57 protein-coding genes and 1 tRNA gene (2 of these 58 running past the window's edge) are annotated in these 54,877 nt (G+C 67.8%); 24 read left to right on the plus strand and 34 right to left on the minus strand.

The features are described 5' to 3' along the window. On the plus strand, positions 1-2 hold a 2-nt sliver of the coding sequence (locus tag AC5Y7V_RS01395) for a peptidylprolyl isomerase (protein ID WP_499878264.1). Its footprint begins 547 nt before the window's first position; a 2-nt sliver of its 549-nt coding sequence is all that appears in the window; its start codon lies beyond the left edge, outside the window; the stop codon is cut by the window's left edge — 2 of its three bases fall inside, at positions 1-2. A gap of 12 nt (positions 3-14) precedes the next feature. Here AC5Y7V_RS01395 and AC5Y7V_RS01400 read toward each other — a convergent pair whose 3' ends face one another. Together AC5Y7V_RS01400 and crgA are read right to left on the minus strand one after the other, a co-directional pair. Then, positions 15-440, minus strand: a complete 426-nt coding sequence (locus AC5Y7V_RS01400; RefSeq protein WP_499878265.1) for a PH domain-containing protein — start codon at positions 438-440, stop codon at positions 15-17. A gap of 155 nt (positions 441-595) precedes the next feature. Further along, on the minus strand, positions 596-877 hold the full coding sequence (gene crgA / locus AC5Y7V_RS01405) for a cell division protein CrgA (protein WP_499878266.1): 282 nt from the start codon (positions 875-877) through the stop codon (positions 596-598). A 121-nt stretch (positions 878-998) separates the two neighbouring features. On the opposite strand from crgA, the gene AC5Y7V_RS01410 reads away from it, so the two are divergent. Beyond that, entirely contained in the window at positions 999-1,742 is a 744-nt protein-coding gene (locus tag AC5Y7V_RS01410; protein ID WP_499878267.1) for a DUF881 domain-containing protein, read from the plus strand. 21 nt (positions 1,743-1,763) lie between these two features. Beyond that, complete coding sequence (locus tag AC5Y7V_RS01415; protein ID WP_499878268.1) at positions 1,764-2,462, plus strand: aminodeoxychorismate/anthranilate synthase component II; 699 nt, start codon at positions 1,764-1,766, stop codon at positions 2,460-2,462. On the opposite strand, the gene pknB is transcribed toward AC5Y7V_RS01415, so the two are convergent. The 7 genes from pknB to AC5Y7V_RS01450 form a co-directional block, all read right to left on the minus strand. Continuing rightward, complete coding sequence (pknB, locus tag AC5Y7V_RS01420; protein ID WP_499878269.1) at positions 2,440-4,317, minus strand: Stk1 family PASTA domain-containing Ser/Thr kinase; 1,878 nt, start codon at positions 4,315-4,317, stop codon at positions 2,440-2,442. The genes AC5Y7V_RS01415 and pknB overlap by 23 nt on opposite strands. Further along, positions 4,314-5,636, minus strand: a complete 1,323-nt coding sequence (locus tag AC5Y7V_RS01425; protein WP_499878270.1) for a serine/threonine-protein kinase — start codon at positions 5,634-5,636, stop codon at positions 4,314-4,316. Before AC5Y7V_RS01425 ends, pknB begins: the two co-directional genes overlap by 4 nt. Beyond that, entirely contained in the window at positions 5,633-7,108 is a 1,476-nt protein-coding gene (gene pbpA / locus AC5Y7V_RS01430; protein WP_499878271.1) for a D,D-transpeptidase PbpA, read from the minus strand. The genes AC5Y7V_RS01425 and pbpA overlap by 4 nt, the downstream gene beginning before the upstream one ends. Further along, positions 7,105-8,514 (minus strand): FtsW/RodA/SpoVE family cell cycle protein, encoded by a 1,410-nt coding sequence (locus AC5Y7V_RS01435; protein WP_499878272.1) that lies wholly within the window; start codon positions 8,512-8,514, stop codon positions 7,105-7,107. The genes pbpA and AC5Y7V_RS01435 overlap by 4 nt, the downstream gene beginning before the upstream one ends. Continuing rightward, positions 8,511-10,019: a PP2C family protein-serine/threonine phosphatase gene (locus AC5Y7V_RS01440; RefSeq protein WP_499878273.1), complete on the minus strand. Its 1,509-nt coding sequence runs from the start codon at positions 10,017-10,019 to the stop codon at positions 8,511-8,513. The genes AC5Y7V_RS01435 and AC5Y7V_RS01440 overlap by 4 nt, the downstream gene beginning before the upstream one ends. A 106-nt stretch (positions 10,020-10,125) precedes the next feature. Continuing rightward, a complete protein-coding gene (locus AC5Y7V_RS01445) occupies positions 10,126-10,593 on the minus strand; it encodes an FHA domain-containing protein FhaB/FipA (RefSeq protein WP_499878890.1) in 468 nt (155 codons plus the stop codon). Between the two features lie 127 nt (positions 10,594-10,720). Next, positions 10,721-12,418, minus strand: coding sequence for an FHA domain-containing protein (locus AC5Y7V_RS01450; RefSeq protein ID WP_499878274.1), 1,698 nt, complete (start codon positions 12,416-12,418; stop codon positions 10,721-10,723). A gap of 253 nt (positions 12,419-12,671) precedes the next feature. Between AC5Y7V_RS01450 and AC5Y7V_RS01455 the strand changes: the two genes are divergently transcribed. After that, positions 12,672-12,754: transfer RNA gene (locus AC5Y7V_RS01455), tRNA-Leu, on the plus strand. A gap of 82 nt (positions 12,755-12,836) precedes the next feature. On the opposite strand, the gene AC5Y7V_RS01460 is transcribed toward AC5Y7V_RS01455, so the two are convergent. Together AC5Y7V_RS01460 and AC5Y7V_RS01465 are read right to left on the minus strand one after the other, a co-directional pair. Next, positions 12,837-13,325: a glutathione peroxidase gene (locus tag AC5Y7V_RS01460; RefSeq protein WP_499878275.1), complete on the minus strand. Its 489-nt coding sequence runs from the start codon at positions 13,323-13,325 to the stop codon at positions 12,837-12,839. Positions 13,326-13,347: 22 nt separating this feature from the next. Then, complete coding sequence (locus AC5Y7V_RS01465) at positions 13,348-13,701, minus strand: VOC family protein (RefSeq protein ID WP_499878276.1); 354 nt, start codon at positions 13,699-13,701, stop codon at positions 13,348-13,350. Positions 13,702-13,739: 38 nt separating this feature from the next. Between AC5Y7V_RS01465 and AC5Y7V_RS01470 the strand changes: the two genes are divergently transcribed. Further along, positions 13,740-14,009 carry a YdeI/OmpD-associated family protein gene (locus tag AC5Y7V_RS01470; RefSeq protein ID WP_499878277.1) on the plus strand — a complete coding sequence of 90 codons (270 nt, stop codon included), beginning with the start codon at positions 13,740-13,742 and terminating at the stop codon, positions 14,007-14,009. Here AC5Y7V_RS01470 and AC5Y7V_RS01475 read toward each other — a convergent pair. The 4 genes from AC5Y7V_RS01475 to AC5Y7V_RS01490 form a co-directional block, all read right to left on the minus strand. Next, positions 14,006-14,323: a GNAT family N-acetyltransferase gene (locus AC5Y7V_RS01475; RefSeq protein WP_499878278.1), complete on the minus strand. Its 318-nt coding sequence runs from the start codon at positions 14,321-14,323 to the stop codon at positions 14,006-14,008. The genes AC5Y7V_RS01470 and AC5Y7V_RS01475 overlap by 4 nt on opposite strands. Then, positions 14,320-15,291 (minus strand): pirin family protein, encoded by a 972-nt coding sequence (locus AC5Y7V_RS01480; RefSeq protein ID WP_499878279.1) that lies wholly within the window; start codon positions 15,289-15,291, stop codon positions 14,320-14,322. The genes AC5Y7V_RS01475 and AC5Y7V_RS01480 overlap by 4 nt, the downstream gene beginning before the upstream one ends. A 28-nt stretch (positions 15,292-15,319) precedes the next feature. Further along, positions 15,320-16,702 (minus strand): acyl-CoA dehydrogenase family protein, encoded by a 1,383-nt coding sequence (locus AC5Y7V_RS01485; protein WP_499878280.1) that lies wholly within the window; start codon positions 16,700-16,702, stop codon positions 15,320-15,322. 71 nt (positions 16,703-16,773) lie between these two features. After that, positions 16,774-17,190: a WhiB family transcriptional regulator gene (locus AC5Y7V_RS01490; RefSeq protein ID WP_499878281.1), complete on the minus strand. Its 417-nt coding sequence runs from the start codon at positions 17,188-17,190 to the stop codon at positions 16,774-16,776. 146 nt (positions 17,191-17,336) lie between these two features. Here AC5Y7V_RS01490 and AC5Y7V_RS01495 point away from each other — a divergent pair, with 146 nt between their 5' ends. The 6 genes from AC5Y7V_RS01495 to AC5Y7V_RS01520 all read left to right on the plus strand — a co-directional run bounded on the left by AC5Y7V_RS01495 (position 17,337) and on the right by AC5Y7V_RS01520 (position 21,467). Continuing rightward, a complete protein-coding gene (locus tag AC5Y7V_RS01495; RefSeq protein WP_499878282.1) occupies positions 17,337-18,101 on the plus strand; it encodes a helix-turn-helix domain-containing protein in 765 nt (254 codons plus the stop codon). Then, positions 18,098-18,913, plus strand: a complete 816-nt coding sequence (locus AC5Y7V_RS01500) for a C40 family peptidase (RefSeq protein WP_499878283.1) — start codon at positions 18,098-18,100, stop codon at positions 18,911-18,913. Before AC5Y7V_RS01495 ends, AC5Y7V_RS01500 begins: the two co-directional genes overlap by 4 nt. 18 nt (positions 18,914-18,931) lie before the next feature. Then, positions 18,932-19,294: a DUF4226 domain-containing protein gene (locus tag AC5Y7V_RS01505; protein ID WP_499878284.1), complete on the plus strand. Its 363-nt coding sequence runs from the start codon at positions 18,932-18,934 to the stop codon at positions 19,292-19,294. 103 nt (positions 19,295-19,397) lie between these two features. Continuing rightward, entirely contained in the window at positions 19,398-20,789 is a 1,392-nt protein-coding gene (locus AC5Y7V_RS01510; RefSeq protein ID WP_499878285.1) for a DUF4226 domain-containing protein, read from the plus strand. Positions 20,790-20,841: 52 nt separating this feature from the next. Beyond that, positions 20,842-21,159 (plus strand): ESX-1 secretion-associated protein, encoded by a 318-nt coding sequence (locus AC5Y7V_RS01515; protein ID WP_067007344.1) that lies wholly within the window; start codon positions 20,842-20,844, stop codon positions 21,157-21,159. After that, positions 21,156-21,467: a DUF2694 family protein gene (locus AC5Y7V_RS01520; RefSeq protein ID WP_499878286.1), complete on the plus strand. Its 312-nt coding sequence runs from the start codon at positions 21,156-21,158 to the stop codon at positions 21,465-21,467. Before AC5Y7V_RS01515 ends, AC5Y7V_RS01520 begins: the two co-directional genes overlap by 4 nt. A gap of 22 nt (positions 21,468-21,489) precedes the next feature. Here AC5Y7V_RS01520 and AC5Y7V_RS01525 read toward each other — a convergent pair whose 3' ends face one another. Continuing rightward, positions 21,490-21,633, minus strand: coding sequence for a hypothetical protein (locus AC5Y7V_RS01525; RefSeq protein WP_169924623.1), 144 nt, complete (start codon positions 21,631-21,633; stop codon positions 21,490-21,492). An 82-nt stretch (positions 21,634-21,715) separates the two neighbouring features. Between AC5Y7V_RS01525 and AC5Y7V_RS01530 the strand changes: the two genes are divergently transcribed. Beyond that, the gene (locus AC5Y7V_RS01530) at positions 21,716-23,035 is read left to right on the plus strand and encodes a DUF5631 domain-containing protein (protein WP_499878287.1); all 1,320 of its coding nucleotides are present in this window, start codon (positions 21,716-21,718) and stop codon (positions 23,033-23,035) included. Positions 23,036-23,090: 55 nt separating this feature from the next. On the opposite strand, the gene AC5Y7V_RS01535 is transcribed toward AC5Y7V_RS01530, so the two are convergent. Together AC5Y7V_RS01535 and AC5Y7V_RS01540 are read right to left on the minus strand one after the other, a co-directional pair. Continuing rightward, complete coding sequence (locus AC5Y7V_RS01535; protein ID WP_499878288.1) at positions 23,091-23,864, minus strand: TIGR03084 family metal-binding protein; 774 nt, start codon at positions 23,862-23,864, stop codon at positions 23,091-23,093. A 9-nt stretch (positions 23,865-23,873) separates the two neighbouring features. Continuing rightward, positions 23,874-25,166 carry an MFS transporter gene (locus tag AC5Y7V_RS01540; protein ID WP_499878289.1) on the minus strand — a complete coding sequence of 431 codons (1,293 nt, stop codon included), beginning with the start codon at positions 25,164-25,166 and terminating at the stop codon, positions 23,874-23,876. Between the two features lie 123 nt (positions 25,167-25,289). On the opposite strand from AC5Y7V_RS01540, the gene AC5Y7V_RS01545 reads away from it, so the two are divergent. Continuing rightward, a complete protein-coding gene (locus AC5Y7V_RS01545; protein WP_499878290.1) occupies positions 25,290-25,892 on the plus strand; it encodes a YqgE/AlgH family protein in 603 nt (200 codons plus the stop codon). A 2-nt stretch (positions 25,893-25,894) separates the two neighbouring features. Here the strand turns inward: AC5Y7V_RS01545 and AC5Y7V_RS01550 are convergent, their stop codons facing one another. The 3 genes from AC5Y7V_RS01550 to AC5Y7V_RS01560 form a co-directional block, all read right to left on the minus strand. After that, positions 25,895-26,884 (minus strand): bile acid:sodium symporter family protein, encoded by a 990-nt coding sequence (locus AC5Y7V_RS01550; protein ID WP_499878891.1) that lies wholly within the window; start codon positions 26,882-26,884, stop codon positions 25,895-25,897. Positions 26,885-26,909: 25 nt separating this feature from the next. Beyond that, positions 26,910-27,251, minus strand: coding sequence for a hypothetical protein (locus tag AC5Y7V_RS01555; protein ID WP_499878291.1), 342 nt, complete (start codon positions 27,249-27,251; stop codon positions 26,910-26,912). Between the two features lie 68 nt (positions 27,252-27,319). Further along, a complete protein-coding gene (locus AC5Y7V_RS01560) occupies positions 27,320-28,432 on the minus strand; it encodes an LpqN/LpqT family lipoprotein (RefSeq protein ID WP_499878292.1) in 1,113 nt (370 codons plus the stop codon). 184 nt (positions 28,433-28,616) lie between these two features. Here AC5Y7V_RS01560 and leuS point away from each other — a divergent pair, with 184 nt between their 5' ends. After that, entirely contained in the window at positions 28,617-31,520 is a 2,904-nt protein-coding gene (gene leuS / locus AC5Y7V_RS01565; RefSeq protein ID WP_499878293.1) for a leucine--tRNA ligase, read from the plus strand. Between the two features lie 10 nt (positions 31,521-31,530). On the opposite strand, the gene AC5Y7V_RS01570 is transcribed toward leuS, so the two are convergent. The 10 genes from AC5Y7V_RS01570 to AC5Y7V_RS01615 all read right to left on the minus strand — a co-directional run bounded on the left by AC5Y7V_RS01570 (position 31,531) and on the right by AC5Y7V_RS01615 (position 41,070). Further along, positions 31,531-32,202 (minus strand): SDR family oxidoreductase, encoded by a 672-nt coding sequence (locus AC5Y7V_RS01570; protein WP_499878294.1) that lies wholly within the window; start codon positions 32,200-32,202, stop codon positions 31,531-31,533. Positions 32,203-32,249: 47 nt separating this feature from the next. Beyond that, complete coding sequence (locus tag AC5Y7V_RS01575) at positions 32,250-32,747, minus strand: MarR family winged helix-turn-helix transcriptional regulator (protein WP_068111922.1); 498 nt, start codon at positions 32,745-32,747, stop codon at positions 32,250-32,252. 66 nt (positions 32,748-32,813) lie between these two features. Continuing rightward, positions 32,814-33,563, minus strand: a complete 750-nt coding sequence (locus AC5Y7V_RS01580; protein WP_499878295.1) for an amino acid ABC transporter ATP-binding protein — start codon at positions 33,561-33,563, stop codon at positions 32,814-32,816. After that, complete coding sequence (locus AC5Y7V_RS01585; protein ID WP_499878296.1) at positions 33,560-35,365, minus strand: ABC transporter substrate-binding protein/permease; 1,806 nt, start codon at positions 35,363-35,365, stop codon at positions 33,560-33,562. The genes AC5Y7V_RS01580 and AC5Y7V_RS01585 overlap by 4 nt, the downstream gene beginning before the upstream one ends. 50 nt (positions 35,366-35,415) lie before the next feature. Next, entirely contained in the window at positions 35,416-36,156 is a 741-nt protein-coding gene (locus tag AC5Y7V_RS01590) for a GntR family transcriptional regulator (protein ID WP_499878297.1), read from the minus strand. A 133-nt stretch (positions 36,157-36,289) separates the two neighbouring features. Next, positions 36,290-37,084, minus strand: a complete 795-nt coding sequence (locus AC5Y7V_RS01595; RefSeq protein ID WP_499878298.1) for an LLM class F420-dependent oxidoreductase — start codon at positions 37,082-37,084, stop codon at positions 36,290-36,292. 102 nt (positions 37,085-37,186) lie between these two features. After that, positions 37,187-38,113, minus strand: a complete 927-nt coding sequence (locus AC5Y7V_RS01600) for an Rv0045c family esterase (protein ID WP_499878299.1) — start codon at positions 38,111-38,113, stop codon at positions 37,187-37,189. A 210-nt stretch (positions 38,114-38,323) separates the two neighbouring features. Next, positions 38,324-39,430, minus strand: coding sequence for an inositol-3-phosphate synthase (locus tag AC5Y7V_RS01605; RefSeq protein WP_499878300.1), 1,107 nt, complete (start codon positions 39,428-39,430; stop codon positions 38,324-38,326). Between the two features lie 67 nt (positions 39,431-39,497). Then, positions 39,498-40,040, minus strand: coding sequence for a PadR family transcriptional regulator (locus AC5Y7V_RS01610; protein WP_499878301.1), 543 nt, complete (start codon positions 40,038-40,040; stop codon positions 39,498-39,500). 148 nt (positions 40,041-40,188) lie between these two features. After that, positions 40,189-41,070, minus strand: coding sequence for a DUF1707 SHOCT-like domain-containing protein (locus AC5Y7V_RS01615; protein WP_499878302.1), 882 nt, complete (start codon positions 41,068-41,070; stop codon positions 40,189-40,191). 125 nt (positions 41,071-41,195) lie between these two features. Between AC5Y7V_RS01615 and AC5Y7V_RS01620 the strand changes: the two genes are divergently transcribed. The 9 genes from AC5Y7V_RS01620 (at position 41,196) to AC5Y7V_RS01660 (ending at position 51,918) form a co-directional block, all read left to right on the plus strand. Then, positions 41,196-41,621 carry a DUF5318 family protein gene (locus tag AC5Y7V_RS01620; protein ID WP_068178901.1) on the plus strand — a complete coding sequence of 142 codons (426 nt, stop codon included), beginning with the start codon at positions 41,196-41,198 and terminating at the stop codon, positions 41,619-41,621. Continuing rightward, on the plus strand, positions 41,614-44,208 hold the full coding sequence (locus tag AC5Y7V_RS01625) for a transglycosylase domain-containing protein (RefSeq protein ID WP_499878303.1): 2,595 nt from the start codon (positions 41,614-41,616) through the stop codon (positions 44,206-44,208). The genes AC5Y7V_RS01620 and AC5Y7V_RS01625 overlap by 8 nt, the downstream gene beginning before the upstream one ends. Next, positions 44,205-45,851, plus strand: coding sequence for a glycosyltransferase family 87 protein (locus AC5Y7V_RS01630; protein ID WP_499878304.1), 1,647 nt, complete (start codon positions 44,205-44,207; stop codon positions 45,849-45,851). The genes AC5Y7V_RS01625 and AC5Y7V_RS01630 overlap by 4 nt, the downstream gene beginning before the upstream one ends. Further along, positions 45,848-46,498, plus strand: coding sequence for a DJ-1/PfpI family protein (locus AC5Y7V_RS01635; RefSeq protein ID WP_499878305.1), 651 nt, complete (start codon positions 45,848-45,850; stop codon positions 46,496-46,498). Before AC5Y7V_RS01630 ends, AC5Y7V_RS01635 begins: the two co-directional genes overlap by 4 nt. Positions 46,499-46,625: 127 nt before the next feature. Further along, positions 46,626-46,916: a 30S ribosomal protein S6 gene (gene rpsF, locus AC5Y7V_RS01640; protein ID WP_044509152.1), complete on the plus strand. Its 291-nt coding sequence runs from the start codon at positions 46,626-46,628 to the stop codon at positions 46,914-46,916. Positions 46,917-46,987: 71 nt separating this feature from the next. Then, the gene (locus AC5Y7V_RS01645; protein ID WP_499878306.1) at positions 46,988-47,512 is read left to right on the plus strand and encodes a single-stranded DNA-binding protein; all 525 of its coding nucleotides are present in this window, start codon (positions 46,988-46,990) and stop codon (positions 47,510-47,512) included. 43 nt (positions 47,513-47,555) lie between these two features. Continuing rightward, entirely contained in the window at positions 47,556-47,810 is a 255-nt protein-coding gene (rpsR, locus tag AC5Y7V_RS01650) for a 30S ribosomal protein S18 (RefSeq protein WP_066935440.1), read from the plus strand. 33 nt (positions 47,811-47,843) lie between these two features. Further along, positions 47,844-48,302, plus strand: a complete 459-nt coding sequence (rplI, locus tag AC5Y7V_RS01655; protein WP_499878307.1) for a 50S ribosomal protein L9 — start codon at positions 47,844-47,846, stop codon at positions 48,300-48,302. Positions 48,303-48,834: 532 nt separating this feature from the next. After that, on the plus strand, positions 48,835-51,918 hold the full coding sequence (locus AC5Y7V_RS01660) for a replicative DNA helicase (protein WP_499878308.1): 3,084 nt from the start codon (positions 48,835-48,837) through the stop codon (positions 51,916-51,918). A gap of 5 nt (positions 51,919-51,923) precedes the next feature. Here AC5Y7V_RS01660 and AC5Y7V_RS01665 read toward each other — a convergent pair whose 3' ends face one another. Beyond that, on the minus strand, positions 51,924-52,766 hold the full coding sequence (locus AC5Y7V_RS01665) for a MaoC/PaaZ C-terminal domain-containing protein (protein WP_499878309.1): 843 nt from the start codon (positions 52,764-52,766) through the stop codon (positions 51,924-51,926). Positions 52,767-52,806: 40 nt separating this feature from the next. Beyond that, complete coding sequence (locus AC5Y7V_RS01670; RefSeq protein WP_499878892.1) at positions 52,807-53,706, minus strand: alpha/beta fold hydrolase; 900 nt, start codon at positions 53,704-53,706, stop codon at positions 52,807-52,809. Positions 53,707-53,909: 203 nt separating this feature from the next. Between AC5Y7V_RS01670 and AC5Y7V_RS01675 the strand changes: the two genes are divergently transcribed. Then, positions 53,910-54,338 carry a hypothetical protein gene (locus AC5Y7V_RS01675; protein ID WP_499878310.1) on the plus strand — a complete coding sequence of 143 codons (429 nt, stop codon included), beginning with the start codon at positions 53,910-53,912 and terminating at the stop codon, positions 54,336-54,338. A gap of 6 nt (positions 54,339-54,344) precedes the next feature. Here AC5Y7V_RS01675 and AC5Y7V_RS01680 read toward each other — a convergent pair whose 3' ends face one another. Then, a protein-coding gene (locus AC5Y7V_RS01680) for a hypothetical protein (RefSeq protein ID WP_499878311.1) crosses the window boundary here: on the minus strand, positions 54,345-54,877 show its 3' portion. 265 nt of this gene lie beyond the right edge of the window; 533 of the gene's 798 nt are visible here — the last part of the coding sequence; its start codon lies off the right edge, out of view; its stop codon occupies positions 54,345-54,347.

The following is a 54,877-nucleotide window of genomic DNA, read 5'->3' on the forward strand; positions in this document are numbered from 1 at the left end:
AAGGCATCGCCCGCTCAGCGTCGGTTACCACCCGCGTAGCCGGCGTCCGTCAGCGCGTCGAGCACCTTCAACGGGTCGGTCCCGAGGTCCCAGCGGTTCAAGATCAGCAGCCCACCGTTGACCGTTTCGACCTCGAGCAGCCGCACGGTGCGCGCGTGGCGGCGGAACTCGGTGATCCGGATGATCTTGATGTCGGAGTGCCGCAATACCTGCGTCCGGAACCACGCCCGCAGCGCCAGGCCGGCCGGGGTAATTGCCAGCTTCGGGCGCGCGCGCCACGTCATGCCCGCAAACAAGATCAACCCCGCCGCGGCAATCCCGGTCAGAATGCGGCCGGGCGGGTCTGTGACTAGGGTCACACAGGCGATAGCCATCAAAACGCCGACGGCCCCGCAACCTGCGATTCCGGCCGCGGGCGGCGCCCATTCTGTTTGCTGCATGGGCCGCCTAACCCCTCCCACCACTGCCAACGCGCTTATCCACAAGCGCTATCAACAGTGGGGATAAATCACACGGGTGTGATTGGTTGGTGTCGACGTTGCTGAGCCAGTTACAGAAACACCCCAAGATGAATTCATTACCTCGGTTGGGTTGGTCAGTGCCAGCGCATCGTGAGCAACAACCCGGTGATCATGAAAGCGAACGCGATCGCGTAGTTCCACGGGCCGAGTTGTGCCATCCAGTTCAGCGCGGCCGGCGCCTGGCTTCCGACGGCGGCCAATTGGAACACCATCAGCCAGACCAGCCCGATCAACATGAGGCCGACGAACAGACAAACGAACCACACGCTAGACGGTCCGACCTTCACTTTCACCGGCGTGCGGCTGACCGCGCCGACGGTGAAGTCGTTCTTCTTACGGACCTTCGACTTGGGCATTTGAATACCTCGGCATTACCTGAACAACGGGACGGGATGCGACGATAACGATGGCAGCTGCACGCATAGCTCGGCTACGAGACTAACTCACCTGGCATGGTGACCAGGAAATGGAGACTCGATGATTGACACGCGCCGCTCACCATGGCGGTTCGGGGTCCCGCTGGTGTGCCTGCTGGCCGGGTTGCTGCTCGCCGCCACGCATGGGGTCTCCGGCGGCGCCGAGATCCGCCGCAGCGACGCACCGCGCCTGGTCGACCTGGTTCGCGAGGCCCAGTCGTCGGTCGACCGCCTCCGGGCCCAGCGCGACGAGCTGGCCAACAAGATCGACTCCGCCCACGGCCGGTCGACGGACACCGCGCTCAAGGCGATGCTGCGGCGCTCCGCGGAGCTGGCCGGCGAGGCGGGAATGGACCCGGTGCACGGGCCCGGTCTGGTTGTCACCCTCCAGGACGCACAGCGCGACGCCAACGGCCGCTTTCCCCGCGACGCATCGCCCGACGATCTGGTGGTGCACCAGCAGGACATCCAGGCCGTCCTGAACGCGTTGTGGAGTGCCGGCGCGGAGGCGATCCAGATGCAAGACCAGCGGATCATCGCGACCTCGGTGCCGCGCTGCGTCGGCAACACGCTGCTGCTCAACGGCCGCACCTACAGCCCGCCGTACACGATCACCGCGATCGGCGACGCCGCGGTCATGCAGGCCGCCCTGGCCGCCGCTCCCCTGGTCACCCTCTACAAGCAGTACGTGGTCCGGTTCGGCCTCGGATATCGCGAAGAGGTCAAGCCCGACGTGCGGATCGCCGGCCATTCCGAACCGGTCCGGACGCACTTCGCGCAACCGGCGGGCCCGGTGGGCTACTGAGCCGGGCGGTAATCTGACTGGATGCGGATCCTGGTCGTCGACAACTACGACAGCTTCGTGTTCAACCTGGTGCAGTACCTCGGCCAGCTGGGCGTCGAGGCCGACGTCTGGCGCAACGACGACACCCGCCTCTCGGACCAGACGGCCGTCGCGGCGCAGTTCGACGGCGTGCTGCTCAGCCCCGGACCGGGCACTCCGGAACGCGCGGGCGCATCGATCGGCCTGGTTCGCGCGTGCGCCGAGCAGCGCACCCCGCTGCTGGGGGTCTGCCTCGGACATCAGGCGATCGGCGTGGCGTTCGGTGCGACCGTGGACCGCGCGCCGGAGCTGTTGCACGGCAAGACGAGCAGCGTGTTTCACACCAATGTTGGTGTGCTGCAGGGACTTCCGGATCCGTTCACCGCGACCCGGTACCACTCGCTGACGATCCTGCCCGAGTCGCTGCCCGCGGTGCTGGAGGTGACGGCCCGCACCCGCAGCGGTGTGATCATGGGCGTGCGCCACACCGAGTTGCCGATCCACGGGGTCCAGTTCCATCCGGAGTCGATCCTCACCGAGGGCGGGCACCGCATGCTGGCGAACTGGCTCGGCTACTGCGGCTGGACGCACGACGACATGCTGGTGCGCCGCCTGGAAAACGAGGTCCGCGCCGCGGTCCGGCCCTATTTCCCGGACGCGGAGAATAACGCGCCGGCGGCTACTGGCCGAACTTCAGCGTGATGATGCCGTCCCGGTTGCACCCGGCCCCGGCAGGCGGGTTCTGGTAGACGACCCGGTGCGACTGGGACCCGCCCGCGTCGACGTCGGGCCCCTTGTCCAGCCCCCCGGTCCAGCCCAGCGCGCGCAGCCGCGGTTCGGCGTCCGTCCAGAACATGCCGGTCAGGTCCGGCATCAGGAACTGGTTGCCTTTGGACACCTGGATCTCGATGATCGAGTCCACCGGAACCGTCTGGCCCTTGGGCGGATTCGTGCCGATCACCTCACCGGCGGGCCGGGCGCTGTCCACCTGCGTCTGGGTGACTTTGGTGAAGCCGTAGACCGTGAGGTTCTTTTGCGCGACGTCGACGGTCTGACCGGCGACGTCGGGGACCTGCTTGTTCTCCGGCCCGGAGCCGACGATGACGGTGATCACGTTCGTGATCGCCGACGTCTGGTTGGCCGGCGGGTTGGTCCCGATGACCTTGCCCAGCAGCTCCGGGGTCGACGGGGAGTTCGCCTGCTTGAACTTGCTGAATCCGGCGGACTTCAGCTTGCTGACCGCGTCGCCGTAGCTGAGCGAGGAGACGTCGGGGACCTCGCGCTGCTCGGGGCCGGTGGACACGTTGATGGTGATCTCGTCACCGGCGCTCACCGACGCGTTGGCGGCGGGGTCGGTGCCGATGACGTGGTCGGGCGGAACCGTCGAGTCGGGCTTTTGCAGGGTGCGCGTCTTGAAGCCCCGGTTTTGCAGTGCGGCAATGGCATCGGCCGACACCTGGCCGCGCATGTCGGGCACCTGGACATCGCGGGTGCTGCCGCCGAACGTGTTGAACGCGATGACCACGACGATGGTCAGCACCGCCAGCACGGCGACCGCGACAACCCAGCGGCCGATGGAACCGCCGGGGCGATCGCCGTCGGTGTCGTCGAGGGGCTGGCGCGGCAGCGGGTCGGTGCGCGGCCCGTGACCGGGACCGGTGGACGACAGGAACGAACTGCGCTCGGCGTCGGTGAGCACCTTGGGCGCCTCGGGCGGCTCGCCGTTGTGCACCCGCACCAGGTCGGCGCGCATCTCCGCCGCGGTCTGGTAGCGGTTCTCCGGGTTCTTGGCCAACGCCTTGAGCACGACGGCGTCGAGGTCGGCGGAGATGCCCTCGTGCCGCTTCGACGGTGGCACCGGATCCTCGCGGACATGCTGGTAGGCGACCGCCACGGGCGAGTCACCCGTGAAAGGCGGTTCGCCGGTGAGGATTTCGTAGAGGACGCAGCCCAGCGAATAGACATCGGAGCGGGCGTCGACGGAATCCCCGCGGGCCTGTTCGGGTGACAGATACTGGGCCGTCCCGATCACGGCTGCGGTCTGGGTGACGCTGTTGCCGCTGTCGGCGATGGCGCGCGCGATGCCGAAGTCCATCACCTTCACCGCGTTGGTGCTGCTGATCATGATGTTCGCCGGCTTGACGTCGCGGTGGATGATGCCGTTCTGGTGGCTGAAGTTCAGCGCCTGGCAGGCGTCGGCGATGATCTCGATGGCGCGCCGGGGCGGCAGCGGGCCGTCGGTGTGCACGATGTCGCGCAGGGTGACGCCGTCGACGTACTCCATCACGATGTAGGGCAGCGGGCCGGCGGGGGTTTCCGCCTCGCCGGTGTCGTACACCGCGACGATGGACGGGTGGTTCAGTGCCGCGGCGTTTTGCGCCTCGCGCCGGAAGCGCAGATAGAAACTGGGATCACGAGCCAGATCAGCGCGCAGCACCTTCACCGCGACGTCGCGGTGCAAGCGGACGTCGCGGGCCAGATGAACTTCGGACATGCCCCCGAAACCGAGGATCTCGCCGAGCTCATAACGGTCGGACAGGTGCTGCGGGGTGGTCATTGCGGTGTCTCATAACGGGCCGGCGATGTGCTGGGTGTAGAGGGGGGAACCCAGTCGTGTCCATGCGGCCCGCTCTGAAGTCCAGAATTACCTATCCTCCGGGCATCCGTCCAATCCAGGCGTAGACGCGGCGCGGACCCGCTGGGCGTCTTGCTCGCCGGGGGTGCCGTCGCCGGTGGAGTTCCGGTGTCGGTGACCGTCGGGGGCGCCGGCTGCTGGTTTTCGGTGCGGGAGTTGATGACGATGATCACCGCGATCAAGATGGCCAGCGCGCCCAGCACGCCGGCGGCCCACAGCAGCGCGCGCTGACCCGACGAGAACGTGCGCCGCGCGGGGGGCCGCGAACGACCGGTGGTCGGCCCCGAGCGACGGGGCGCCGCGGCACGGCTGGGCCCGACGGCGGCGGACCGGGTGTGCGGGCTCGACGGAATGGCTGCCGGCGAGGCGCGGCCGGGGGGCGGTGACTGGCTCGGCCGCGGTGGCCGGCGACCGGCCCGGACCGCCGCGACGGCGTCGGCGAACGGTCCCCCGCTGCGGTAGCGCATCTGGGGGTTCTTGACGAGGGTGATCTCGATGAGTTCCCGCACGTTGGGCGGCAGCTCGGCGGGCAGCGGCGGCGGAGGCTCCTTGATGTGCTTCATGGCCACCGTCAACGCGCCGTCGCCGGTGAACGGCCGCTTGCCCGAAACCACCTCGTAGCCAACGACTCCCAGCGAGTAGACATCGCTGGCCGGGGTCGCGTCGTGGCCCAGCGCCTGCTCGGGCGCGATGTATTGGGCGGTGCCCATCACCATCCCGGTCTGGGTCACCGGGGCGGCGTCAACCGCCTTGGCGATACCGAAGTCGGTGATCTTCACCTGGCCGGTGGGGGTGATCAAGATGTTGCCCGGTTTGACGTCGCGGTGCACTAGGCCCGCGGCGTGCGCGACCTGAAGGGCGCGGCCGGTCTGCTCGAGCATGTCGAGCGCGTGCCGCAACGACAGCCGGCCGGTGCGCTTGAGGACCGAGTTCAGCGGTTCGCCGTTGACCAGCTCCATCACCAGGTAGGCGGTGCGGCCCTCGCCGTCCAGCTGGCTCTCGCCGTAGTCGTGGACCTGGGCGATTCCGGGGTGATTGAGCATCGCCGTGGTGCGCGCCTCGGCGCGGAACCGTTCGATGAACTCGGGGTCCTGGGAGAACTCCTGCTTGAGTACCTTGACCGCGACGCGCCGGCCCAGCCGGCTGTCGACCGCCTCCCACACCTGGCCCATGCCACCGGTGGCGATGAGGCGCTGCAGGCGGTACCGGCCGGACAGCGTCACACCAACTCGCGGGCTCATGGTCCTCCCTGTAGCGCGGCCTCGATCACCGCCCGGCCGATCGGTGCGGCAAGCGCGCCCCCGGTCGCGGACAGGCGGTCGCCGCCGTTCTCCACCAGCACCGCCACGGCAACCTTCGGCGTCTTCGCGGGCGCGAACGCGATGTACCACGCGTGCGGCGGAGTGTTACGCGGGTCGGTGCCATGCTCAGCGGTACCCGTCTTGGATGCAATCTGCACGCCGGGAATCGCCCCTTTCTGCTGTGCGACCTTCTCGGCGCCGACCATCAGCTCTGTTAGCTTAGCGGCGACCTGCGGCGACACCGCGCGGCGCTGTTGATACGGCGCGGTGGTGCTGATGTTGGAAAGGTCCGGTCCCTTAAGGCTATCGATCAGGTAGGGCTGCATCGTCACGCCGCCGTTCGCGATGGTCGCGGCGATCTGTGCGTTCTCGAGCGGGGTGAGCGCCACGTCCTTCTGGCCGATGCTCGACATTCCGAGCGCGGCGGCGTCGGGAATGATCCCGATGGTGGATTCGGCGACCTGCAGCGGAATGACGTTGGGGGTGGCGTCCAGCCCGAAGGAGTGCGCCATGCTGCGCAGCGCATCGGCGCCGGTGAGGATGCCGAGCTGGACGAACGCGGTGTTGCAGGACAGCGCGAACGCCTGGCTGAGCGACACCGTCTGCTCGTTGCCGCACGGGGTGCCGCCGTAGTTCTCCAGGGTGGCGGTGCTGCCGGGCAGCGGGACGGAGGCCGCCGCGGTCAACTGCTCGGTTTCCGTCGCGCCGGCCTGCAGCGCCGCCGCGGTGGTGACGACCTTGAACGTCGAACCGGGTGGGTAGGTTTCGGAGATGGCCCGATTGGTCATCGGATTGTCGGGGTCGTCACGAAGCCGCTGCCACGCCTGCGATTGGACTTGGGAATCGTGCGACGCCAGCAGGTTGGGGTCATAGGACGGCGACGACACCATGGCCAGAATTTTGCCGGTGGACGGCTCCAGCGCGACGACGGCGCCCTTGCACGGTCCGCCGCAGCCCTGCTGCATGGCATTCCAACCCGCTTGCTGGACCCGCGGAACGATGGTGGTGTCGACGCTGCCGCCCCGCGGATCGCGTCCGGTGAAGAAGTCGGCCAGCCTGCGCCCGAACAGGCGCTCGTCCGACCCGTTGAGCACCGGATCCTCGGTTCGTTCCAGGCCCGTGCTGGAGTAGCGCAGCGAGTAAAAGCCGGTGACGGGCGCGTACACCGCGGGGTCGGGATACACCCGCAGGAATCGGAAGCGGCTGTCGGTGGCCACGGAGTACGCCAGCAGCTGGCTGCCCGCAATGATCTGGCCCCGTTGCCGCGAATACTCGTCGAGCAGCACTCGCTGGTTGCGTGGGTCGGCGCGCAGGCCGTCGGCGGCGAAGACCTGCGTCATCGTGGCGTTGAGCAACAGCAGCACGACCAACGCCATCACGGTCACCGAGATCCGGCGGAGAGAGGCGTTCATACCCGCTCGATCACCTCAGTGCCGGCCGCCGCGATCGGCGACGTGTTGCGGGCGCGGGTGCGCAGGGGTCGTCGCGCGCTGTGCGAGATGCGAGCCAGGATGGCCAGCAGGATGTAGTTCGCCAATAGTGACGACCCGCCGTAGGACATCCACGGTGTGGTCAGCCCGGTCAGCGGAATCAGCCGCGTCACGCCGCCGACGACGATGAACAGCTGGATCGCGAGCGTCGACGCCAGACCCGCGGCCAGCAGCTTGCCGAAGCTCTCGCGCGTCGCGATCGCCGTGCGCAGGCCGCGGACGATGACGATCGTGTACAGCATGAGCAGGGCCGCCAGGCCCACCAGTCCGAGTTCCTCGCCGAACGCGGCCATGATGAAGTCCGTCGACGCCGCCGGCACCGTGTCGGGTTGGCCGTTACCCAGCCCGGTGCCGAAGATGCCGCCGGTGGCGAAGCTGAACATCGCCTGTACGAGCTGATAACCGCTGCCGTCGGGATCGGAGAACGGGTCCCACCACATCTGCACCCGGACGCGGACGTGTGCGAAAAGGAAGTACGCGACAACGCTCGCCGCGGCGAAGAGCACCAGCCCGATGACGACCCAACCGAGGCGCTGGGTGGCGAGGTAGACCACCACCAGAAACGACGCGTAGAGCAACAGCGAAGTGCCGAGGTCCTTTTCGAAGACCATCACGCCGATCGAGATCACCCAGGCCCCCAACAGCGGCGCGAGGTCGCGGGGCCGGGGCAGGGTCAGGCCCATGAAATGCTTGCCGACGCTGGTGAACAGACCCCGCTTGGCGATCAGCACCGCGGAGAAGAAGATCAGCAGCAGGATCTTGGAAAACTCCGCCGGCTGAATTGAGAAGCCCGGCAACCGAATCCAGATCTTGGCGCCGTTCTGTTCAGACAGGGAGGCCGGTAGCACCGCGGGAATCGCCAAGAAGATCAGGCCCGCCGCCCCGCAGATGTAGCCGTATCGCGCGAGCTGCCGATGGTCCTTCAAGAACGTGATCACCAAGGCGAAGGCGGCCACCCCGACCACGGTCCACAGCAGCTGTTGGGTGGCGCTGGGGTGACGGCGCCCGTTCAACTCGTTGTTGACAAGGTCGAGCCGGTGAATCATCACCAGGCCAAGCCCGTTGAGCAGAGCCACAATTGGGAGCAGCAGCGGGTCGGCGTAGGGGGCGAACCGGCGGATGGCCAAGTGCGCGCTGCCGAACATGACCAGGAAGATGAGCCCGTAGGTCACCAGGTTCCAGTGCAGGTCGCGATCCTGGTTTGCCTGGACGATCAGCAGCGCGGCAACGGTTATCAGCCCGGCGAAGCACAACAACAGCAGTTCGGCGTTGCGCCGAGTGGGCAGCGGAGGGGTGACCGCGACCGGCTGGAGTTGTTGTGTGGTCATGCCACCGCCCGGCAGTCGATGCCCGGCTTAGGTGGAGGCGGCGGGAGTGCGGTCACCGTCGGGGAAGTGGTGGGCGACGTGGTCGCGGGCGCGGTGCTCGCCGGGACGCTGGTCGAGGTGGTGCCGGTGGGCGGGGTGCCGCTGGAAGTGGTGGGGGGCGCTGTGGGATTCGGCTCTGTGGTGCTGCCCGTGGTCGTCGGGGCCGGCGGTCCCGGCGGCGAGGTGGCGCGGGGCGGCGGGCAGGGGGGCAGCAGGGAGTTGGTCGACAACTCCCGCAGTTGTCCGATGGCGTTGTCCAGGGTTCCGGCCGGCAGCCCGGCCTGAACCTGCGCGCGTTCCGGGGGTCGTAAGTCCTGCAATTGCATGAGGCGGCAGTCCAAATGACCGCCGCTCTGACTGAAACCGATCAACGACAACTCGTTGCGGGCGTTGAGACAGCCGATCAAATAGGGCTCGTGCAGGGACATGCCCAGCAGCGATCCCTGGATGCCGCGCAGGATCGACACCATGCCGTTGTATTCGGCGACATAGTAGTTGCTGCGGATGATGGCCCGGCCGATTCCCAGGCCCGCAAGAATCAGCAGCACCATCAGCGTGACGACGATGGCCGTCCGTTGTCGTGACCATCGTTGACGGCGCGTCGGTTCCTCCTGTGGCGGAACGCGTTTGGCGACCTCGTCGCGGGGCCTGATGGCCGACGCGCGTCCGGCGGAGGTGTTGGGCAGGGTGGTCAGCTGGTCGTCGTCGCCCGATACCGCTCCGGCCAGAATCGGCTGGGTTTGGCCGTAGTCGTAGTCGACAACGTCGGCGACCACCACGGTAACGTTGTCCGGGCCGCCGCCTCGCAGCGCCAATTCGATCAGGCGGTAAGCACTTTCGGCAACGTCGGGGATCTGCAGCGCCTCGTGGATGGTCTCGTCGCTGACCGGGTCGGACAGTCCGTCGGAGCACAGCAGGTAGCGATCGCCGGCGCGCGCCTCGCGCATGGTCAGCGTGGGCTCGACCTCGTGGCCCGTCAGCGCCCGCATGATCAGCGACCGCTGGGGGTGGCTGTGGGCCTCTTCCCGGGTGATGCGTCCCTCGTCGACCAGTGTTTGAACGAAGGTGTCGTCCTTGGTGATCTGGACCAGCTCGCCGTCGCGAAGCAGGTAGCCACGCGAGTCGCCGATGTGCACCAGCCCAATTCGGTTGCCGTCAAATAGAATTGCGGTAAGTGTGGTGCCCATCCCCTCGAGGTCGGGTTCCATCTCGACCTGCGCGGCGATCGCCGCATTGCCCGATCGCACCGCGGAGTCGAGCTTGGCCAGCAGGTCGCCGCCGGGCTCGTCGTCGTCGAGGTGGGCGAGCGCGGCGATCACCAGCTGCGAAGCCACCTCGCCGGCCGCGTGACCGCCCATGCCGTCGGCGAGGGCCAGCAGCCGGGCGCCGGCGTAGACGGAATCTTCATTGTTGGCGCGTACCAGGCCGCGGTCGCTGCGGGCCGCATATCGCAGGACCAGGCTCACGGGCGCAACTCCTTGCCCCGGGCTGCGCCGGCGGCATCGTCGTAGACTCCGGCTATTGCGCCGCTCCTCCCCGCCCGCTGCGCGGCCGCATCGTTGTCGGCGCGGCTCACGGGCGCAACTCAATCGCCGTTTTGCCGATCCGAATCGGCGTTCCGATGGGAACCCTTACCGCCGTCGTCACCTTCGCCCTGTCAAGGTAAGTGCCGTTGGTCGATCCTAGATCCTCGACGTACCACTCGGAGCCGCGCTGAGACAGCCGGGCGTGCCGCGTCGAGGCGTAGTCGTCGGTGAGCACCAGGGTGGAGTCGTCAGCGCGGCCGATCAACACCGGCTGCCCACTGAGCGTGATACGAGCGCCCATCAAGGCCCCCTCGGTCACCACCAGATAGCGTGCGGCGGTGCGGCGCTGGCGTGCGGGCAGCAGGGTGCCGCGAAACGCCAAGCCGCGACGCACCATGACGGCCCCCGTGGGCGCGTAGATATCGGTCCGCAAGATCCGCAACACGGACCAGATGAATACCCATAACAACATTAAAAATCCGGCACGCGTCAGCTGCAGTACTAGTCCCTGCATCTGGCGTCCTTTCCGTCCTGGCGCCGCACCCCTCGTCGCGCCCGTGACACCGAGCACATCAGCAACGTCACGATACTTTGGCGGCCGTCGCCGGGGGGCGAAGCACGCAGCTTTGAGCCCGGTGCGTCTAGTGGATGCGAACGATGATCTCCGAGTGGCCCAGACGGATGACGTCGCCGTCGGCCAGCTGCCACTCCTGTACCGGTGCGTTGTTGACGGTGGTGCCGTTTGTCGAGTTGAGGTCGGATAGGAGCGCGACCTGCCCGTCCCAGCGGATCTCCAGGTGGCGCCGCGATACCCCGGTGTCCGGCAACCGGAACTGGGCGTCCTGGCCGCGGCCGATGATGTTGGAGCCCTCGCGCAGCTGGTAGGTCCGGCCGCTGCCGTCGTCGAGCTGCAGGGTCACCGCCGTTCCGGCGGCGCCATAGCCGCCCTGGCCGTAACCGCCGTAGCCCGCGCCCGCCGGCTGGCCGTAGTCCGCCGCACCGTAGTCGGCCGGCTGGCCGTACTCAGCGGCCTGGCCGTACTCGTAGTCGCGGTGTTGCGTCTCGGGGTATCCGCCGCCCTGCGGTGCGTAGCCACCGCCCGGCACGCTCTCGGCGTACTGGGTGTAGTCGCCCGCGCCGTACTCCTGCTGGCCGCCGTATCCCCCACCCTGCTGGTAGCCCTGCTCGTATCCGCCGCCCTGTTCGGGATAGGCCGGCCGCTGCTGCTCGGGCGCGCCCTGCGGGGCCGGCGGCGCATAGCCGCCCTCCTCCGGACGAGCCGGGCCGCGACCGTATTCGCCGTATCCGCCGCCGTAGCCCTGCTGGCCACCGCCGGGCTGGCCTCCGCCGGGTGGGCCGTATCCGCCGCCCTGGCGGTAACCCTGGTCGTAGCCTTGCCCGCCATAGCCGCCGCCGGGGGCGGGCGGACGCTGCTCGTACGACGGCGGGTAGCCGCCGCCCTGCCCTTGGTCGGGGTAGCCGGCCTGTCCTTGGTAGCCACCCTGCTCGGGGTAGCCGCCCTGTTGGGGATAGCCGCCCTGCTCCGGGTAGCCGCCGCGCTGTTCTGGGTAGCCGCCCTGCTCGGGGTAGCCGCCCTGTTGCGGGTAGCCGCCTTGGTCCGGGTAGCCGCCTTGCTCGGGGTAGCCGCCGCGCTGTTCTTGGTAGCCGCCCTGCGGGGGGTAACCGCCCTGCTCCGGCGGACGGGGCGGTGGGTAGCCGCCCTGCTCGGGCGGATAGCCACCACGCGGATCCGGTCCACCCTGCGGCTCCGGGGGGCGCTGCTCGTCCTGCGGCCGCCCATAGCGGTCGTCGTAGTACTCGTCGCCGGGCCGCCCCTGCCCCTGACCACCGCGGTAGCTCGAATTGTCAGTCATTGCTGCTACTCCTCGTTCTGCGCCGAACGCGTGATTTGATTGTGGCCGGGGCGGATGGTTGACGGTCGGGCGGGGCTCGACATCAGGATTGACAGCACCGCGGGTGCGGTACTGACCGGTATGCAGGCTCGACGACTGCTCGAACCGGACGACCACATCACCATACGTTTGCCACCCCTGTTCATAGATATAGTCGGCCAAGTACCTCGCGAAAGCGCTCGACGTGGGATTCCGGTCGGCGCCGACCTTCGCAAAGTCGTGCATACCGAGGGTAATGATGTATTCGTTGGGGGCCAAAAGACGATCGCCCTGCAGCGCGCGGACACCGTCCTCGGCTTCCCGGCGCAGTAGCGCTTCAACCTCTTGCGGGACGATCGATCCGCCGAACACCCGGGCGAACGCATTGTCGACGGTCGCCTCGAGCTTGCGCTCGATGCGTTGCACGAGCCCCCGTTGGCTACTCATGTTTCAGCGCTCGCCCGCTGCTGCCGTGGTGTGTCGCGGGCGCGAGGCAAACGGACCGCCCGCGTGTTGTTTCACCCCCGCATGGTATCGGGACACCGGGAGCCCGCGTCACCGTGGGAATTCTGAGAATCGCATCCGTCCAGTTCAGAGCCGTGTGGCGGGACCTTCGGCAGCTGCGAACGACGGCCTGGGACCGCGGCGGCGATTGGGGCACACGGCTATTACAGTGGTATGGTCCATCGGTTGATTTTCCGGGCGAGTGGCGGAATGGCAGACGCGCTGGCTTCAGGTGCCAGTGTCCTTCGGGACGTGGGGGTTCAAGTCCCCCTTCGCCCACCGAGTGCGGTTCGCTGAATTGCAGGTGGAAAGGTCACGAACTCGAAAGAGGGCGTGACCTTTGCGTTTTGGGCGACGCGGCCTAGCGCGACAGCACGGCCTCGATGGCGTCGACCACCTCGGGCGCGTCCGGTTCCGTGCGGGGACGGAACCGATTGACGACCTCGCCGTCGGGGGCGAGGAGAAACTTCTCGAAGTTCCATTGAATGTCACCCGCCGAGCCGTCGGAATCGACGGCCTTGGTCAGCTCGGCGTACAGCGGGTGGCGGTCCTCGCCGTTGACGTCGGTCTTGGCGAGCAGGGGGAAGGTCACCCCGTACGTCGTCGAGCAGAACTCCTGGATCTCTTCGGCGCTGCCCGGCTCCTGGCCCATGAACTGGTTGCACGGAACGCCGACCACGGTCAGGCCGCGGTCGCGGTAGTCCTTGGCCAGCTTCTCCAACGCGGTGTACTGCGGAGTCAGCCCACACTTGGAGGCTACGTTCACGATTAGCGTTGCGCCGCCGGACAATTCGGCCAGCGTGGTGGGCTTGCCGTCGAGCGTGGTCAGGGCGATGTCGTTGAGGGTCACGCCGACGACGCTAACACTTGTTTCAGCGGGCCAGCGGGCTGTAGAAGACCAGGCCGTTGCCCTTGTTGTCGTAGACCACGGCGCGCCGCTCGTGGGCATCGTCATACGGGCCCTTCACGATGCCGCCGCCGCTGGCCTCGACGGCCTTCGCCGCGGCGTCGACGTCGGCGGTCTTGATGCCGACGACCACCTGCCCGGGTATGGGATGGTCGACGGCGGTCGCCAGCGCGAGGGTGACGGCCCCGCCGTCGAGGGCGGCGAAGTGGGCGCCGTCGCGGAACTTCACCGGCATTCCCAGGGTCTCGCTGTAGAACCGGATCGACTCGTCAAGGTCGTCGGTCGACAAGACGATCATCCGCACTTCGTGACCGCTCATGGGTGCCTCCTGTGGCCGGGTCGCCTTACCCTAGCCCCGTGGGCAGCAACCGAGTACCGGGCGGCGTGGTGCACACGCTGCCGGCAGACCTGCGTGCGGCGCTGAGCGCCAACGCCACCGCGCTGGCGGCCTGGAAGGACATCACCCCGTTGGCGCGCAACGAATTCATCTGCTGGGTCGAGGACGCCAAACAGGAGGCGACCCGCAAGCGCCGCATTCGCCGAACCCAGGAGGAACTGGAGGAAGGCATGCGCCGGCCGTGCTGCTGGCCCGGCTGCAAGCACCGGGAGCGGACCGGCCGCGCCTAGCCACGCGCGTCGGGCGTGACGGGATCGGTGATGTCGTCGTATTCGGGATGCTTCTTGAGCACCGTGACGACCATCGAACACACCGGGACGATGCGCTTGCCGTCGGCCCGCGCGCCCCGCAGCGCTTCCTCGACGAGGATGGTCGCCAGGCCGCGTCCGCCGTATGCGGGGTCGATCTCGGTGTGGTGGAAGACGCGCTGATCGCCGCGGTCGGCGAAGTCGGCGAGGCCGACGGTCTTGCCGTCGACGGCAATGGTGTACCGGCCCTCCTCGGCGGTGACGGTCGTTGGTGCGCCGGTCTTGTCGGCGGTCATGTGTTCTCCTTCCTTTGCGGTATCGGTCTAGGCCGCAACCGAGCGCTCGGCAGCGGTGGGGCCGGCAGTCGGGCGACCGAACCCCGGTAGCCGGTGACGGCGCCGAACCGGTCGTCGGCGTCCTGCCAGAGCCGGCGGTAGCCGACGATGTCGTCGTGACTGCGCCCGACGAAGTTCCACCACATCACGAGCTCTTCGGTGAACGGCGTCCCGCCCAGCAGCATCACGCGCGCCGGCCGGTCGCCCGGATTGCGTAGCCGCAACGACGAATTGCCCGCGCCTTGGTACCCGAGGTCGGCGACGGCCAGAGTGGTCTCGCCCATCGCGACGGGGCCGAGATCGCACAGCACGCCGTGTTCGAACGCCGGGTCGACGTCGATGTTTAATTCCGCGCGGGGCCGCAGGTCGATCTGTGCGCCGACGAGTGGGCTGAACGTGTGCACGGGCGACCGGCCACCGGCCAGCTCCCCGAGAAAGACGCGTGCCGTCGCGCCGGGCAGCGCCACGGGCGGGGGCGCATAGTGCGCGAAATCGCGGCCGGTGTCGCGGTCCGATCCCGGGAGCGCCACCCACAGCTGCACCCCGTGCAATGCGGCGTTCGAATCGATCGACACCTCGGAATGGCAGATGCCCGCGCCCGCCGTCATCAGGTTCAGCTCGCCGGCCCGGACCACGGCATGCACGCCGGCGCTGTCGCGGTGCTCCACGTTCCCGCTGAACAGCCAACTGACGGTTTGCAATCCGGTGTGCGGGTGCGGCGGGACGTCCATGCGTGCGCGCACCGGACCGTAGTGGTCGATGAAACACCACGCCCCGATCAGCGAGCGTTGTCGTTGCGGCAGCGTCCGCTGCACCGGGATCCCTCGCGGCCCGCCCAACGGAACCTCGCGCGGAGACAACAGCTCGGCGCCGAGCACCCGTGAGACGCCGCAGGCGACCTCGGCTGGCGCGGTCTCGAGGTTGCTCACCGGCCCGACGCTACCCTCATTTGAGGCCTCACCGCCGCGGTGGCCGCAGCACCTTCATGGCCAGCCGCATGACGGGTTCGGGGACGCGATCCTGCATCGACAGCGCGGTCTCCGCGGCGCGGGATCGCAGCGGGGTGCCGCGGCCGAAGATCCGGTTCATCGGTCCCCCGGTCGGTTCGATCACCACATGCAGCGGCGGGGTGCCCACGGCGGCGCCCAGCGCGTTGGAGATGACCATCCGCTGAATCTCGCTGGTGCCCTCAAAGATGGTGTACAGCTTGGCATCCCGATACCACTTCTCCACCGGATGGTCGGTGATGTAGCCCCAGCCACCCATCGTCTGGATCGCGCGTTCGGTGGCCTTGACGGCGACCTCGCTGGCGGCGAGTTTGGACATCGAGCCCTCGCCGCGCTCGAAGGGCACCCCGTTGACCGCCATCCAGGAGGCGCGCCAGGTCAGCAGCCGGGCGGCGTCGATCTGGGTGGCCAGGTCCGCCAGCGGGAAGGCGATGCCCTGGTTGTCGATGATCGGTCCGCCGAACGCCTCGCGCTCGGTGGCGTATGCCGTCGCGTACTCCAGTGCGGCGCGGGCGATCCCGATCGCCTGGGCGGCGACCATCGGACGGGTCTGCTCGAAGGTGCCCAGCGTCGCCGACCCGGACTGCTTTCCGCCGGCCACCACCTCGCGGGCCTTCGCGAGCTTGTGTTCCAGCTTCTCTTCTCCCCCAAGCAAATTGGCTCCAGGCACGCGTACGCCTTCGAAAAGCAGCTCGGCGGTGTGCGACGCCCGGCAGCCCAGCTTGTCGAGTTTTCGCACCAACTTCAGCCCCGGCGTCCCGCCCGGCACGACGAACAACGCCTGCCCGCGATGCCCGAGTTCCTCGTCGACGACGGCATTCACCACATGCACGTTCGCGATGCCGCCGTTGCCGATCCACATCTTGTGGCCGTCGATGATCCAGTCGTCACCGTCGCGCCGCGCGCGGGTGCGCAGGTTGCGCACGTCGCTGCCGCCCTCGGGTTCGGAGATCGCCAAGGCGGCGAGCTTGATATCGCCCGGCGTCCCGAAGCACTCGGGTGCCCACTCGAGCATCTGTTCGGGGGACGCGGCCTGGCCGATCGCCGACAGCGCCAGGGCCGGCATGACGATCGCCAAACCGATTCCGGCACAGCCCCAAAAGAGCTCCTCCATGAACATCGGCAACGAGATGCCGGTCGGGTCACCGATCAGGTCGCGATAGAACAGCGGGCTGTAGAAACCGCGCCGGGCCGCCTCCTCCAACACCGGCCACGGAAACTCCTGGCGCTGGTCGTAGTGAAGCGCCACTGGGCGGATGACTTCTTCGGCAAACTCGTGGGTGCGCCGGGCCAGATCGTGTTGTGCGGCCGTCGGTGTCAGGTCGAATGTCATGGATCCGCCTTCGGGTCGACAGACTCGGTCGTGCCAAGCCCGACTACCCCGTCGGCGGGGTCAGCAAACTGTCACGCGGCCGAACGGGGACCCACTTGCGCGATGGGCAGGTGCAGCACCACCGCCGCGGCGGGCAGCGCATCGTGCTCGTGACGCGCCAGCAAGGCCGCGTTCTCGGGCAGCTGCCGCGAGTTGATTTCGCCGGCGGCGATCCGGCGCAGCACGTCGTGCGCCCGGGCGAGCTGTTCGCGCTTCCGGTACTGGCCGCCGGGCAGCTTGACGCCGGCCCAGACGCCGTACTCCTCGCGGTGCGCGATGGCGTGCTGGGCGCAGCGGCGTTGCTGGGCCAGCGGGCAGCGGCGCAGGCATTGGATCCGCGCCTCGGTCGCGGAGCGCTCGTAGGCGCGCGCCTTCGCCGCGCCGTCACCACCGTCGTCGTCGGGGTAGCCGAACCACAATTCCGGGTTGGCTGCGCAGGGGTGTCCCATGGCCGGTCTCCTTGGGTCAGTAGCGAAACGTAGGCAAAAGCGTATACACGTTAAGGCGGCCGGCGCAAGAGAAACGTGACAAAAACGTATATACGCTGGATGGGTCAGTGCCGTGTGTAATATCCGGCCTATGGCCGGAGCCTGCGGTGAGCCGTGAATCGGCCGGTGCCGCGATCCGCGCGTTGCGCGAGTCACGCGACTGGTCGCTGGCAGAACTCGCCGCCGCGACCGGCGTCAGCATCATGGGCCTCAGTTTTCTCGAGCGCGGCGCCCGCAAGCCGCACAAAAGCACAGTTCAGAAGGTGGAAAACGGGCTCGGCCTGCCGCCGGGCACCTATTCGCGCTTGCTGGTAGCCGCCGATCCGGACGCCGAGTTGGCCCGGCTGATGGCCGCCCAGCCGGTCGACGCGAGGTCCGCGACGCCGGCCGGCGCGGTGGTCGTCGACCGCCATAGCGACACGGAAGTGCTGGAAGGCTACGCCGAAGCCCAACTCGACGCCCTCAAATCCGTCATCGATCGGCTGCCGGCGACGACATCAAACGAATATGAGACGTATATTCTGTCTGTGATCGCTCAATGCGTGAAGGCCGAGATGCTGGCGGCGAGCTCATGGCGCGTGGCCGTCAACGCCGGCGCCGATTCGACGGGGCGGCTCATGGAGCACCTGCAGGCACTCGAGGCGACGCGCACCGCACTGCTGAAGCGGATGCCTGCCAGCTTGAGCGCGCGGTTCGATCGGGCGTGCTTGGAGTCGTCGCTGCCCGAGGCTGTCATCGCGGCCCTGGTCGGCGTCGGCACCGACGACATGTGGGAGATCCGCAACCGGGGAGCGATCCCCCCGGGGGCCCTCCCCCGCGTTCGCGCCTTCGTCGAGGCGGTCGAGGCGGCGGGCGGCGAGGAGACACCGTGACCGAAGACGAAATCGAGGTGTTGAGCCGCGCGCACGGACTGTTCGCCGGCGACACGCGCCGGCCGCCGCTGGATGCCCGCACCGAGCACTATCGTGAAACGTTGACGCGCGCCGCGGGCCTGAATCACGCTGTGGCACAAGGCGGTTACTCACTGGCCGCGGAACGCGGCCGACAGCGGCTGTTGTCGGCGGCCCGCGCGGATACCGCGGCGGCCGACGTCATCGCCGCCGCACACCGGGATCGGGCCCAAGCCGCCGCGCTGACCAAATCCCTCGTCGACGAGGCCCGCGCCGACGCCGCGGTCACCCCTACGACGCCGATGGCCCAGCGTGAGGCGATGCGCCGCAGCGTCGCGCGGCTGCGCGCGCAGCGGGCGCATGTCTTGTCGGCCCGCGTGAACGCGCGACGGCACTCCGCGGCGCTGCGCGCGCTGCGGTACCGGCTGACGCACCATCGCGCGGCCGGGGCGGCGAGCGGCCGAGCGGCGCTCGCGGTGCGTGCGGCGCTGTCGCGGCTGGGGCGCCCGTATGTCTGGGGCGCGACCGGGCCCAACCAGTTCGACTGTTCCGGTTTGGTCCAGTGGTCCTACGCTCAGGCGGGCGTCCACTTGGGCCGCACCACCTATCAGCAGATCGACGACGGAATCCCGGTTCCCCGCTCGCAGGTCCGCCCCGGCGATCTCGTCTTCCCCCACGCCGGACACGTGCAGATGGCCATCGGCAACAATCTGGTCGTCGAGGCGCCGTTCTCGGGCGCTTCGGTGCGCATCAGCCGACTGGGCAGCAACATCGCGATTCGGCGCCCGCTATGACACGAAAAGGTTGAACCGATGTCGGAACCCACCGGACCTTCGGTGAGCGCCATCCAGGCGCGGCAGTCGGCGCTGGCCGGCCAGCACGGCACCGCCGCCGACGCCGACCGCGCGCTGGCGGAAGTCCTTGCCAGCGCCCATGCCGCGACCCGCGAAAGCATCAGGCGACTCGACGCCATCGCCGACGAGATCGACCGAGCCGCCACCGGCCGCTCGTACCTTGCCGTCGATACCCCGATGGGCGCGCGCGAATTCCGTCGGTTCCTGGCGGACAAGCAGCGCGAGATCGCGGCGGTTGTTGCCGATGCGCGCGAACTCGGCCGCGCGAAAAAGGTTGTGCTGGATGGCTTGCGCGCCCAGTACGTCGTCCCAGCGGGCTAGCCCAATCGCGCGCCTATCCGTTCGTGCACAGGCGCGCCGGGGTGAATTGTCGGCGGGAACATGCCTGGGTACTGTCGCCCGGCATGGAGGGGCCGCGACACCGATGTCGACGTATGACGAGCTGATCAACACGCTCAAATCCGTCCGGGACCGCACCGGCGATCCGAACGCGTGGCAGGCGGGCTTGGCGCCGAACGAGGTGACGGCGGTCATCACCCCGACCACCCGGCCCGAACAACTCGAGGCGATCGTGCGCAAGATCCGCCAACAACATGCGGACATCTTCGGCGTCGAGTCCGAATCCGACCGCCAACAGGGCGAGGCCGCCGAAGCCATGGCTGGCGCCGAAGCCGCTCTGGCACACCAGAATTCGACGAGCTCCCAGCTTGACATGCAGGTGATCACCGCGATCTTGAACGCACACCTGAAGTCCGTCGAGGGCAGAGAGGCCTTGTCGAAGCTGCAGCGAGAGACCGAGGCCGCCGTCCTTACCCGCTCGGATCTCGATACTCCGGCGGGCGCACGGGATTTCCAGCGATTCCTCATCGGCAAGCTCAAGGACATCCGGGCGGTCGTCCTGAACGCGAGCCTCGACGACACGTCGAAATCGGCGCTGATGGCCGCGTGGACATCGCTCTACGACGCCTCCAAGAACGGTGCCGACGATCGGCCGCCAGCGGCCGCCGTCCCGGTTGCCGCACCCGCCGATAGCTCAACCCCCCAGCCGGTCGACGACCTTGAGGCCGGCTGGGACCCCTTGCTGGACCCCGTGTTGGCGGACGACCCCGGCCCACCCGCAGGGGATCCCCCGGCGCCGGCCCCGTCTGGGGGCAGCGCGGCTCCGCCGCCACCGGCGGCCCCGGTGATCCCGCCCATTCCGAACCTCGGCGCGGGCGCGCTGCCGGGCCTCGGTGGCCTGGGCGGCCTACCGCTGCCGGGCCTGGACGAGGCCGGGCGAAGCGACCCGTTACTGCGCGGCGCTGGCGACGACGAGCGTTTGGTCTCCTCGCACGATCCGGCGCCGGACGGTCACGACGGCGACGAGCACGCGGCCGCTGACGAGGACGCATCGGCCGACCAGCCCGATCCGCCCCCGGCGGGCCCGACGACGGTGACGCTGCCCGACGGCGACACGGTGACGGCCGCCAGCCCACAGTTGGCTGCCGCGATCAAAGCGGCCGTCGGTGGGGCGGCCATCGCAGATGCCTTCCACCAGCAGGGAATTACCATCCCGCCACCCGGAACGACGGTCACCGACCCCGTCGACCCGTTGCAAGCGATACCCGGCGACATCGGCATCCTCACCGATCGCCACGCGCTCGCGCTCGGTCACGAGAAGGCCCTTCTCGACGGGCAGATTCAGCGCATCGCCTCCGTGAACGGGCCGAGCTTTCTAGGCTGGGAGCATCCACCGGCGGCGGCCGCGCCCGCTGCCCCGCCGGCCGAGCCGCACACACCGACACCCACCGGGCCGGCAGGCACGTCGACCACATGAGAATAGTGATCTCGCCGGACTCACCCGGCGGCGCAGGAAGAGGAGACAGCAGATGGCCGAGCCAATCCGTGTGGTGCCCGCGCACTTACGTGAAGCTGCCGCGCATCATCAGGAGACCTCCGACTACTTGCGCACCGTTCCGTCGTCGCACGCGGCGATCCAGGAGAGCCTGGACTCGCTGGGGCCCATCTTCGGTGAACTTCGCGACGCCGGGCGCGATCTGCTCGAGCTCCGACGTCAGTGCTACGAACAGCAAGCCGACGACCACGCCGATATGGCCGAAAAGTTGGTCATCTCGGCGACCGCGTGGGAACAGCACGAGCAAGACGCGGCACGAGATTTCGGCGGCCTCATCGACGGCGGTCGATGACGGACGCCAACCCAGCCTTCGACACCGTGCACCCGAGCGGGCACATCCTGGTCCGCTCTTGCCGCGGCGGGTATATGCACAGCGTCGCGCTGAGCGAAGAGGCGATGGAAACCGACGCCGAGACGCTGGCGCAGGGCATCCTGTTGACCGCTGACGTGTCCTGCCTCAAGGCGTTACTCGAAGTCCGCAACGAAATCCTTGCGGCGGGCCATACCCCTTCGATGGAGGTCCCCAGCCCGCACGATCTCGATGCGGCCATCGAGAAGCTGTTGGCGCACAAGCTGCGCCGCCGCGACGGCGCGCGCTAGGCCGCTCAAACCGCGCGACGGCCTACAGCAGCCACCTCTTCGCGCTGTCGGGATCGGGCGCGATGTCCGTCGGCGGCTCTATGGGATTGGGGCCGAACAACTCTCGGGCGCGAGCCAGTAGGGCACGCACCTCGTCGAGTTGCTGCTGCAGCGCAGAATCAGCCATGTCCCCACGCTACCCAGGCCATCGCGGCTGCACAATTCACTTGCTGAATGGACGCACCCATGGATCCCGGTAGGCTTGGGCAGTGGCGATCTTCGGTCGGATGACGGCGCGCCAGCGCCTCCGGAGAGCTACCCGGGAATCGCTGACGATTCCCGCCTTCAGCTCTCCTGTGGATTGCACCCCCTGGGTGACAGGTGGGCTTTGGCCTGCCGAGCTGTCCCCGGCGACTGACGAAACCGCCACCCTCGCAAAGTATCTGAAGGACGACCTGCAGCGGATCACCCGAAGCGCCAACGACCAGTTGCGGACCATCAAGCTGGCGGGAATGCCCGAGTTCGCGCGCCAGACGGAGGAAGCGAGGGTCATCGACGAGGCTCGAGCGCGCGCCGCGCGACGCGTCGAGTCGACGATTCGGCAGCTGCACGCGGTGCGGGCCGAGGCGCCCGTCGAACGCGAACGTCCGCGGGACGCCGAAAACCTGAACGGCGCCGATCTGGAGAAGACGCAGATCATCCCCCTTGTCACGGAGGTGGACGCCCCTGAAGCGAGCCCCGAGGTGGCCGCAGATCTGGAGGCGACGCAGGTCATCCCTGCCGTCACGGACGCGGCGGCCCCGGAAACCACCGCCGAGGTGGTCGCCGAAGAGGACGAACCCGAAACCGTCGAGGGTCGGCACCGAGCCTCCGACGATGACCACGAGGACCACGTCGACGCGCCCCCGGCGCCGCCGCTGGAACCCGCGCAGCCGCGGGAAGTCCCACCGGCCCCGGTCACGGCGGCCGCCCGCGAATCCGACGAAGAGCGGTTGCGCCGGCTCCTCGCGTTCGTGGTCCATCAAGAGCCGCGGCTGAACTGGGCGATCAGTGATCGCCCCGACGGCACCACCGTGTTGGTCACCGACTTTGCCCACGGCTGGATACCGCCGGACATCGCGATACCGGAGGGCGTGCGGTTGCTGGAACCGGAGCGGCGCACCGGTAAGGTTTCCGCCCTGCTGGGCGAGACGCGGCGCGCGGCGACCTACGCGCCGGGCGATTCCATGGGCCGGCTGGACGACTTCGCCGAAACCTCTGCCTCGGCGCAGCCCCGCGAGCTGCCCGCGGTCGACGATCTCGGCTGGGAGCTGAGCCAGGCCACGCATTGGCGCGACGGGTTGCCGCGGATGGTGCACACGTTGGCCAGGGCCGCCGCCGCGGGAACCGGGGTCGTGGAGGAAGAAATCGACTTGCTGCGAGTGCATCTCGACACCGCGCGCTATCAGCTCTTGATTCAGTACCCGGACGTCGATCCCGCGCTTTTCCTCAATTGCTTGTTGCTGGCCGCCACCGAAGCCGCGGTGAGCGGAGACCCGGTGGCGGCGAACTATCACCTCGCCTGGTTTCAGAAACTCAGCGCGGAATAACCCCTCACCGACCGGGCTCGGTCAAATGGCCCCGGCTCTCTTCGCGCTCACGCGCTCATCGACCGGGGCCGGGCGGGCCGGCGAACGCCTGCGCGATCCCCAGCCACTGCTGCGCGTCGGGACCGTGCGCCGCGATGTCGAGCGCCCCCAACGGGCGACGCTGGGTCACCAGGAAGCAGAAGTCCTCGGCGGAGCCGGTGACGCGCTGGGCGGCGCCCGGCGGACCCCAGGACCAGGTGTCGCCGCCGGGCCCGCGCAGCTCGACGAGGAACGGTTCCGTCGGCGGCGTCAGGTTGTTGATGGCAAACGCGTAATCGCGGGTGCGCACCCCGATGTGCGCGATCGACCGCAGCCGCTCCGTCGCGGTCCGCTTGACGCCGAGCGCGTCGGCCACGTCGAGTCCGTGCGCCCACGTCTCCATCAACCGCGCGGTCGCCATCGACGCCGCGCTCATCGGTGGCCCGAACCATGGCAGCTTGCGACCGTCGGGCACCGTCAGCAGGGTGTCGTGCAGCCGCGCGCGGGTCGCCCGCCAGTCGGTGAGCAGCTCGGCCGGCGCCAGGGCGGCAACTTCCTCGGCACCCGCGTCGACGAACCCGATGGGATCGGCCGAGGCGGCCTCGAGGACGGCGGCGAAGCCCGCCTCGTCGGTGGCCGCGGTCAGCGCGACCCGGTCGGTCCACAGCAGGTGCCCGATCTGGTGGGCGATGGTCCAGCCCGGCGCGGGCGTCGGATCCGCCCAGCGCTCGGTCGCAAGCGGCGCCACCAACGCGTCGAGGTCGTCGCTTTCGGCACGCAGGTCGGCCACGATCGGCTCGGCAGCGGTCACGTATGTACCTTAACGACTGTCCGCCGGCTGGCCGCGACGGCCGATGACGGCGTGCATGGCGAGCCCGATCAGGTACAACACCGAGCCGAACAGCACGAACCCCGGCGCGTGACCGTCGTCGGGAATCAGCGTCGCGGACACCGTGATCGAGACGATGAACGCCACCCAGAACAGCGCGTCCTGCACCGCGAACACGTGCCCGCGAAGCGCGTCGTCGACGTCCATCTGCATTGCGGAGTCGGCGCAGAGCTTGACCACCTGCCCGGCCAGGCCGAGGAAGAATCCACACACCACCATCACCGGAAGCCGCAGCCCTGCGCCCGGGATCTGGATCAGCGCGGCCGCCACCAGCGCGCCGTTGGCCGTGGCGTAACGCCCCCAGCGGCGCACCACCGACGGCGTCAACACGTTGGCCAGGAACGCGCCCAGGCCGGCCGCGGCGAAGAACAGCAACGCGATGCCCAGCCCCCCGGTGGCCGGGCGAGGACCGGGCAAATGGTGGACCAGCACCAGCATCACCAGCGAATTGATGCCGATCACCATGCGGTGCGCGGCCAGACCGGACAGGGTGGCCGCAACCGTCGGTCGCTGCACGACCGTGCGCGCGCCGTGCAGCCAGCCGGTGATCACCGCGTAGACGGCCGATCCGTGGATCGCGCGTTTGGTGTCGTCCGGGCCCAGCACCCGGGCGCCGAATCGCAACGTCAAAAGCAAGGCGATCGAAACCGGAATCGCGGTGATGAAGATGATCGCCGAGGCGCCCTCGTCGCCGGCGCCGACGAAAAAGCGGGGCACCAGCATGAAGTTGGCGCCGAGAAACGCCGCGAAGGCACCGGATGCGGTGGCCACCGAGTTCATGGTGACCACCTGCTCCCGCGGGACCACGTGGGGCAGCGACGCCGACAGCCCGGACGCGACGAAACGGGCCAGGCCGTTGGCCAACAGCGCGCCGATCAGCAGCGGTATGTCGCCGGCGCGCAGGGCCAGGATGGTGCCGATGCAGGCGATGAGGATCAGGCGGCCCACGGTGGCACCGACCAGCACCAGCCGCCGATCCCAGCGGTCCATCAGCGCACCGGCGAACGGCCCCAACAGGGAGTAGGGCAAGAACAGCACCGTGAACGCGCGCGCGATGGCCATCGGGTCGGCGGCGCGATCCGGATTGAACAGCAGCGCCCCGGCCAGGCCGGCTTGGAACAGGCCATCGCCGAACTGGCTCGCCACGCGCACCTGGAGCAGCCGCCAGAAGTTCGGCAAACCGCGCACCGACCGCCATAGGTCGACGAATGCGCGTGACTGCATCCGGGATTGAATCACAGAACCGACTTCCACGGTTGGGGTTGGGCGCCATCGCCAACAGTACAAATATGTATCGGCCGCGCTCGATTGCACCGGCCGACGTTACGAAGGTGCGATGATGGTCTGATGCCGCCAGAAGATCCGGAGGACTACATAGCACCCGCGGCGCAACGGGTGCGCGCCGGCACTTTGCTGCTGGCCAACACCGATCTTCTCGAGCCGACGTTTCGGCGCAGCGTGATCTACATCGTCGAGCACAACGACGGCGGCACACTGGGTGTCGTGCTCAACCGGTCCAGCGAGACCGCGGTGTACAACGTGTTGCCGCAATGGGCCAAGCTGTCGGCCAAACCCAAGACCATGTTCATCGGCGGGCCGGTCAAGCGTGACGCGGCCCTTTGTCTGGGGGCGCTGCGGATCGGCGCCGACCCGGAAGGCGTACCGGGCCTGCGGCATGTGGACGGCCGGATCGTGATGGTCGATCTGGACGCCGAGCCGGACCTGATCGCCCCGCTGCTCGAGGGGGTGCGGATCTTCGCCGGGTACTCCGGCTGGACCATCGGCCAACTCGAGGGCGAGATCGAGCGGGACGACTGGATTGTCTTGTCCGCGTTGCCATCTGACGTGCTTGCCGGACCCAGGGCCGATTTGTGGGGGCAGGTGCTGCGCCGGCAGCCGCTGCCGCTGTCGCTGCTTGCCACCCACCCGATCGACGTCAGCAGAAACTAGCTCTACTCCCCCACCGGGGCCGCCAATTCGGCCTCACGCCCGAGCCTGCTGGCGATCACCGCGCAGACCACCAGCTGGATCTGGTGAAAGATCAACAACGGCAACATGGTCAAACCGACTGTGGCGCCTGGAAAAAGCACCAGCGCCATCGGAAGCCCTGACGCCAGGCTCTTTTTCGACCCGCAGAACAGCAGGACGATCGCATCACCGCGGTCGAGCCTCGCCAGCCGGCCCATGACGGTGGTGACGCCAAGCACCACCGCCAGCAGGACCGCGGCGACGACGGCCACCGAGATCAGCCGCCACACGTTCACGCTGACCCAGATCCCCTTGACCACGCCCATCGAGAAAGCGGTGTAGACCACCAGCAGGATGGATCCGCGATCCACCACCTTCAGCACGGCCGCGTACCGGGCGATGAGCCCGCCGACCCATGGGCGCGCCAGCTGGCCCGCCGCGAACGGCAGCAGCAGCTGGACCATGATGTCGCGGATCGCGGTGGCGTCGACCCGCGGCGCGCCGGCGGTCGTCATCAGCAGGACCACCAGCAGGGGCGTCAGCAGCACGCCGAGGATGTTGGACAGCGACGCGCTGACGATGGCGGCCGAGACGTGGCCCCGCGCGATCGAGGTGAACGCGATAGACGATTGCACCGTCGACGGGACCAGGCACAGGAACAGCAGGCCGCTGTAAAGGTCGATGGTCAGCACCGAGGGCACCAACGCTCGGGCGGCCAATCCCAGCATCGGGAAGATGACGAACGTCGTGGCCAGCACCAGCAGGTGCAGCCGCCACTGTCGGACACCGTGCCAGGCCTGCTGGGGTGACAATCGGGAGCCGTAGAGGAAGAACAGCAGCGCGATCGCGGCTTTCGCCGCGGCCGACACGGCGTCGGCGGCCTCGCCGTGCGCGGGGACGAGGGCGGCCAACGCAACGGTCGCCGCCAGCGCCAGCAGGAAGAAATCGATCGGCAGCGCCGACAGCCGTTTCAACATGACGGCGCGGGCGGTAAGGGTGTCAGTGGCAGGACTGCGTGCAGACGGCGCAGCTGCCGGCGCAGTCGGGCGCGGCGGCCTCACTGCGAAGTGCGAAACGCGCGCTCTGCCATGACCCGGTGGCCAGTGTCCCCAGGGCGCCGGCGACGCAGATGATCAACACCACCAAGGCCGTGTCGGGGGAGGCGGCCAGGGCCACCACGCCGCCCGCGGCGAACATCACAGCGGCCGCCAACTGGGGCGGGGCCATGGCGCGCAACGCCAGCTGAGTGCCGTTGGCGGTCTGGTTGTTCGAAAGCGACCAGGTCCCGAACCCGGCGGAGGCCACTGCCGCACACAAGCACACCACGCCCGCGATCAACATGGCCTCACAATACGAGTCCAAGGGCCGGCCCGCGCGCCGGGCTCCGGCAGCGTTCGTTTCGCGGCTGGTTAACGCCCTTGCAGGAAAGCGAAGTTCGGCAGCGGCGGCAAACCCGGCACCATGGTCAACAAGTTGGGCCGGGGGGCGGCCACCTGGTTGGGCGGGGCGGGCTGCGAGGGAAGCCCGACCGGCGCCGCACCGGCCGGCTGGGGGGGAAGCCCGACCGGCGCCGCACCGGCCGGCTGGGGGGGAAGCCCGACCGGGGCCGCACCGGCTGCTTGCGAGGGAATGCCGACCGGGGCCGCAGCGGTTCCCGGCCCGGGTACCGGGGCGGTGGCTGCGGCGGGCACGGTCACCCGGAAGCCGTTGACGATCGCGTCGGTCGCCGGCGCATCCGCGACTGCCACCGCACGGTCGGTGGTCACCGACAGCGACACCAGGTATTTGTCATGTCCGGACGTCGCGATGACATGGCGGCGTGACGTGTTCAGCAGCATGTCGCCATCGCGGTAGGTGCCCTCGATGATCGACGACGGGAAGCCGCCGAAGTCGACCATGGAGGCGTTCGTGGTCTGCCACAGGGGCAGTTGCTGGCTGTCGACGAAGCCGTGCGTGATGGCCTCTTTCGGATCGAAGTTACCGACCAGCTTGTACACCACCACCTGCGCGTTCGACGTGTAGATGCTGCTCCCCTGCCGGTCGGCGATCACCGCGAACGCGTCGGGCACATTGGGATCGGGCACCTGGGTCCAACGGGTGGGCAGCGGGAGGGTGATGTCGAGCGCCTTGAAGGCCTGGGGTTTTTGCGCCTCGAGCTTGACGCCCTTGGACTGCAGGAACTCACGTAGCGTGCCCGAGATGCCGGGGGTCTGCGCCGGGGGGAGCGGCGCGCCCGGCGCGACCGCCGCGGGTGCGGGCGATACCGGCGCGACGGCCGGGGTCGGAGCCACCGGATTTGCCGCCGGGGGAGCGGCCAGCAACCGGTTGCCGGGGACCTGTATGGGGGCGGCCGTCACGTTCTGCGGCGCCGGCGTCACCACCGCGGGGGCGGGCGGCGGCGCGGGCAGCGCGGGCAGTGCGGGATCAGCCGCAGCGGTGGCGCCCGCGAACGCGGTGACGCCGATCGCGCCGGCGGCCAGACCCCCTGCGAATACCCGCAATGTACGGGCGATGTGAATCATCTGCGTCGATCCTTCCCATGGCCCGGGTCCCAGCACCCGTCGTAGAGGCTGACTGTAACCAGAGGTCAAACGCGCTGGATAGCGTCGAAATCGACCTGGGATGAAGCTCTGATCGGCGCGCAACGCAACCGAGACCAACCTGTGGCCCGCCGGGCCGGCAACGGCTCCCTTATACCCTGTTCAGGTGACCGAATCCCCGACCACCGCGCCCGGAGGCACCTCCGCCGGCGCGCCGGACTCCGATGCGCCGCCGTTTCGCTACACCGCGGCGCTGGCGGGCCGCGTCGAGAGCGCCTGGCAGGAGAACTGGGCGAAGCTCGGCACGTTCAACGTGGCCAACCCCGTCGGTGATCTGGCTCCGGCCGACGGACGCCCGCTGCCCGATGACAAGTTGTTCGTGCAGGACATGTTCCCGTACCCGTCCGGCGACGGACTGCACGTCGGGCACCCGCTGGGCTACATCGCCACCGACGTCTATGCCCGATATTTCCGGATGACCGGCCATAACGTCCTGCACGCGTTGGGCTTTGACGCGTTTGGCCTGCCCGCCGAGCAATACGCGGTGCAAACCGGGACCCACCCGCGCACCAGGACCGAGGCCAACATCGTCAATTTCCGGCGTCAGCTGGGCCGGCTGGGCCTGGGCCACGACAGCCGGCGGAGCTTCTCGACCACCGACACCGAGTTCTACAAGTGGACCCAGTGGATCTTCCTGCAGATCTACAACGCGTGGTTCGACACCGCCGCCAACAAGGCGCGGCCGATCGCCGAACTGATCGCCGAGTTCGATTCCGGCGCAAGGCGTCTCGATGACGGACGGGACTGGGCCACGCTGACGGCGGGGGAGCGGGCCGACGTGATCGACGGCCATCGGCTGGTTTACCGGGCCGACTCGATGGTGAACTGGTGCCCGGGGCTGGGCACGGTGCTGGCCAACGAAGAGGTCACCTCCGACGGGCGCAGCGACCGCGGGAACTTCCCGGTATTCCGCAAACGGCTGCGGCAGTGGATGATGCGCATCACCGCCTACGCCGACCGGCTGCTCGACGATCTCGATCTGCTGGATTGGCCGGATCAGGTAAAAACTATGCAGCGCAACTGGATTGGTCGCTCGACCGGAGCGCAGGCGCTGTTCTCGGCGACCACGCGTGCTGGTTCCGCTGTCGACATCGAGGTGTTCACCACCCGGCCCGACACGTTGTTCGGTGCGACGTACCTGGTGCTGGCGCCCGAGCACGAGCTGGTCGACGAACTGGCCGCCGCGGCATGGCCCGACGGCACCGACCCACGGTGGACGTATGGTGCCGCCGCACCGGCCGAGGCGGTCGCCGCCTACCGCCGCGCGATCGCCGCGAAGTCGGACCTCGAACGCCAGGAGAGCAGGGAGAAGACCGGCGTCTTCCTCGGCAGCTACGCGACCAATCCGGTCAACGGAAAGCCCGTGCCGATCTTCATCGCCGACTACGTGCTGGCCGGCTACGGCACCGGGGCGATCATGGCGGTGCCCGGGCATGACCAGCGCGACTGGGACTTCGCCCACGATTTGGGCCTGCCAATCGTGGAAGTCATTGCCGGCGGCGACATTTCGCAGGCGGCGCACGCGGGCGACGGTGTGCTGGTCAACTCCGGCTACCTCGACGGCATGGACGTGCCCGCGGCCAAGGAAGCGATCACCGCCCGCCTGGAGGCCGACGGCCGCGGCCGGGCGCGCATCGAATTCAAGCTGCGCGACTGGCTTTTCGCCCGGCAGCGGTACTGGGGCGAGCCGTTCCCCATCGTCTACGACAGCGAAGGACGGCCGCACGCGCTCGACGAGGTGGCGCTGCCGGTCGAGCTGCCCGACGTGCCCGACTACTCTCCGGTGTTGTTCGACCCCGACGACGCCGGCAGCGAGCCGTCGCCGCCGTTGGGCAAGGCGACCGACTGGGTGCACGTCGAGCTCGACCTGGGCAACGGCCTGAGGCCCTACACCCGCGACACGAACGTGATGCCGCAGTGGGCCGGCAGCTCCTGGTATGAGCTGCGCTACACCGACCCGCACAACTCGGAACGCTTCTGCGCCAAGGAAAACGAGGCCTACTGGATGGGCCCGCGCCCGGCCCAGTATGGAGCGCAGGATCCCGGCGGCGTCGACCTGTACGTCGGCGGCGCCGAACACGCGGTGTTGCACCTGCTGTATGCGCGGTTCTGGCACAAGGTGCTATACGACCTGGGTCATGTCAGCTCGCGGGAGCCGTACCGCCGCCTGATCAACCAGGGTTACATCCAGGCCTTCGCATACACCGATTCCCGCGGGTCGTATGTGCCGGCGGAGCAGGTCGTCGAACGCGGCGGCGGATTCTTCTATCCGGGGCCCGACGGCGAGGTCGAAGTCTTCCAGGAATTCGGGAAGATCGGTAAGAGCCTGAAGAATTCGATATCGCCGGACGAGATCTGCGACGAATACGGCGCGGACACGCTGCGGGTGTACGAGATGTCGATGGGCCCCTTGGAGGCATCCCGGCCGTGGGCCACCAAGGACGTGGTCGGTGCGCACCGCTTCCTGCAGCGGGTGTGGCGCCTGGTGATCGACGAGCAGACCGGCGGGACGCGGGTGGCCGACGACACCGGCCCGTTGGGCACCGACACCCTGCGGGCGCTGCACCGAACCATCGCCGGAGTCTCGGAAGACTATGCGGCGCTGCGCAATAACACCGCGGCGGCCAAGCTGATCGAGTACACCAACCACCTCACCAAGGAGCACCGCGACTCCGTGCCGCGCGCGGCGGTCGAGCCGCTGGTGCTGATGCTGGCACCGCTCGCCCCGCACCTGGCCGAGGAGCTCTGGTTGCGGCTGGGTCACACCGCGTCGTTGGCGCACGGGCCCTTCCCCGCGGCCGACCCGACCTACCTCGTCGAGGACACCGTCGAATACCCGGTGCAGGTGAACGGCAAGGTGCGTGGGCGGGTCGTGGTGGCCGCCGACGCCGATGACGACACGCTGAAGGCCGCGGCCATGGGAGACGAGAAGGTGCAGGCGTTCTTGGCCGGCGCCGCCCCGCGAAAGGTGATCGTGGTTCCCGGCCGGCTGGTCAACCTGGTCGTCTAGCGCGCGGCGGTCAGTGTTTGCGCGGCCGCAGCACCACTTCGTGGACGTGACCGTCGGGCGGCGTGGCCACGGCGTTGGCAACCGCCGCCGCGACCGTTTCGGGCCGCAGGTAGTTCGCCGGCTCGTACCGATCGCCTTCGAACGCGACGAGTTCGCGTTGCATGGCGCTATCGGTGCGGCCGGGATAGATCGTGGTCACCCGCAGATCCGGCTCGTCGGCGCGCAGCGAATCGGCGAAGGCCCGCAACGCGAACTTGCTGGCCGAATACGAGGCCATGCCCGGTGAAACAGCGCGCCCCGCACCGGAATTGATGAACACCACCTGACCGCGGGCCCGCCGCAGCGCCGGCAGCAGGGCCAGCGTCAGGTCGACTACCCCGAAGACGTTCACGGCGAAGGTGGCGCGCCACTCGTCGACGTTGGACTCGGCGACGTGGCCCGGGATGGACACCCCCGCGTTGTGCACCAACACGTCGAGCTCGTCGACGATTTCGCAGCCGGCCTCGATCTCGTCGGGGTCGGTCAGATCGAGCGGAAAAGTGGTGGCTCCGAGCCGCTCCGCGACAGCGTCGAGCCGATCGGAGGACCTGCCCGCCAGCAGCAGAGTGTGTGTCGCCGACAGAGCCTCGGCTATCGCTGAACCGATAGCGCCGCTCGCGCCGGTGATGAGTGCGGTGGGCATGAAATCAGTCTACGGAAGCGATCAATCCCCTTGGGGATCAGCCACTTTCAGGCCTGTTTGCGCGCCGGAGGCTCCCCGGCGGGAGGCGATTCGCCACAGCCCAGGCGTTCCAGCGGCGCCAGCGCCCGTGCCAGGGTGTTCAGGTCGGACTCGGGCAGCTGACTGAGCATCGCTGCCAGCGCGGCGTGGCGGTTGGCCAGCGATTCGCCGTGCACGGCGCGTCCGCGCGGCGTGATGTCGACGAGCACCGCGCGCAGGTCGGAGGGGTCGCGCGAGCGTTTCACCAGCCCGATCTTCTCCAGCCGGCGGATCGCCACCGTCGTGGTCGGGGTGCGCACCCGTTCGTGCGCGGCCAGGTCGGTCATCCGGATGGGGCCCTGATCGAGCAGCGTGATCAGGATGGACAGCTGAGCCAGGGTCAGGTCGCCGGCCACGACCCCACTGGGGTCGCCGCGGCGCAGAATCGAAAACAATTTGGACAGCGCGCGGTGCAAACCTTCCGCAAGCTCCGTCACCTCTGGTGCGGTGGATTCGCTGTCCGCCATAAGTCGGCAGTCTAACCCGATATGCGTGGCGTACAAGGGAGCTATTCCGGACCAGTTATCGACATTTCAAAGCACTTGGGACAAGAACCGCTGTAGGCGCTCCGTCTTGGCGGCCGCGAATATCTGCTCCGGCGGCCCGCATTCCAGGACCTTGCCGCGATCCATGAAAACGACGGTGTCGGATGCCGACCGGGCAAAGCCCATTTCGTGGGTGACGACGATCATCGTCATGCCATCGGCGCCGAGATCGGCGATGAGTTGCAGAATCCCCTTGACCATTTCGGGATCAAGCGCCGAGGTCGCCTCGTCGAAGAACATCACCTGCGGGGCCATGGCCAGCGCGCGGGCGATGGCGACCCGTTGTTGTTGGCCACCGGACAGCATGCCGGGGCGGGCATCGGCCTTGTGCTTCAGGCCAACTCGGTCCAGCTGAGCCAGCGCGAGGTCCCGGGCGGCGTCCGCGGAGAGCCGCCGCAGCTTGCGGGGCGCCAGCGCAACATTTTTCAAAACGGACAGGTGCGGGAACAGATTGAAGTGCTGGAACACCATGCCGATGCGCTGGCGCAGCTCGTTGGGATCGTCGCGCAACACCGACCGGCCGTCCAGCAGGATGTCGCCGCTGTCGGGCTCGTTCAGGCGATTCAGGGTGCGCAACAGCGTCGACTTGCCGGAACCGGACGGTCCGATGACGGCGACGGTCGTGCCCGCGGGGGCCTCGAGATCGACGCCGCGCAGCACCAGGTTACCGCCGAGGGTTTGGTGAATGTCCCTGGCCGCCAACGATACTGGCGGACGGTGAGCGACACCCGCCGTCATGTCATCTCCTGGCTCAACGGCGTTGCGAGCAGAGGGTCGTGGCCTTCGGGCTTACCGGCTGGGCGGCCACGGCGGAGCCGGCCGTCGATGTAGTTCACCAAATGCGTTAACGGAATGGTCAATATCAGGTAGAAGAGACCGGCCGCCACCAACGGCGACAGGCTGCCGGTCTGCGCGTTGAGGTCTCGGCCCACCTGAAACAGCTCACGCTGCTGAGCGACCAGGCCGAGGAAGTACACCAACGCGGAGGCCTTCAACAACCCGATGGCCTGGTTGACGAGCGCCGGCAGCACCCGCCGGATGCCCTGCGGCACAACCACCAGACGCATCGCGGCCGCGTAGCTGAACCCGAGCGCGCGGGAGGCCTCCAGTTGGCCGGGGTCGACGCTTTGAATGCCCGCGCGCAGAATCTCGCCGATGTAGGCCGCGGCCATCAATCCCAAAGCGGCGATCCCCAACGGGTAGGGATTCTTATGCGTCAGCCCGCCGACCAACGGCCCGATGCCCATCCCGATGATCAGGATGATCACCACTTCGGGAAGACCGCGGAAAATGTCGGTGTAGATCCGCGCCGGCCAGCGCAGCCAGCGCGAATGCGAGATTCCCGCCATTGCCAGCAGCATTCCCAGCGCCAGACCGATAACCAGCGCGCTGTTGGTCAGGATCATCGTGTTGGGCAGACCGACGGTGAGCAGCACCGGGATGGCCTGCCGGTACAGATCCCAGTCGAAGAACGACTCACGCAACTGGTCCAGCGTCGACATCGGCGCGCCCGGGCTCACCGGCTCGCGGTGGTGGCTCGCGGCGATCGCCGCGAAGTCCGGCAGGTGTGGGGCGGGGACCGCTTTGGACCCGGGTTTCCAGCCGGGCGGCATCGTCCGTGGCACCCACTGGCAGTACAGGTTCGCCCAGGTGCCGTCGGCGATGACGGCGTCCAGCCCCGAATTCAGCGCATCGATCAACGGCTGGTTGTCCTTGGCGACCGCAAAGGCCACGAAACTGCCTCGGCTGAAGGTGTTCGCCACAACCACCGCCGGGTCGCTCGGCCGAATTATGGTCGACGCCAGGGTTCCGGGCGCCACCCACGCGTCGAGCTGGCGGGTCTTGAGATTCGCGTAGAGGGTGGCGAAGCCGGGAAACTTCACCGGCTGCAGATGCAGGTGGTCGACGACATACGACTCCTCGACAGTGCCCTGGACGACGCCGATGCGCTGGCCGGCCGCGAGGTCGCTGAAATTGTGGATCGTCGAACCGGGCGGGACCACGAGCGAATAGAAGCCGAAGTCGTATCCATTGGTAAACGAAACCGTGCGGCGGCGCGCATCGGTGGCCTTCACCGATGCCGAGCCGATGTCGAAGCGCCGCGACGCCACCTGCGCGAGCAGTGCGGAGAAGTCCGTGCTGACAAAGCGGACTTGGAGGCCGAGCTTGGCTGCGATCGCGCGCAATAGCTGGTTGTCGAAGCCGCTGAAATCGCCGGTCGGATTGATGCAGATGTTGGGCGGGGCGTCCGACAGTGTGCCGACCGTCAGGAGGCCCGGTGTCCCCAGCCCCAACGCGCCGGTGTCCACCGAGCCGAGCGGTTGGACGGTGGCCGTGGTCGCCCGGTCGTCGTCGTCCGTGGACGGGTGCTCGGTCAGATCCTTCGGCAGGACGCGGGCGCTGTCCAGGCCGGCTGGCGCGCACTGATTCCAGTCGGCGGCGGCGGGTGCGGCCAGTGTCAGGCCGCAGACAATCAGCATTGTCGTGGCCAGTGCGAAGAGCTTTCGGCACATGGGACGCCGGTCCAGGCGCAAACTCATCACGGCTACCGTATCGGCACACCGGGCAACATGGCGCGCCGAAAAGAGATCTACAGCGCGATCGACGGCTCGTCCTCGGCGGCCTCCGCGCCGGCCAGTACCCGAAGCGGGCCCGCAACGACTTGGCCGATGTCATCCGGCGCGGAGAACACCCTGCGGCGGAACAGCTCGGTGAGCATGGTCTGGGCCATCAGGTTCGACCGGCCGACGCACGCGGCCCGCGCGCCCTCCGGGTCGCGCCGGTGTATTGCGGAGGTCTCGTCTTCGTAGAACGGCAACATGTCGTCGCGGCTGCACTGGTAGGTCATCCAGAAGACGCGGGGGATGAGGTCTTGCGAAGCGCGGATCGTGGCGTGCAGCCGCGGCCCCGCGTATTCGTCGTTGATCGTGCGCCGGTATTCCCCGGCGAGGTCCGAAAAGGCGCGAGATTCCCTCGCGGAGCGCAGCGAGCGCATCAGCGCGTCGAGTTGTCCCAGGATCCGGGGCGTGGGGTTGGTGGCCGCGCGCGCCGAGGCGATGCCGTTGAGCAGGCCGTCGAGTTCGTGGTGTTCGAGCACGGTGGCCTCGTCAAACCGCTCGACGAAGGCGCCCCGGTGATAGCGGGTGGACACGATGCCGTCGTGTTCCAGTTGTACGAGGGCCTCTTGAATTGGCACTCGGCTGACCCCTAGCCCAACCGCAATCTCGTTGCGATCGACGCGGTCGCCACTGCGCAGTTTCCCCGTCAGAACCAGGTTGAGAATGTGCGAAACAACCTGGTCCTTTTCTTTGACCCCGTATTTTTTTGGCATCCGTTTCTTGAGTGCCTTTCCAACCGGTTCGGTCCACCTAGCGCAGAGAGTTTCTCATGTCTTGGCGCGGCGTTCAGCTCTTTGGTGGATGAATCGGAGGCAAAACGGGGAACGAATTTTCAGGCGGCGACCCTTAACGTCCATCGCGCCACTTGCATAACGCCTCCGCCGCGCCCAGATCGTAATCGGGGCCGTCGCACCCGACGGTCAGCGTCGTGACGCCGAGGTTCACCAGCGTCTCGGCGTTGGCGACGAGGCCGCCGCCCGAAACGTCCCCGTTGACCGCGGCCGACCGTTCGATCGCGGCCGGATCCCGGCCGACGTCGGCGCAGTGCCGCTCCAGCACGGCGGACTTGGCCGGCAGCTCGTCGGCCGAGCTGAAGCTGTGCCAGACGTCGGCGTACTCGGCCACCAGCCGCAGGGTCTTGCGTTCGCCCCCGCCCCCGATGAGCACGGGGATGTCGCGGGTCGGCGCCGGGTTCAGCTTGGCCAGCCGCTCCTTGATCCGCGGCAGCGCGGCCGCGAGGTCGTCGAGGCGGCTGCCGGCGGTGCCGAATTCGTAGCCGTACTCGTCGTAATCCTTTTGCTTCCAGCCGGAACCGATGCCCAGGATGAGTCGCCCCGCGGATATGTGGTCGACGGTGCGTGCCATGTCGGCCAGCAATTCGGGATTGCGATAGGAGTTGCACGTCACCAGCGCACCGATTTGGATGCGAGACGTCTGTTCGGCCCAGGCCCCGAGCATCGTCCAGCATTCGAAATGCGGGCCGTCGGGATCGCCGTAGAGCGGAAAGAAGTGGTCCCAGTTGAAGGCGATGTCGACGCCGATGTCTTCGCAGCGGCGAACCGCGTCGCGAAGCTGGCCATACTGTGGGGCGTGCTGCGGCTGCAATTGCACGCCGATACGAACGGGACGGTCGGAAGTCATAGGCGCCACTCCTCCTCATCGCTGCGTCCCCCTCGCCGCTTCGCGGCTGGGGGTACCCCCGCTGCATCGTCGTTGGCGCGGGTCATAACACCCACCGTAGGCTCAGCTCGCGTCGAGCACCCCGCGCAGGATCTCGATCAGCGCGCGCGGTTGGTCGCTCTGCACGGAATGGCCCGAATTGTCGACGACGTGTGCCGCGCGGAAATTGCTTGCACGCCTGCCCAATTCGGCCGCGTCCTCGTCGGTGACGAAGCCCGACGAGCCGCCGCGGATGAGCGTGACGGGTGCCGACAGCCCGTCGACGTCGTCCCACAGGCCGGTGAAGTCGGGGAAGACGCGGATCGCGTCGTAGCGCCAGGACCAGTTGCCGTTGTCGAGGCGGCGGGAATTGTGGAACACGCCGCGGCGCAGCGCCTTGACCTCTCGGTGCGGTGCGGCCGCGACGGTCAGGTCCAGCATGGCCTGGAAGCTGGGGAACTCCCGCTCACCCTGCATCAGCGCCACGGTGCCCTGCTGCTCCTTGGTCAGCTCGGAGTGGCGTTGCAACGCCGACGGGGTTACGTCGATCAGGACGAGTTCGTTCACGAGTTCGGGCGCCACCGCGGCCAGCCGGACCGCGGTCAGCCCGCCCAGCGACATGCCGACGACGACGTCGGCGCCCGCCGCGTGCTCGCGCAGCGCCGGCACCAGGGCGTCGGCGTTCAGCTGCGGGGAGTAGTCGCCGTCCTCGCGCCATGCCGAATGCCCATGCCCGGGCAAATCGACCGCGAGCGCCGGCTCGCCGAGACCGACGATCACGGTGTCCCAGGTGTGCGCGTTTTGCCCGCCGCCGTGCAGGAAGACAATGCGCGGGGGACGGTCCAATGAGGGAGCGCCCCAGCGCAGCGCGCTGATCTTGCGTTCCGCGGCGCCCGACTCGACGCGCTCCACGTCGGGCAGTGGACCGGGAACGCCGGCCTGCTCAGCGTTTTCGGAAAGCAGCGAGAACTCCGACAGTTCCGCCAGTCGGTCCTCAGATATCTCGGTCACGGTCTAAAGACACTACTTTGGGGCGCCCGGCGTGCGTCCAGGGTTTTGCGCGTGCATTCAGGGCGCGGATTTCTCGGATTTTCCGCCCTCAGCTCACTCCGAAAGCCTTCACTGCACACGCGCCGCCGTCAGCGCACGTGAACGCCGCCAAAAACCATTGTGCGGTGAGGCCGCTCGACGCGACCCCACCGCACACCGGTGCAAGGAGAGTTACCCCTCGATGATGAACTCTTCGAGCTGCGCCCGCGCGACGTCGTCGGGCAGCTGTTGCGGCGGGCTCTTCATCAGGTAGGCCGACGCCGGCACGACCGGGCCGCCGATGCCGCGGTCCTTGGCGATCTTGGCCGCCCGCACCGCATCGATGATGACCCCGGCCGAGTTCGGCGAGTCCCACACCTCGAGCTTGTACTCCAGGTTCAGCGGCACGTCGCCGAACGCTCGGCCCTCCAGCCGCACGTACGCCCACTTACGGTCGTCGAGCCAGCCCACGTGGTCGGACGGCCCGATGTGCACGTCCTTGGTCTTGAACTCGCGCTGCAGGTTCGAGGTCACCGCCTGCGTCTTGGAGATCTTCTTGGACTCCAGCCGCTCGCGCTCCAGCATGTTGAGGAAGTCCATGTTGCCGCCGACGTTGAGCTGCATGGTGCGGTCCAGCTGCACGCCGCGGTCCTCGAACAGCTTGGCCATCACGCGGTGGGTGATGGTGGCGCCGACCTGACTCTTGATATCGTCGCCGACGATCGGGACGCCCGCGTCCGCAAACTTCTTGGCCCACACCGGGTCCGAGGCGATGAACACCGGCAGCGCGTTGACGAACGCCACGCCCGCGTCGATCGCGCACTGCGCGTAGAACTTGTCGGCCTCCTCGGAGCCCACCGGGAGGTAGGACACCAGCACGTCGACGTTGTTCTCCTTGAGCACCTTGACCACGTCGACCGGCTCGGCGTCGGACAGCTCGATGGTGTCGGCGTAATACTTGCCGATGCCGTCGAGGGTCGGGCCGCGTTGCACCGTCACGTTGGTGGGCGGCACGTCGGCGATCTTGATGGTGTTGTTCTCCGACGCGAAGATCGCCTCCGACAGGTCGAACCCGACCTTCTTGGCGTCCACGTCGAACGCGGCCACGAACTTCACGTCGCGGACGTGGTACTGGCCGAACTTCACATGCATCAGGCCGGGCACCGTGTGGGTCTCGTCGGCGTCGAGGTAGTACTGCACGCCCTGAACCAGCGACGAGGCACAGTTTCCGACGCCGACGATGGCGACTCGTACCTCTGTCGACGCCTCGGGCGCCCCGAACGGCTTGTGGTCACTCATAGGGCGTTCTCCTAACTTCAATTACTTCTGACTTAGGTGTTCTCGTTGCCGGTTTCGTGCAGGGGTTTCACGTCTGTTCGGTGAGGCCGGGCATCGCCCGCTCCGCCGCGATGAGCTCGTTGAGCCACTTGACCTCGCGCTCGCTGGACTCGAGCCCGAGCTGGTGCAGTTGGCGGGTGTAGCGGTCGAACGAGCTGCTTGCCCGCGCCACCGCTTCGCGAAGACCTTCGCGGCGCTCCTCCACCTGGCGGCGGCGGCCTTCCAGGATGCGCATCCGTGCCTCCGCCGGCGTCCGGTTGAAGAACGCCAGGTGCACCCCGAAGCCGTCGTCGGTGTAGTTGTGCGGACCGGTGTCGGCCACCAGCTCAGCGAAGCGTTGCCGGCCCGCGTCGGTCAGTTGGTAGACCCGACGCGCCCGCCGAACCGGGGTGCCGGCCGGCGCGGCGTCCTCGGCGATCAGCCCTTCGACCTGCATGCGCCGCAGGGCCGGGTACAGCGATCCGTACGAAAACGCCCGGAACGCGCCGAGCAGGCCCGTCAACCGTTTACGTAGTTCATACCCATGCATGGGCGATTCGATCAGGAGGCCCAAGATGGCGAGCTCAAGCATCGATACACCCCCTCGAGATGGCTAGGTATGGCTGGTTGCTTTGACAGACTTAACGGTCCGACGCCTCGCGTCATCGTATCGTCTCGATATATTTGCCACAACACTACCTGTCGTTGGTGCGCTATTCGTCACAGCACCGAGGTGACCGCTATGACGGCAGATTTACCCGCTTAATGGTGCCGTCACCTGCGAAAACGATGTACCCGCCGCCATAGTCGCCCGATACGTACACCGACAGCGAGAGCGAACCCGGGGTGGTGGGGTCCGTCGCCGGCTCGATCACCAAATACGTAGTTTTGACGTCGGCCTTCTTCATGCGGAGGCTTTCGGGGGCCCCTCGCACGAGGCCGACGGTGGCGACGATGTCGAACTTGGAGAGGTCGACCGCGACGGGACCGTCGGTGGCGGATTTCGTCGAGCTGGTCGGGTCTCCCCACCCGCCGCGGTAGTCGTAGGCCAGCATTCGGCGGTCGTCGGCGGGGTCGGGACGGTCGAGCACCGCATACGTCGGATAAATCACCAACCGATATCCCATGGCGTCGCCGAACCTTTTGCGGGTTTGCTCCATCAGGCCGGTGAGGCCGCCGACAGATAGCAGCTCCGTGGGCGGGGTCAGCACCACCGGGGCGACACCGTCGGGCTTGGCTCCGGGATCCGTCGTGAAATCCAGCGGCGAGCCGGTGTTGCCGTAGAGGCCCCAGCCGATGCCCACGCCGAGCAGTACCGCCACGAAGAAGGCGGCGGCCAGCCGGCCCCACCCGCCGAACGTCGGCAGCTTCGACGACGCGCGGCCCGGCGACTGCAACCCGGCGCTGCCGCCCTGCAGGTCCTCCACCAAGGCCCGCAGATCGCCGAGGGTGATCGCGTTGGTCGCCGCACTGACGCGTTCCCGGTGCTCTTGATTGGATATCTCGCCGTCGTTCAGGGCGTTGTCGAGAATCTGGCAGGCGTCCTGCCGGTCGCTGTCCTTGGCGCGGGTCGTCGATGTCGCCGCGCCGCGCAGCGGTGTCGTCCCGAGCAATTTCGCCACGCCGATGATCGTAGAAGTCGCGTTCGGGTTCGGCACAGGACGCCGACGGTCGATCGCCGCGGCTCGGGCCCGCAACGGCCTCGGTTGCGTATCGGCGGTGCGGGGGGCCACGTACTCTGGTCAGCGTGCGACTGCAGCGACAAGTGGTGGACTACGCGCTTCGGCGGCGATCCCTGCTCGCCGAGGTTTATTCGGGCCGCACGGGTGTATCCGAGGTCTGTGATGCCAACCCGTATCTGCTGCGCGCCGCGAAATTTCACGGGAAACAGAGCCAGGTGATGTGCCCAATCTGCCGAAAGGAGCAGCTGACCCTGGTGTCGTGGGTGTTCGGCGACCACCTCGGCGCGGTGTCGGGTTCGGCGCGCACCGCCGAAGAGCTGGTGCTGCTGGCGACGCGCTTCCCGGAGTTTTCCGTACACGTGGTGGAGGTCTGCCGAACCTGCAGCTGGAACCACCTGGTGAAGTCGTACGTGATGGGTGCGGCCCGGCCCCCCAAAGGCACCGGCGGCACCCGGACGGCGCGCAACGGCGCCCGCACGGCCATTGAGTAACGAAGGGCGCCACGACCAGTCGCCCAGTGACCTGAACGAATCGGCGACTGAGCGCGTGGGCAAGCACGCGAGCACCGACCGGCCGGAAAACCCTGACCCGGACCGGCGCGACGCGACCCCAGGGGCCGGCCGTCGCCGCCCGGTTCCGCCCGATGACCGGTTGACCACGATCCTGCCGCCCGTCGTCGACGACCGCGCCCCCCGGCGGCCCGACCCGATCCAAGAGGTGAAGGCCGCGCTGGACCGCCCCGCGTCCGCGCCTCTGCAAAGCGACCCGCTCGAAGAGGTCAAGGCCGCGATGGACGGACGGGCGACCGCGAAGCCTCCGCGCCGCGGCGAGCCTATGTCCGGGCGCCGCCCACCCGAGGGGCCCCCGCCCCCGCTCCCGCCCGGGCGACCCGGTGGGCCCGGCGGGCCCGGTGACAGAGCCCCCAGGCCGGGGGTGGATTGGAGCTGGACCCGGCAGATCAACTGGTTGTGGGTGCGACGCGCGGCCTACATCTCCGTGGCCGCGATGGTGCTGCTGCCCATCGTCACCTTCGCCATGGCGTACTTCATCGTCGACGTCCCCAAACCCGGCAACATCCGCACCAACCAGGTCTCGACCATCCTGGCTAGCGACGGCTCCCAGATCGCCAAAATCATTCCGCCCGAAGGGAACCGGGTCGACGTCAACATCAGCCAGGTGCCGGTGCATGTGCGCCAGGCGGTGATCGCCGCCGAAGACCGCAACTTCTATTCCAACCCGGGCATTTCGTTCACCGGGTTCGCGCGCGCGGTCAACAACGACCTGTTCGGCGGCGACCTGCAGGGCGGCTCGACGATCACCCAGCAGTACGTGAAGAACGCGCTCGTCGGCTCGGCGCAGCACGGTTTCAGCGGGCTGATGCGCAAGGCCAAGGAATTGGTCATCGCCACCAAGATGTCGGGGGAGTGGTCCAAAGACGATGTCCTGCAGGCCTATCTGAACATCATCTACTTCGGCCGGGGCGCCTACGGCATTTCGGCGGCGGCCAAGGCCTATTTCGACAAGCCGGTCGATCAACTCACCGTCTCCGAGGGCGCGCTCTTGGCGGCGCTGATCCGGCGGCCGTCCTCGCTGGACCCCGCCGTCGACCCGAAGGGCGCCGCGGAACGATGGAACTGGGTGCTCGACGGCATGGTGGAAACCAAGGCGCTGTCGCCGAGTGACCGTGCGGCGCAGGTATTTCCGGCGACACTGCCGCCCGACCAGGCGCGCGCGCAGAACCAGACCACCGGGCCCAACGGGCTGATCGAGCGCCAGGTGACCAAGGAGCTGATGGAGCTCTTCAACATCGACGAGCAGACCCTGAACACTCAAGGGCTGCAGGTCACCACGACGATCGACCCGAAGGCCCAGCAGGCCGCCGAGAAGGCGGTGTCGAAATACCTTGACGGGCAGGACCCCGACATGCGGTCCGCGGCGGTGTCGATCGACCCGCACACGGGCGCGATACGGGCCTACTACGGCGGTTCGGACGCCAACGGTTTCGACTTCGCTCAGGCCGGGCTGCAGACCGGATCGTCGTTCAAGGTGTTCGCTCTCGTTGCGGCGCTGCAACAAGGTATCGGCCTGGGCTACCAGGTCGACAGTTCCCCGCTCACCGTCGACGGGATCAAGATCACCAACGTCGACGGCGAGAACTGCGGGACCTGCAATATCGCCGAGGCGCTGAAGCTTTCGCTCAACACCGCCTATTACCGGCTGATGCTCAAGCTCAAGGGCGGACCGCAGGCCGTCGCCGACGCCGCACACCAGGCGGGCGTCGCGACCAGCTTCCCCGGCGTCGCGCACACGCTGTCCGAGGATGGCAAGGGCGGACCGCCCAACAACGGAATTGTGCTGGGCCAGTACCAAACCCGGCCCATCGACATGGCCTCGGCGTACGCCACGCTGGCTGCGTCCGGCGTCTACCACCGGCCGCACCTGGTGCAAAAGGTCGTCAACGCCGAAGGCCAGGTGCTGTTCGACGCCGGCAATTCGGACAACAACGGCGAGAACCGCATCGAGAAGGGCGTCGCCGACAACGTCACCGCCGCGATGGCGCCGATCGCCGGCTACTCGCGCGGCCACAACTTGTCCGGCGGACGGGCCTCGGCCGCCAAGACCGGGACCGTGCAGCTGGGCGACACCCAGGCGAACAAGGATGCCTGGATGGTCGGCTACACCCCGTCACTGTCGACGGCGGTCTGGGTGGGCACGGTGCAGGACAACGTGCCGCTGGTGACGGCCTCGGGCGCGGAGGTCTACGGTTCCGGGCTGCCGTCGGACATTTGGAAGGCGACCATGGACGGCGCCCTGAAAGGGACGCCCAACGAGACCTTCCCCAAGCCGAGCGAGATCGGTGGCTACGCAGGCGTTCCCGCCGCGCCGCCACCGCCGGCGCCGCCCGCGGTGACCGTCATCCAACCGACCATCGAGGTGGCGCCCGGCATCACCATCCCGGTCGGCCCGCCGACGACGATCACCAACGCGCCGCCGCCGCCCGGAGGCACCCAACCGGGCGGGCCCCAGCCCCCCGGCGTCCCGCCGGGCGGCCCGCAAGCGCCGCCACCGTCGCCGTGACCGGCGCGCGGCAGCAGGACAAGACCATCTCACCGCGGCCCCTGGCCGCCGACCTCCGCAGCGCGGACAACCGCGATTGCCCCAGCCGCACCGACGTTTTGGGCGCGGCGCTGGCCGACGTCGTCGGGGGGCCGGTGGGCCGGCACGCGCTGATCGGCCGCACGCGGCTGATGACGCCGGTGCGGGTCATGTTCCTGATCGCGCTGGTGTTCCTGGCGCTCGGCTGGTCGACCAAGGCGGCGTGCCTGCAGAGCAGCGGCTCCGGGACCGGCGATCAGCGGGTCGCCAATTGGGAGAACCAACGCGCCTATTACGAGTTGTGCTACTCCGACACCGTGCCGCTCTACGGTGCGGAGTTGTTGAGCCAGGGCAAGTTTCCGTACAAGTCGAGTTGGATCGAGACCGACGGCAGCGGTGCGCCGCAGACGCGCTACGACGGCCGGCCCGCGGTGCGCTACATGGAGTATCCGGTGCTCACCGGCGTCTACCAGTACGTGTCGATGGCGGTGGCCAAGACCTATACCGCGCTGAGCAAGGTTGCCCCGCTGCCGGTGGTAGCCGAGGTGGTGATGTTCTTCGACGTCGCGGCGTTCGGCCTGGCGCTGGCTTGGCTGGCGACCGTCTGGGCGACCGCGGGGCTGTCCGGCCGGCGCATCTGGGATGCCGCCCTGGTGGCCGCCTCGCCATTGGTGATCTTTCAGATATTCACCAACTTCGATGCCCTGGCAACGGCTTTCGCGATGGGCGGGCTGTTGGCCTGGGCGCGGCGCAAACCGGTGTTGGCCGGAGTGCTGATCGGGTTGGGCGCCGCGGCCAAGCTCTATCCGCTGCTGTTCCTGGGCCCGATGCTGGTGCTGGGTGTCCGGACCGGTCGCCTCGGCGCGCTGGCACGCACGGCGGGGACGGCTGCGGCGACCTGGCTGCTGGTGAATCTGCCTGTGCTGGTTCTCTTTCCGCGTGGGTGGTCCGAGTTCTTCCGGCTCAACACGCGACGCGGCGACGACATGGACTCGCTGTACAACGTGGTGAAATCGTTCACCGGCTGGCGCGGATTCGATCCCCGGCTCGGATTCTGGCAGCCACCGACCGTGTTGAACGGGGTCGTCGCGGTGTCGTTCGCGCTGTGTTGTGCCGCGATTGCGTATGTCGCACTCACCGCGCCGCGACGCCCGCGGCTGGCGCAGCTGGTGTTCCTGGTGGTGGCGGTCTTCCTGCTGACCAACAAGGTGTGGAGCCCCCAGTTCTCGTTGTGGCTGGTGCCGTTGGCGGTACTGGCGCTGCCGCATCGCCGAATCCTGCTGGCGTGGATGACGATTGACGCACTGGTATGGGTGCCGCGGATGTACTACCTGTACGGCAACCCGAACCGCGGGCTGCCCGAGCAGTTCTTCACCACGACGGTGTTGTTGCGCGACATCGCGGTCGTGGCGCTGTGTGCGCTTGTCCTCCGGCAGATCTACCGGCCCGAGGAGGACCTGGTGCGCTGGGGCGGTCGCGTCGACGATCCATCGGGCGGCCCCTTCGATCGCGCCTCCGACGCCCCGCCCGGCTGGTTGCCCGACCGCCTGCGGCCGCCGGGGCAACGCCGACCGGCGGTGCCGGCCCCCGAAGCTGAAGCCGAAGCGACGGGAGTGGCGCCATGACGCTCGTGGCAATCCCACTGTTTCCGCGGTTCACCGCGCTGGACGCCGTGGGTCCGTACGAAGTGCTGCAGCGCATTCCGTCCATCGAAGTGGTGTTCGTGGGGCACCGACGCGGCGAGGTGCGCACCGAAAACGGCATGCTCGGTGTTGCCTGCGACGCGGCCTTCGACGAAGTCGGCGCCCCCGACGTGCTGGTGGTGCCCGGCGGCATCGGGACCCGCCAGCTGATCCGCGACGCGGGCGGAGACGCCATCCGGGCTTGGCTGGGATCGGTGCATCCCAACACCACGTTCACCACCTCGGTGTGCACCGGGTCGCTGTTGCTGGCCGCCGCCGGCCTGCTCGACGGGCTCACCGCGACGACCCATTTCAGCGCTGCGGATTTGTTGAACGAGTTGGGCGCGCGCTACGTACCCGAACGAGTTGTCGAGCATCTGCCGCAGCGAATCATCACCGCCGCCGGGGTGTCGAGCGGCATCGACATGGCCCTTCGGTTGGTCGAGCTGCTCGTCGACCGAGAGGCCGCGCAGGCCGCTCAATTGTTGATCGAGTACGACCCGCAGCCGCCGTTCGATTCCGGGTCGCTCGCCAAGGCCGACGACGCGACGCGGGCCAGGGCCAAGGAATACTCCGAACGCCGCAAGTGAGCCAGCCGGCGGACGATTTTTCGGGCGGGCCCCGCGTCCGGTACCCTGGGGCGGTTGCCGACGCAGGCGACCCTCCTGCCGCGGACCGACCGCGGCCGTACAGACCAGAGGAGGTGGTGAGGTTTCCATGCGTCCATACGAAATCATGGTCATTCTTGACCCCACGCTCGACGAACGCACCGTTGCCCCGTCCTTGGAGACGTTCCTCAACGTCGTCCGCAAGGATGGCGGGACCGTCGACAAGGTCGACATCTGGGGCAAGCGCCGCTTGGCCTACGAGATCGCCAAGCACGCCGAGGGCATTTACGTCGTCGTCGACCTGAAGGCCGAGCCGGCGACGGTGTCCGAGCTCGACCGCCAGCTCAGCCTCAACGAGTCGGTGCTGCGCACCAAGGTGATGCGCACCGACAAGCACTGAGTTCCGAGTGTCGTCGGAGCTGCGTAGGCTCAGCCGGAACATATCTGTGAAGGCGGACCGAGGAGGAAATTGTGGCTGGTGACACCACCATCACCGTTGTCGGCAACCTGACGGCGGACCCCGAACTGCGGTTCACTCCCTCGGGTGCCGCCGTCGCGAACTTCACCGTGGCCTCGACGCCGCGGATCTACGACCGGCAGAGCGGGGAATGGAAGGACGGCGAGGCGCTGTTCCTGCGGTGCAACATCTGGCGGGAGGCAGCCGAGAACGTCGCGGAGAGCCTCACTCGTGGCGCCAGGGTGATCGTCACCGGCCGGCTCAAGCAGCGTTCGTTCGAGACTCGTGAGGGCGAGAAGCGCACCGTCGTCGAGGTCGAGGTCGACGAGATCGGCCCCTCGCTTCGGTACGCCACCGCCAAGGTCAACAAGGCCAGCCGCAGCGGCGGCGGGGGCGGCGGCTTCGGCGGGGGCGGCGGCTCGCGCCCGGCGGCGGCGGCCCCGGCGGCCCAGCCGAGTGGCGGGTCGGGGGACGACCCGTGGGGCAGCGCCCCGGCCTCGGGGTCCTTCGCCGGCGGCGACGACGAGCCACCCTTCTAAACCAAATACTTCAGACCAGCAACAAAAGGAAAGAAAGACAGACATGGCCAAGTCCACCAAGCGGCGCCCGGCTCCGGAAAAGCCGATCAAGGCGCGCAAATGCGTCTTCTGCGCCAAAAAGGGTCAAGCGATCGACTACAAGGACACCACGCTGTTGCGCACCTACATCAGCGAGCGCGGCAAGATCCGCGCGCGCCGGGTGACCGGGAACTGCGTTCAGCACCAGCGGGACATCGCCATCGCGGTGAAGAACGCGCGCGAGGTGGCCCTGCTGCCGTTCACCTCCTCGACGCGCTAGCCGCCGAGAGCCAACCGAAAGTACGAAAGAACAATGAAGCTGATTCTGACGGCTGACGTCGACCACCTCGGGACCGTCGGCGACGCGGTCGAGGTCAAGGACGGGTACGGCCGCAACTTCCTGCTCCCGCGAGGCTTGGCGATCCTGGCCTCGCGCGGCGCGCAGAAGCAGGCCGACGAGATTCGCCGGGCCCGCGAGACCAAGACCGTGCGCGACCTCGAGCACGCCAACGAAATCAAGTCGGCGATCGATGCGCTCGGGCCCGTCACGCTGCCGGTGAAGGCCGCGGGCGACACGGGCAAGCTGTTCGGTTCGGTGACCGCCGGTGCCATCGTCGCGGCCATCAAGAAGGCCGGTGGACCCAACCTCGACAAGCGGGTCGTCCGGCTGCCCAAGACGCACATCAAGGCCGTCGGCACGTATGCGGTCTCGGTGCACCTGCACCCCGAGATCGACGCCGACGTCGCGCTCGACGTCGTGGCGGATAGCTAACTAAGTAGCGTTTGCTCCCTTCCGGAAGGCGGCCGAGGATCGGCCGCCTTCGGGCGTTTGGCGCCTGCGCGCGCTTCGGCGCGGCTTTTTAAAGCCGCCGAGTTTGCTCGGCTGGCGAACTCTTTCGGGGGTACCGCCGAGGGCAGCTCTTAACCACCTGGTAACTCGCCGAAAATATGGCCGAAAGCCAACACGCCCGACGCAGTAACCTGCGACGACACGCCGTAGAGATTCTTGTCCACACCAAACGGCACGAGTTGTACGACCCTTATCAGCAGTGATGTCGCAGCGTCTCGAATTAATCCACAGGTTCTCCACACCCCGCTCAACACAGGTGTCGAAGGATATGCACACACGATGCACAACGTTATGAACAACGGCCCCTTTAAGTACTGGCCAGCAACGTTTACCGTCGTCCCGGCGCGATGCGATATGGGTCCATGTGGTCGTTGGGTGTCGGCGCCTTGACTTAAGCTCTGAACGTCGGTTCGAATATATGTTCGGGTACTCGTGCTAGGGGAGGTGAGAGTCCGTGGCGGTCGTCGATGACCTCGCGCCAGGCATGGGCTCGCCGCCGCCCAACGAAGAGTTCGGTCGTCAGCCACCGCAGGATCTGGCCGCGGAGCAGTCGGTGCTGGGCGGCATGCTGCTCAGCAAGGACGCCATCGCCGACGTGCTGGAGCGGCTGCGGCCCGGCGACTTCTACCGCCCCGCGCACCAGAACGTCTACGACGCGATCCTCGACCTTTACGGCCGCGGGGAGCCGGCCGACGCGGTGACGGTGGCCGCCGAACTGGACCGCCGCGGCATGCTGCGCCGCATCGGCGGCGCCCCGTATCTGCACACGCTGATCTCGACGGTGCCGACGGCAGCCAACGCGGGCTACTACGCCGGCATCGTCGCCGAGAAGGCGCTGCTGCGGCGGCTGGTGGAGGCCGGGACGCGGGTCGTGCAATACGGCTATGCGGGCGCCGAGGGCGCCGACGTGGCCGAGATCGTCGACCGCGCCCAGGCCGAAATCTACGACGTGGCCGACCGCCGGATGTCCGAGGACTTCGTTCCCCTCGAGGACCTGCTGCAGCCGACCATGGACGAGATCGACGCCATCGCGTCCAGCGGTGGCGTGTCCCGCGGCGTGCTGACCGGTTTCACCGAGCTCGACGAGGTGACCAACGGCCTGCATCCCGGACAGATGATCATCGTGGCGGCGCGACCCGGCGTGGGTAAGGCGCTGGCACTGGATACGCCGCTGCCGACGCCGGCCGGCTGGACGACGATGGGTGACGTCGCCGTCGGCGATGAGTTGCTCGACGCCGACGGGCGGCCGACGCGGGTGGTCGCCGCAACCGAAGTCATGCTGGGACGGCCGTGCTACGAGGTTGAGTTCTCCGACGGCACAGTGATTGTCGCCGACGCCGCGCACCAATGGCCCACAACTCGTGGCGTCCGGACATCGGCTCAGTTGCGGTCCGGCTGGGACACGATTGCAGCGGCTGGGGCGACGTCGCGCTACGGCACCCTTGGAACCACGACCGCCTTGTTAGCCCCCCTATTGCAGATCGACTCGGTGCGCCGGGTCGACAGCGTGCCGGTGCGTTGCGTCCAGGTGGACAACGCCGCGAGTCTTTATCTGGCCGGCCCGGGAATGGTGCCGACGCACAATTCGACCCTTGGCCTGGACTTCATGCGGTCGTGTTCGATCAAGCACCGGTTGGCCAGCGTCATCTTCTCGCTGGAGATGAGCAAGTCCGAGATCGTGATGCGGCTGCTGTCGGCCGAGGCGAAAATCAAACTGGCCGATATGCGTTCGGGCCGCATGAGCGATGACGACTGGACGCGGCTGGCGCGCCGGATGAGCGAAATCAGCGAGGCGCCACTGTACATCGACGACTCGCCCAACCTGACCATGATGGAGATCCGGGCCAAGGCGCGCCGGCTGCGGCAGAAGGCGGACCTGCGGCTGGTCGTGATCGACTACATGCAGTTGATGACGTCAGGCAAGAAGCACGAGTCGCGCCAGGTGGAAGTCTCCGAATTCTCAAGACACCTCAAACTTTTGGCGAAAGAGCTCGAAGTTCCGGTGGTGGCGATCAGTCAGCTGAACCGCGGTCCCGAGCAACGCACTGACAAGAAGCCGATGCTGTCCGACCTTCGCGAGTCGGGCTGTCTGACCGCATCGACGCGGATCCTGCGCGCCGACACGGGCGCCGAGGTCACGTTTGGTGAGCTGATGCGGACGGGCGAGCGTCCGCTGGTGTGGTCGCTGGACGAGCAGCTGCGCATGGTCGCGCGGCCGATGACGAACGTGTTTCCGAGCGGTCGCAAGGAGGTGTTCCGGCTTCGCCTGGCGTCGGGCCGCGAGGTCGAGGCCACCGGTAACCATCCGTTCATGAAGCTGGATGGTTGGACACCGTTGGAGCAACTCAAGGTTGGCGATCGCATCGCCGCACCCCGGCGGGTTCCCGAGCCGGTCGACACGCAGCGGATGGACGACCGCGAGGTGATGCTGCTCGCCCACATGATCGGCGACGGGTCGTGTGTGAAGCGCCAGCCGATTCGCTACGCATCGATCGACGAGGCGAACCTGGCCGCGGTGACGATCTCGGCCGCGCACTTCGGCGTGAAGGCGGTTCGCGATGACTACCCGGCGGCACGCGTGACGACGCTGCGGTTGCCGTCGCCGGAGCGATTGGCCCGTGGCCGGCGCAACCCGATCGCCGCGTGGTTGGATGGCCTGGGTTTGTTTGGCAAGCGGAGTTACGAAAAGTTCGTGCCGGAGGCCGTATTTCGTGCGCCCAACGACCAGGTGGCATTGTTCCTGCGGCATCTGTGGGCCACGGATGGCTCAGTTCGATGGGAGCACGTCGCCGGCCAGGCGAAGATCTATTACGCGTCGACCAGCCGCCGTCTCATCGATGATGTCGCTCAGCTGCTACTGCGTCTGGGTGTTCAGAGCCGGATTTCACGAGTGCGCAAGGCGGGTTATCGCGACTGCTGGCACTTATGGATTGACAGGTCGGGGAATCAAACTGCGTTTCTGACCAAGGTTGGTGTACACGGAGCGCGCGGCAAGTCTGCGGAATATGTGCTCCAACAGCTGCAACCACGCGTCCGTCGGCCGGGTGCGGATACTGTGCCTGTTGAGGTTTGGGCCAAAGTTCGGGAAGTCGTGGCGCGCAACGCTTTTTCAAGCGCCGAGCTTAAAGTCGCGCTGAAGGCGCGGTTTTGCGAGGCACGACTGCGACATGCGCCGGGCCGGTCACTGCTCCACAGGATGGCGGCGTTACTTGACGACACTGACATCCATGCGCTTGCGACAAGTGATGTCTTTTGGGATCGTATCGTCGAGATCACTAGCATCGGTGAGCAGGACGTCTATGACGGAACTGTAAGTGGCACACACAATTTCGTCGCAAATGGAATTAATCTACACAATTCTTTAGAACAAGATGCTGACGTTGTGATCCTTCTGCACCGGCCGGACGCGTTCGAGCGTGACGATCCGCGCGGGGGAGAGGCGGACTTCATTCTCGCCAAGCACCGCAATGGCCCGACCAAGACGGTCACCGTCGCGCACCAGCTGCACTTGTCGCGCTTCGCCAACATGGCAAGGTGAATCGCTCAGTCCCGGAACTCCAACCGTCCGTGCGTGATGACGGGCGTGCCGTCACAGCTAGCCTCGAACCCGATCGACCGATCGTCGATGCCGAACGCGCTGACCGTGAGATCGACGCCCAAGGGAGTTGGCGCGGCAAAGCGCACCGCCGCGCGGCGTACGCGGCCGGGGTCGTCCACGCCCGCCAACGCCAACACATGGTGCGTGCAGATCGCCATCGTGCACAGCCCATGGGTGAATAAGAAGTCGAAGCCGGTGCGGCGCGCGGCGTCAATGTCAAAGTGGTGAGCCGACCAGTCTCCCGATACCTCGGCATAGCGATGCGCGATTTGTCCGTCGATGTGCTGGACTCGGGATCCCAGTGGATGGGTCCTGGCCTCATCCGGAATCCGGTGATCGGCGGGCATTGAGCCAATGTCGGCGACGCCGTGCAGGCCGAGCAGCACGGTGGTCCACCACTGTTCGACGACCAGCGTCCCGCCGGAGTCGAATTGCTCGATGTGCAGCACCACCTTGGTGCCGGCTCGGGTTGTGCGCACGGCGGATAACCGCGACCACGTTTGCAGCGCCTCGCCCGGTGCGAGGGCGCGATGCAGCAGGAGGTCGTGCTCGCCGTGCACGCCCCCTGCGGCTTGCCGCCAGGCGGCATCGGGAATGTCGGCGTTGGCCGCCTCTTGGGCCTGGAACACCAACACGACGGGGAAGACGACGGGCACGGCATCCCCGGCGAGCACCGCGGTCGTGCGATCGCCGGTGGCCGTCGCGTAGGCGGCGACACGTTCTGGGTCAAGCGTTCCCGCGAACGGGCCGTGGCGCGGCCTAGCCCCAATCGGTATCTCGGTCGGCATCCTGTTGAGCCTAGTGGCGCGAATCCTGCGCCCGGTCTGGTTAGGTGATCGACCAGAATTCGAGCAGGGTGCGCAGCGTCGCGACGAGGGGCAGCGGTTGGTCGAGCATCGGGTGATGGCCGGCCTCGGCCAATTCGACGAACGGCCCGCGCAGCTGCAGCATGGAGCGGATTCGTTCGCCCATGGCGGGCGGCACCAGCCCGGATTCGCAACGCACATAACCTAAGCGGCAACGCATTTCGGCCATCATGGTCTCCAGCGACTCTTCGTCCGAGGCCGTCGGCTCGAGAACTTCATCGCCGAAGATCGCCCGGTCGAACTTCCAAGTCCACCCTCCGCCGGTCTTCCGCACCGACTCGGCCGCAATGTGCTGCCGGACGTAGGGGAGGATCACTTGTTGCGAGGGCACCGCCGTAAAACGTTCCAGGATTTCGTTTTTGGTCCGATACAACCTGTGGGTGCGGTTGCGTAACCGCGCCTCCTCCGGCGAACGCTCCCACAGCGGCGAGTCGATCACAATCATGCTATTGATTTGGTCGCCGCAACTCATCGCCGCGGTCGCCGCGATCCAGCCGCCCATGCTGTGGCCCACGATGGTCGGTCGCCCCGAGGCGCCGGCGGCCGTCGAAACCTCCATCACTTCGTCTGCCCAGGTTTGCAGGTCGTAGCTGCTGCGCGTGCCGCTGTCGCCGTGTCCGGACAGATCCGGCGCGATCACGCGATGCGTGCGGGACAAGAACGGCGCGATGTGGTCCCACCAACCAGAGTGGGCCGCGCCGCCGTGGACGAGCACCACCGTGGGTTGGTCCGCGGCGCCCCAGGCGCGCAGGTGAATGCGGCAACCGTCGACTTCGACGTCGCAATGGTCCGGTCGTTGGTTCAGCGCGGCGGTGAACCAAGGCGGTGGTTCCGCCGCCGCCTGGCGCGAGCGGGAAAACAGGCGTCAACCTCCGTGTTCATCTGAAGGCAGCTCCGTGGACGCCCTACTTTAGCCGCAGTTTGTCGCGAGCTGGTGAGGGCCGAGGCCGCGCGAGCGCATAAATCGAGTAGCCCACTACTCGTGCCCAGCGGCGTCCGAACCGCCACGCTGTTGATGGAAACCGCGACCGACCAGCGAATTGTGAACCCAGAAAGCCAATTTCTATGATCGCAGCGACTGCCACCCACCGGACGTTCCCCGACTACTGCTGTGACCTCGTCGGTGACGGCGTCTCCATCGACTACTGCCTCACCGCGCCGCCCATCCCCGGCCGGCCGCCCTACGTCCTCAGCTACGAACACGGCCAGCGTACGTTCAACTTCGAGCGCGAACAGATCCGCAGTACGTTCGTGGCCGACCTGGGTTGGTGCCTGAGCGTGACGACTCACGAATTCGGCGATTCCGGTTCGGTCACCGCAACGATCCTCTTCCCCACGGTGGTTATCCCCATGGGGGAAGCGGACATCCCGGTGCACACCATGCTGGTCACCACCACCCATGAGATTCCCGCTGTGCCAACGCTGCCCGGCCAGCGCGACCATTACCGGATCACCGCCCTCACCGGTCGCGCCCAAAAGATGCGGCGCTACTGAGCAGGGCTACCGTCCGCGCGTGAGCTCGGCCAGGGTCTGCGAACGCGCCGTCACCGCCCGAACGGAGGCGACCGCGCCGTCGGCGACCCGGGCGATGCCGGCGACGTGCAGCCTGGCGGTCTTACCGAGGTGCGCTTCGGCGGCGGCGCCCAGGCCGCCGCGGTACGGACCCCGGATCGTGACGTGGAAGGGAACATCGGCGCCCGCGGAGAAGAGATCGTTGACCACCACCTCGCGGGGATCGAGCACCGCCTGGTACGTCGCCCCGGTGCGCGCGTCGTCGATGTCGTGTGCTGGCGCGGCGCCAAGATCGGCCCGATCAAGCCACGCGCGCACGGTGCGTTCGGCATCGGGATCTGCGGGTACCGCCTCGGTCGTCGTCCACGGATCGAGGTGCGGCGGCATCAAGGGGTGCGGGTGGCCGCTCGCCATCTGCGCCTGCATGGCGAAATAATCCTGCTCGACGTAGTTCTCCGTCAGGCGACGGCCGTTCCACTTGTACAGGCCGATGCCGCGCCAGCAGGCGAGCGCGCGCGCCC

The organism is Mycobacterium sp. NGS34 (assembly GCF_059812845.1).

What these genes read in the sequence shown, in the direction of transcription:
- AC5Y7V_RS01400 (WP_499878265.1), bottom strand. Translation starts at nt 440, where the DNA reads ATGCAGCAAACAGAATGGGCGCCGCCCGCGGCCGGAATCGCAGGTTGC.
- AC5Y7V_RS01590 (WP_499878297.1), bottom strand. Translation starts at nt 36,156, where the DNA reads ATGCCAAAAAAATACGGGGTCAAAGAAAAGGACCAGGTTGTTTCGCAC.
- AC5Y7V_RS01595 (WP_499878298.1), bottom strand. Translation starts at nt 37,084, where the DNA reads ATGACTTCCGACCGTCCCGTTCGTATCGGCGTGCAATTGCAGCCGCAG.
- AC5Y7V_RS01505 (WP_499878284.1), top strand. Translation starts at nt 18,932, where the DNA reads ATGTCGGAACCCACCGGACCTTCGGTGAGCGCCATCCAGGCGCGGCAG.
- AC5Y7V_RS01450 (WP_499878274.1), bottom strand. Translation starts at nt 12,418, where the DNA reads ATGAGTAGCCAACGGGGGCTCGTGCAACGCATCGAGCGCAAGCTCGAG.
- AC5Y7V_RS01475 (WP_499878278.1), bottom strand. Translation starts at nt 14,323, where the DNA reads ATGACCGCCGACAAGACCGGCGCACCAACGACCGTCACCGCCGAGGAG.
- AC5Y7V_RS01635 (WP_499878305.1), top strand. Translation starts at nt 45,848, where the DNA reads ATGACGCTCGTGGCAATCCCACTGTTTCCGCGGTTCACCGCGCTGGAC.
- rpsF (WP_044509152.1), top strand. Translation starts at nt 46,626, where the DNA reads ATGCGTCCATACGAAATCATGGTCATTCTTGACCCCACGCTCGACGAA.
- AC5Y7V_RS01410 (WP_499878267.1), top strand. Translation starts at nt 999, where the DNA reads ATGATTGACACGCGCCGCTCACCATGGCGGTTCGGGGTCCCGCTGGTG.
- AC5Y7V_RS01415 (WP_499878268.1), top strand. Translation starts at nt 1,764, where the DNA reads ATGCGGATCCTGGTCGTCGACAACTACGACAGCTTCGTGTTCAACCTG.
- AC5Y7V_RS01585 (WP_499878296.1), bottom strand. Translation starts at nt 35,365, where the DNA reads ATGAGTTTGCGCCTGGACCGGCGTCCCATGTGCCGAAAGCTCTTCGCA.
- rplI (WP_499878307.1), top strand. Translation starts at nt 47,844, where the DNA reads ATGAAGCTGATTCTGACGGCTGACGTCGACCACCTCGGGACCGTCGGC.
- AC5Y7V_RS01520 (WP_499878286.1), top strand. Translation starts at nt 21,156, where the DNA reads ATGACGGACGCCAACCCAGCCTTCGACACCGTGCACCCGAGCGGGCAC.
- AC5Y7V_RS01490 (WP_499878281.1), bottom strand. Translation starts at nt 17,190, where the DNA reads ATGGGACACCCCTGCGCAGCCAACCCGGAATTGTGGTTCGGCTACCCC.
- AC5Y7V_RS01575 (WP_068111922.1), bottom strand. Translation starts at nt 32,747, where the DNA reads ATGGCGGACAGCGAATCCACCGCACCAGAGGTGACGGAGCTTGCGGAA.
- AC5Y7V_RS01510 (WP_499878285.1), top strand. Translation starts at nt 19,398, where the DNA reads ATGTCGACGTATGACGAGCTGATCAACACGCTCAAATCCGTCCGGGAC.
- AC5Y7V_RS01525 (WP_169924623.1), bottom strand. Translation starts at nt 21,633, where the DNA reads ATGGCTGATTCTGCGCTGCAGCAGCAACTCGACGAGGTGCGTGCCCTA.
- AC5Y7V_RS01545 (WP_499878290.1), top strand. Translation starts at nt 25,290, where the DNA reads ATGCCGCCAGAAGATCCGGAGGACTACATAGCACCCGCGGCGCAACGG.
- pbpA (WP_499878271.1), bottom strand. Translation starts at nt 7,108, where the DNA reads ATGAACGCCTCTCTCCGCCGGATCTCGGTGACCGTGATGGCGTTGGTC.
- AC5Y7V_RS01515 (WP_067007344.1), top strand. Translation starts at nt 20,842, where the DNA reads ATGGCCGAGCCAATCCGTGTGGTGCCCGCGCACTTACGTGAAGCTGCC.
- AC5Y7V_RS01425 (WP_499878270.1), bottom strand. Translation starts at nt 5,636, where the DNA reads ATGAGCCCGCGAGTTGGTGTGACGCTGTCCGGCCGGTACCGCCTGCAG.
- AC5Y7V_RS01435 (WP_499878272.1), bottom strand. Translation starts at nt 8,514, where the DNA reads ATGACCACACAACAACTCCAGCCGGTCGCGGTCACCCCTCCGCTGCCC.
- AC5Y7V_RS01580 (WP_499878295.1), bottom strand. Translation starts at nt 33,563, where the DNA reads ATGACGGCGGGTGTCGCTCACCGTCCGCCAGTATCGTTGGCGGCCAGG.
- rpsR (WP_066935440.1), top strand. Translation starts at nt 47,556, where the DNA reads ATGGCCAAGTCCACCAAGCGGCGCCCGGCTCCGGAAAAGCCGATCAAG.
- AC5Y7V_RS01605 (WP_499878300.1), bottom strand. Translation starts at nt 39,430, where the DNA reads ATGAGTGACCACAAGCCGTTCGGGGCGCCCGAGGCGTCGACAGAGGTA.
- crgA (WP_499878266.1), bottom strand. Translation starts at nt 877, where the DNA reads ATGCCCAAGTCGAAGGTCCGTAAGAAGAACGACTTCACCGTCGGCGCG.
- AC5Y7V_RS01560 (WP_499878292.1), bottom strand. Translation starts at nt 28,432, where the DNA reads ATGATTCACATCGCCCGTACATTGCGGGTATTCGCAGGGGGTCTGGCC.
- AC5Y7V_RS01610 (WP_499878301.1), bottom strand. Translation starts at nt 40,040, where the DNA reads ATGCTTGAGCTCGCCATCTTGGGCCTCCTGATCGAATCGCCCATGCAT.
- pknB (WP_499878269.1), bottom strand. Translation starts at nt 4,317, where the DNA reads ATGACCACCCCGCAGCACCTGTCCGACCGTTATGAGCTCGGCGAGATC.
- AC5Y7V_RS01485 (WP_499878280.1), bottom strand. Translation starts at nt 16,702, where the DNA reads ATGACATTCGACCTGACACCGACGGCCGCACAACACGATCTGGCCCGG.
- AC5Y7V_RS01665 (WP_499878309.1), bottom strand. Translation starts at nt 52,766, where the DNA reads ATGCCGACCGAGATACCGATTGGGGCTAGGCCGCGCCACGGCCCGTTC.
- AC5Y7V_RS01540 (WP_499878289.1), bottom strand. Translation starts at nt 25,166, where the DNA reads ATGCAGTCACGCGCATTCGTCGACCTATGGCGGTCGGTGCGCGGTTTG.
- AC5Y7V_RS01570 (WP_499878294.1), bottom strand. Translation starts at nt 32,202, where the DNA reads ATGCCCACCGCACTCATCACCGGCGCGAGCGGCGCTATCGGTTCAGCG.
- AC5Y7V_RS01555 (WP_499878291.1), bottom strand. Translation starts at nt 27,251, where the DNA reads ATGTTGATCGCGGGCGTGGTGTGCTTGTGTGCGGCAGTGGCCTCCGCC.
- AC5Y7V_RS01675 (WP_499878310.1), top strand. Translation starts at nt 53,910, where the DNA reads ATGATCGCAGCGACTGCCACCCACCGGACGTTCCCCGACTACTGCTGT.
- AC5Y7V_RS01465 (WP_499878276.1), bottom strand. Translation starts at nt 13,701, where the DNA reads ATGAGCGGTCACGAAGTGCGGATGATCGTCTTGTCGACCGACGACCTT.
- AC5Y7V_RS01445 (WP_499878890.1), bottom strand. Translation starts at nt 10,593, where the DNA reads ATGCAGGGACTAGTACTGCAGCTGACGCGTGCCGGATTTTTAATGTTG.